56 protein-coding genes, 1 pseudogene and 1 riboswitch (2 of these 58 cut by a window edge) are annotated in these 56357 nt (G+C 58.6%); of the genes and pseudogenes, 27 read left to right on the forward strand and 30 right to left on the reverse strand.

Going from position 1 to position 56357, the window contains the following annotated elements; genetic code table 11:
* The 8 genes from GAO09_RS02960 to GAO09_RS02995 form a co-directional block, all read right to left on the reverse strand.
* Positions 1-328: the 5' end (the start) of an ABC transporter substrate-binding protein gene (locus tag GAO09_RS02960; RefSeq protein ID WP_153352533.1), read on the reverse strand. Its footprint begins 1394 nt before the window's first position; only the first 328 of its 1722 coding nucleotides appear in the window; the start codon lies at positions 326-328; its stop codon lies beyond the left edge, outside the window.
* Positions 329-409: 81 nt separating this feature from the next.
* Positions 410-691, reverse strand: coding sequence for a DUF2160 domain-containing protein (locus GAO09_RS02965; protein WP_153352534.1), 282 nt, complete (start codon positions 689-691; stop codon positions 410-412).
* A gap of 16 nt (positions 692-707) precedes the next feature.
* Positions 708-1538: a carbohydrate ABC transporter permease gene (locus tag GAO09_RS02970; RefSeq protein WP_153352535.1), complete on the reverse strand. Its 831-nt coding sequence runs from the start codon at positions 1536-1538 to the stop codon at positions 708-710.
* A gap of 10 nt (positions 1539-1548) precedes the next feature.
* Positions 1549-2418: a carbohydrate ABC transporter permease gene (locus GAO09_RS02975; RefSeq protein ID WP_153352536.1), complete on the reverse strand. Its 870-nt coding sequence runs from the start codon at positions 2416-2418 to the stop codon at positions 1549-1551.
* Positions 2419-2422: 4 nt separating this feature from the next.
* Entirely contained in the window at positions 2423-3508 is a 1086-nt protein-coding gene (locus tag GAO09_RS02980; RefSeq protein ID WP_153352537.1) for an ABC transporter ATP-binding protein, read from the reverse strand.
* Between the two features lie 13 nt (positions 3509-3521).
* On the reverse strand, positions 3522-4604 hold the full coding sequence (locus GAO09_RS02985; RefSeq protein WP_153352538.1) for an ABC transporter ATP-binding protein: 1083 nt from the start codon (positions 4602-4604) through the stop codon (positions 3522-3524).
* A 51-nt stretch (positions 4605-4655) separates the two neighbouring features.
* A complete protein-coding gene (glpD, locus tag GAO09_RS02990) occupies positions 4656-6164 on the reverse strand; it encodes a glycerol-3-phosphate dehydrogenase (protein WP_153352539.1) in 1509 nt (502 codons plus the stop codon).
* A gap of 132 nt (positions 6165-6296) precedes the next feature.
* Complete coding sequence (locus tag GAO09_RS02995) at positions 6297-7058, reverse strand: DeoR/GlpR family DNA-binding transcription regulator (RefSeq protein WP_153352540.1); 762 nt, start codon at positions 7056-7058, stop codon at positions 6297-6299.
* Positions 7059-7380: 322 nt separating this feature from the next.
* On the opposite strand from GAO09_RS02995, the gene GAO09_RS03000 reads away from it, so the two are divergent.
* The gene (locus GAO09_RS03000; protein WP_153352541.1) at positions 7381-7929 is read left to right on the forward strand and encodes a GNAT family N-acetyltransferase; all 549 of its coding nucleotides are present in this window, start codon (positions 7381-7383) and stop codon (positions 7927-7929) included.
* Positions 7930-8016: 87 nt separating this feature from the next.
* Here the strand turns inward: GAO09_RS03000 and GAO09_RS03005 are convergent, their stop codons facing one another.
* From GAO09_RS03005 to GAO09_RS03030, 6 genes are all read right to left on the reverse strand, one after another.
* The gene (locus GAO09_RS03005) at positions 8017-8358 is read right to left on the reverse strand and encodes a hypothetical protein (protein WP_235937917.1); all 342 of its coding nucleotides are present in this window, start codon (positions 8356-8358) and stop codon (positions 8017-8019) included.
* Between the two features lie 20 nt (positions 8359-8378).
* Positions 8379-9143: a CbtA family protein gene (locus GAO09_RS03010; protein WP_153352542.1), complete on the reverse strand. Its 765-nt coding sequence runs from the start codon at positions 9141-9143 to the stop codon at positions 8379-8381.
* Between the two features lie 15 nt (positions 9144-9158).
* Entirely contained in the window at positions 9159-9347 is a 189-nt protein-coding gene (locus tag GAO09_RS03015) for a CbtB domain-containing protein (protein WP_153352543.1), read from the reverse strand.
* 25 nt (positions 9348-9372) lie between these two features.
* A riboswitch (cobalamin riboswitch) is annotated at positions 9373-9581 on the reverse strand.
* Between the two features lie 77 nt (positions 9582-9658).
* Positions 9659-10573, reverse strand: a complete 915-nt coding sequence (locus GAO09_RS03020) for a cytochrome c (RefSeq protein ID WP_153352544.1) — start codon at positions 10571-10573, stop codon at positions 9659-9661.
* Positions 10574-10638: 65 nt separating this feature from the next.
* Complete coding sequence (locus GAO09_RS03025; protein ID WP_153352545.1) at positions 10639-11079, reverse strand: c-type cytochrome; 441 nt, start codon at positions 11077-11079, stop codon at positions 10639-10641.
* A 171-nt stretch (positions 11080-11250) separates the two neighbouring features.
* Entirely contained in the window at positions 11251-11892 is a 642-nt protein-coding gene (locus tag GAO09_RS03030) for a LysE family translocator (RefSeq protein WP_153352546.1), read from the reverse strand.
* Between the two features lie 128 nt (positions 11893-12020).
* Here GAO09_RS03030 and GAO09_RS03035 point away from each other — a divergent pair, with 128 nt between their 5' ends.
* Positions 12021-12704, forward strand: coding sequence for a helix-turn-helix transcriptional regulator (locus GAO09_RS03035; RefSeq protein ID WP_153352547.1), 684 nt, complete (start codon positions 12021-12023; stop codon positions 12702-12704).
* A 36-nt stretch (positions 12705-12740) separates the two neighbouring features.
* Here the strand turns inward: GAO09_RS03035 and GAO09_RS03040 are convergent, their stop codons facing one another.
* Together GAO09_RS03040 and GAO09_RS03045 are read right to left on the reverse strand one after the other, a co-directional pair.
* Complete coding sequence (locus GAO09_RS03040) at positions 12741-13355, reverse strand: cytochrome b (protein ID WP_153352548.1); 615 nt, start codon at positions 13353-13355, stop codon at positions 12741-12743.
* A gap of 311 nt (positions 13356-13666) precedes the next feature.
* Positions 13667-14509, reverse strand: coding sequence for a metallophosphoesterase (locus tag GAO09_RS03045; RefSeq protein WP_153352549.1), 843 nt, complete (start codon positions 14507-14509; stop codon positions 13667-13669).
* 109 nt (positions 14510-14618) lie between these two features.
* On the opposite strand from GAO09_RS03045, the gene GAO09_RS03050 reads away from it, so the two are divergent.
* Complete coding sequence (locus GAO09_RS03050; RefSeq protein ID WP_153352550.1) at positions 14619-15071, forward strand: hypothetical protein; 453 nt, start codon at positions 14619-14621, stop codon at positions 15069-15071.
* A gap of 67 nt (positions 15072-15138) precedes the next feature.
* Here the strand turns inward: GAO09_RS03050 and GAO09_RS03055 are convergent, their stop codons facing one another.
* The gene (locus GAO09_RS03055; RefSeq protein WP_153352551.1) at positions 15139-15741 is read right to left on the reverse strand and encodes a superoxide dismutase; all 603 of its coding nucleotides are present in this window, start codon (positions 15739-15741) and stop codon (positions 15139-15141) included.
* Positions 15742-16006: 265 nt separating this feature from the next.
* On the opposite strand from GAO09_RS03055, the gene GAO09_RS03060 reads away from it, so the two are divergent.
* A complete protein-coding gene (locus GAO09_RS03060; protein ID WP_153352552.1) occupies positions 16007-16354 on the forward strand; it encodes a hypothetical protein in 348 nt (115 codons plus the stop codon).
* An 11-nt stretch (positions 16355-16365) separates the two neighbouring features.
* Here GAO09_RS03060 and GAO09_RS29840 read toward each other — a convergent pair.
* A pseudogene (locus GAO09_RS29840) lies at positions 16366-16788 on the reverse strand (DUF4291 family protein).
* On the reverse strand, positions 16779-16898 hold the full coding sequence (locus GAO09_RS30410) for a DUF4291 family protein (protein ID WP_209018579.1): 120 nt from the start codon (positions 16896-16898) through the stop codon (positions 16779-16781). Before GAO09_RS30410 ends, GAO09_RS29840 begins: the two are co-directional and overlap by 10 nt.
* 181 nt (positions 16899-17079) lie before the next feature.
* Here GAO09_RS30410 and GAO09_RS03080 point away from each other — a divergent pair, with 181 nt between their 5' ends.
* The 12 genes from GAO09_RS03080 (at position 17080) to GAO09_RS03135 (ending at position 29676) form a co-directional block, all read left to right on the forward strand.
* Positions 17080-17463, forward strand: a complete 384-nt coding sequence (locus tag GAO09_RS03080) for a c-type cytochrome (RefSeq protein WP_153352555.1) — start codon at positions 17080-17082, stop codon at positions 17461-17463.
* A 132-nt stretch (positions 17464-17595) separates the two neighbouring features.
* Positions 17596-18270 carry a hypothetical protein gene (locus tag GAO09_RS03085; protein WP_153352556.1) on the forward strand — a complete coding sequence of 225 codons (675 nt, stop codon included), beginning with the start codon at positions 17596-17598 and terminating at the stop codon, positions 18268-18270.
* A 150-nt stretch (positions 18271-18420) separates the two neighbouring features.
* Positions 18421-19164 (forward strand): sulfite exporter TauE/SafE family protein, encoded by a 744-nt coding sequence (locus GAO09_RS03090; RefSeq protein WP_153352557.1) that lies wholly within the window; start codon positions 18421-18423, stop codon positions 19162-19164.
* A gap of 69 nt (positions 19165-19233) precedes the next feature.
* A complete protein-coding gene (locus tag GAO09_RS03095) occupies positions 19234-20976 on the forward strand; it encodes a putative bifunctional diguanylate cyclase/phosphodiesterase (protein WP_153352558.1) in 1743 nt (580 codons plus the stop codon).
* A 159-nt stretch (positions 20977-21135) separates the two neighbouring features.
* The gene (locus GAO09_RS03100) at positions 21136-21759 is read left to right on the forward strand and encodes an alpha/beta hydrolase (RefSeq protein ID WP_153352559.1); all 624 of its coding nucleotides are present in this window, start codon (positions 21136-21138) and stop codon (positions 21757-21759) included.
* Between the two features lie 96 nt (positions 21760-21855).
* The gene (locus tag GAO09_RS03105) at positions 21856-22374 is read left to right on the forward strand and encodes an RNA polymerase sigma factor (protein ID WP_153352715.1); all 519 of its coding nucleotides are present in this window, start codon (positions 21856-21858) and stop codon (positions 22372-22374) included.
* A 105-nt stretch (positions 22375-22479) separates the two neighbouring features.
* The gene (locus tag GAO09_RS03110) at positions 22480-23388 is read left to right on the forward strand and encodes a FecR family protein (RefSeq protein WP_209018580.1); all 909 of its coding nucleotides are present in this window, start codon (positions 22480-22482) and stop codon (positions 23386-23388) included.
* A 111-nt stretch (positions 23389-23499) separates the two neighbouring features.
* Positions 23500-25875: a TonB-dependent siderophore receptor gene (locus GAO09_RS03115; RefSeq protein WP_209018581.1), complete on the forward strand. Its 2376-nt coding sequence runs from the start codon at positions 23500-23502 to the stop codon at positions 25873-25875.
* A gap of 22 nt (positions 25876-25897) precedes the next feature.
* Positions 25898-26698, forward strand: a complete 801-nt coding sequence (locus GAO09_RS03120) for an ABC transporter ATP-binding protein (protein WP_209018582.1) — start codon at positions 25898-25900, stop codon at positions 26696-26698.
* Entirely contained in the window at positions 26695-27690 is a 996-nt protein-coding gene (locus GAO09_RS03125; protein ID WP_209018583.1) for a FecCD family ABC transporter permease, read from the forward strand. The genes GAO09_RS03120 and GAO09_RS03125 overlap by 4 nt, the downstream gene beginning before the upstream one ends.
* Complete coding sequence (locus tag GAO09_RS03130) at positions 27687-28724, forward strand: FecCD family ABC transporter permease (protein WP_153352564.1); 1038 nt, start codon at positions 27687-27689, stop codon at positions 28722-28724. The genes GAO09_RS03125 and GAO09_RS03130 overlap by 4 nt, the downstream gene beginning before the upstream one ends.
* 10 nt (positions 28725-28734) lie before the next feature.
* Positions 28735-29676, forward strand: coding sequence for an ABC transporter substrate-binding protein (locus GAO09_RS03135; protein ID WP_153352565.1), 942 nt, complete (start codon positions 28735-28737; stop codon positions 29674-29676).
* A 75-nt stretch (positions 29677-29751) separates the two neighbouring features.
* Here the strand turns inward: GAO09_RS03135 and GAO09_RS03140 are convergent, their stop codons facing one another.
* On the reverse strand, positions 29752-30639 hold the full coding sequence (locus GAO09_RS03140) for a branched-chain amino acid aminotransferase (RefSeq protein ID WP_153352566.1): 888 nt from the start codon (positions 30637-30639) through the stop codon (positions 29752-29754).
* Positions 30640-30900: 261 nt separating this feature from the next.
* On the opposite strand from GAO09_RS03140, the gene tam reads away from it, so the two are divergent.
* The 3 genes from tam to GAO09_RS03155 all read left to right on the forward strand — a co-directional run bounded on the left by tam (position 30901) and on the right by GAO09_RS03155 (position 34325).
* Positions 30901-31677 carry a trans-aconitate 2-methyltransferase gene (tam, locus tag GAO09_RS03145; RefSeq protein ID WP_153352567.1) on the forward strand — a complete coding sequence of 259 codons (777 nt, stop codon included), beginning with the start codon at positions 30901-30903 and terminating at the stop codon, positions 31675-31677.
* A gap of 421 nt (positions 31678-32098) precedes the next feature.
* Positions 32099-33562: a phospholipase D-like domain-containing protein gene (locus tag GAO09_RS03150; protein WP_153352568.1), complete on the forward strand. Its 1464-nt coding sequence runs from the start codon at positions 32099-32101 to the stop codon at positions 33560-33562.
* Positions 33563-33668: 106 nt separating this feature from the next.
* Positions 33669-34325 carry a glutathione S-transferase family protein gene (locus GAO09_RS03155; protein ID WP_153352569.1) on the forward strand — a complete coding sequence of 219 codons (657 nt, stop codon included), beginning with the start codon at positions 33669-33671 and terminating at the stop codon, positions 34323-34325.
* Here the strand turns inward: GAO09_RS03155 and GAO09_RS03160 are convergent.
* Positions 34322-34870: a cupin domain-containing protein gene (locus GAO09_RS03160; RefSeq protein ID WP_153352570.1), complete on the reverse strand. Its 549-nt coding sequence runs from the start codon at positions 34868-34870 to the stop codon at positions 34322-34324. The two genes, GAO09_RS03155 and GAO09_RS03160, sit on opposite strands and share 4 nt — an antisense overlap.
* A gap of 142 nt (positions 34871-35012) precedes the next feature.
* Here GAO09_RS03160 and aptA point away from each other — a divergent pair, with 142 nt between their 5' ends.
* The 3 genes from aptA (at position 35013) to GAO09_RS03175 (ending at position 38036) form a co-directional block, all read left to right on the forward strand.
* Positions 35013-36347, forward strand: a complete 1335-nt coding sequence (aptA, locus tag GAO09_RS03165; RefSeq protein WP_153352571.1) for an omega-aminotransferase AptA — start codon at positions 35013-35015, stop codon at positions 36345-36347.
* A 133-nt stretch (positions 36348-36480) separates the two neighbouring features.
* Entirely contained in the window at positions 36481-36663 is a 183-nt protein-coding gene (locus GAO09_RS03170; RefSeq protein WP_153352572.1) for a hypothetical protein, read from the forward strand.
* Positions 36664-36830: 167 nt separating this feature from the next.
* Positions 36831-38036 carry a GTP-binding protein gene (locus GAO09_RS03175; protein WP_153352573.1) on the forward strand — a complete coding sequence of 402 codons (1206 nt, stop codon included), beginning with the start codon at positions 36831-36833 and terminating at the stop codon, positions 38034-38036.
* Between the two features lie 36 nt (positions 38037-38072).
* Here the strand turns inward: GAO09_RS03175 and GAO09_RS03180 are convergent, their stop codons facing one another.
* A complete protein-coding gene (locus GAO09_RS03180; protein ID WP_209018584.1) occupies positions 38073-39806 on the reverse strand; it encodes an alpha/beta fold hydrolase in 1734 nt (577 codons plus the stop codon).
* A gap of 105 nt (positions 39807-39911) precedes the next feature.
* Entirely contained in the window at positions 39912-41735 is a 1824-nt protein-coding gene (locus GAO09_RS03185; protein ID WP_235937886.1) for a heparinase II/III family protein, read from the reverse strand.
* A 208-nt stretch (positions 41736-41943) separates the two neighbouring features.
* Between GAO09_RS03185 and GAO09_RS03190 the strand changes: the two genes are divergently transcribed.
* Positions 41944-43197, forward strand: coding sequence for a glycoside hydrolase family 5 protein (locus GAO09_RS03190; RefSeq protein ID WP_153352576.1), 1254 nt, complete (start codon positions 41944-41946; stop codon positions 43195-43197).
* A gap of 9 nt (positions 43198-43206) precedes the next feature.
* Here the strand turns inward: GAO09_RS03190 and GAO09_RS03195 are convergent, their stop codons facing one another.
* Together GAO09_RS03195 and GAO09_RS03200 are read right to left on the reverse strand one after the other, a co-directional pair.
* Entirely contained in the window at positions 43207-44526 is a 1320-nt protein-coding gene (locus GAO09_RS03195; protein ID WP_153352577.1) for an AMP-binding protein, read from the reverse strand.
* Positions 44517-45626: a glycosyltransferase family 4 protein gene (locus GAO09_RS03200; protein WP_153352578.1), complete on the reverse strand. Its 1110-nt coding sequence runs from the start codon at positions 45624-45626 to the stop codon at positions 44517-44519. The genes GAO09_RS03195 and GAO09_RS03200 overlap by 10 nt, the downstream gene beginning before the upstream one ends.
* A 131-nt stretch (positions 45627-45757) precedes the next feature.
* Between GAO09_RS03200 and GAO09_RS03205 the strand changes: the two genes are divergently transcribed.
* Positions 45758-47209 carry a lipopolysaccharide biosynthesis protein gene (locus GAO09_RS03205; protein ID WP_153352579.1) on the forward strand — a complete coding sequence of 484 codons (1452 nt, stop codon included), beginning with the start codon at positions 45758-45760 and terminating at the stop codon, positions 47207-47209.
* 16 nt (positions 47210-47225) lie between these two features.
* On the opposite strand, the gene GAO09_RS03210 is transcribed toward GAO09_RS03205, so the two are convergent.
* The 3 genes from GAO09_RS03210 to wecB are packed head-to-tail and all read right to left on the reverse strand — an operon-like array spanning position 47226 to position 50501.
* The gene (locus GAO09_RS03210; protein WP_235937887.1) at positions 47226-48026 is read right to left on the reverse strand and encodes a WecB/TagA/CpsF family glycosyltransferase; all 801 of its coding nucleotides are present in this window, start codon (positions 48024-48026) and stop codon (positions 47226-47228) included.
* Positions 48023-49357: a UDP-N-acetyl-D-mannosamine dehydrogenase gene (gene wecC, locus GAO09_RS03215; RefSeq protein WP_153352580.1), complete on the reverse strand. Its 1335-nt coding sequence runs from the start codon at positions 49355-49357 to the stop codon at positions 48023-48025. The genes GAO09_RS03210 and wecC overlap by 4 nt, the downstream gene beginning before the upstream one ends.
* Positions 49350-50501 carry a non-hydrolyzing UDP-N-acetylglucosamine 2-epimerase gene (gene wecB, locus GAO09_RS03220; RefSeq protein ID WP_153352581.1) on the reverse strand — a complete coding sequence of 384 codons (1152 nt, stop codon included), beginning with the start codon at positions 50499-50501 and terminating at the stop codon, positions 49350-49352. The genes wecC and wecB overlap by 8 nt, the downstream gene beginning before the upstream one ends.
* A 198-nt stretch (positions 50502-50699) precedes the next feature.
* Between wecB and GAO09_RS03225 the strand changes: the two genes are divergently transcribed.
* On the forward strand, positions 50700-52145 hold the full coding sequence (locus GAO09_RS03225; protein ID WP_153352582.1) for a glucosamine inositolphosphorylceramide transferase family protein: 1446 nt from the start codon (positions 50700-50702) through the stop codon (positions 52143-52145).
* On the opposite strand, the gene GAO09_RS03230 is transcribed toward GAO09_RS03225, so the two are convergent.
* A complete protein-coding gene (locus tag GAO09_RS03230) occupies positions 52094-53410 on the reverse strand; it encodes a VpsF family polysaccharide biosynthesis protein (protein WP_153352583.1) in 1317 nt (438 codons plus the stop codon). The two genes, GAO09_RS03225 and GAO09_RS03230, sit on opposite strands and share 52 nt — an antisense overlap.
* 150 nt (positions 53411-53560) lie before the next feature.
* Here GAO09_RS03230 and GAO09_RS03235 point away from each other — a divergent pair, with 150 nt between their 5' ends.
* Together GAO09_RS03235 and GAO09_RS03240 are read left to right on the forward strand one after the other, a co-directional pair.
* Positions 53561-55072: a GumC family protein gene (locus GAO09_RS03235; protein WP_153352584.1), complete on the forward strand. Its 1512-nt coding sequence runs from the start codon at positions 53561-53563 to the stop codon at positions 55070-55072.
* Positions 55073-55077: 5 nt separating this feature from the next.
* Positions 55078-56199 carry a glycosyltransferase gene (locus tag GAO09_RS03240; protein ID WP_153352585.1) on the forward strand — a complete coding sequence of 374 codons (1122 nt, stop codon included), beginning with the start codon at positions 55078-55080 and terminating at the stop codon, positions 56197-56199.
* Between the two features lie 5 nt (positions 56200-56204).
* On the opposite strand, the gene GAO09_RS03245 is transcribed toward GAO09_RS03240, so the two are convergent.
* On the reverse strand, positions 56205-56357 hold the final stretch of the coding sequence (locus tag GAO09_RS03245; RefSeq protein WP_235937888.1) for a sensor histidine kinase. Its footprint extends 942 nt past the window's final position; only the last 153 of its 1095 coding nucleotides appear in the window; its start codon lies beyond the right edge, outside the window; it ends in the stop codon at positions 56205-56207.

Below are 56357 nucleotides of genomic sequence, written 5' to 3' on the forward strand. Positions count from 1 at the left end.
TCTGCAGCTTTTCGACGACGTCGCCTTCGCCGATCAGGTCATGGGTGAGCTTGATGCCGGTGATTTCGGTAAAAGCCTTGGCGAGCGTTTTTGATTCATATTCATGCGTGGTCAAGGTTTCCGACACAACCTTGATATCCATGCCGGCAAACGGTTTTGCCGCATCGATGAACCACTGCATTTCCTTTTCCTGCTCGGCCCGGGTGAGCGACGACTGATCGCCGATTTCCGCGTCGAGGAATTTCTTGGCCGCATTCATGTCGGCGAAGGCCGAACCTGTCATTGCCAGCAGCATGGCTGCCGTCGTCGTCATCAGATGCCGTCGCATATCAATATCCTCCCGGTTGATGCGATGCAGTCCCAAAAACTCTGGCAGCCGGACCTCCTCCCGCCGCCAATTTGCCTGACCTCAAACAAAGCGGAATACGCCGATCGCGTAGACCACCGAAAGCGCCAGAGCCCACCACAGGCTGGGGCCTCCAAGACCCAGCCATGCGAGATGAATGAAGGCGGATCCGAGCAGTGAAACGAACAGGCGGTCTCCGCGTGTCGTCTCAAACCGCAGGATGCCGAGCCGCGGACCACCGCCCGGCGAAAAGAACTCCCAGATGCCCATGGCCGCAATGAGCGCGAAGATCGTGATGAAGAACACTGCCGTCGGCAAAGTCCAGGCCATCCATGAGAAGCTCATGAGACGCTCTCCTTTCTTACACACGGCCAAGGGCAAAACCCTTGGCGATGTAGTTGCGGACGAAATAGATGACGAGCGCGCCCGGAATGATGGTCAACACCCCGGCGGCGGCCAGCACACCCCAATCCATGCCCGAGGCCGACACCGTGCGGGTCATGGTCGCCGCGATCGGCTTGGCATCCGTCGTCGTCAGCGTGCGGGCGATCAGAAGTTCGACCCAAGAGAACATGAAGCAGAAGAAGGCGGCGACACCTATGCCCGACGCAATCAGCGGCATGAAGATTTTCACGAAAAAGCGCGGGAAGGAATAACCGTCGATATAGGCGGTTTCGTCTATCTCCTTCGGCACGCCGGACATGAAACCTTCGAGGATCCACACAGCCAGCGGCACATTGAACAGGCAATGGGCGATGGCAACGGCGATATGCGTGTCGATCAGACCGAAGGCGGAATAGAGCTGGAAGAAGGGCAAGGCAAAAACGGCGGGTGGCGCCATGCGGTTGGTCAACAGCCAGAAGAACAGGTGCTTGTCGCCAAGGAACCGGTAACGCGAGAAGGCGTAGGCCGCCGGCAGCGCCACCAGAACCGAAATCACCGTGTTCATCACCACATAGGTAATGGAGTTGATATAGCCGTTATACCAGGCGGGATCGGTGAAAATGACCGTGTAATTGCGAAGCGTCGGGTTCTGCGGCCACAGCGTCAGTTGGCCGAGGATCTCGCTATTCGTCTTGAAGCTCATGTTGATGAGCCAATAGATCGGCAGGGCCAGAAAGATGATGTAGATCACCGGGATCAGGAAACCGAAACGGGCGCCACTGCTGTTATTGATCAGATTGCTGTTCATGATCCGCTCCTCAACTCTGCTCGGCATCGCTCTGGGTCATGACGGTGTAGAACACCCATGACATGAGGAGGATGATCAGGAAGTAGATGATCGACATGGCCGCAGCCGGTCCCAGGTCGAACTGGCCGATCGCCATTTTTACGAGATCGATGGACAGGAACGTGGTGGAATTACCGGGCCCGCCGCCGGTGACGACAAAAGGTTCGGTATAGATCATGAATGAGTCCATGAAGCGCAGCAGCACTGCGATCAGCAGGACACGCTTCATTTTCGGCAACTGGATATGGCGGAAGACCGACCATCGCGACGCGCCATCGATACGGGCGGCCTGATAATAAGCGTCAGGAATGGAGACGAGACCGGCGTAACACAACAGCACGACAAGGCTCGTCCAGTGCCAGACATCCATGACGATGACGGTTGCCCAGGCATGCGCCGTGTTCTGGGTGTAGTTGTAGGAAATGCCGAGCGAATTGAGGAAATAGCCGAGCAGGCCAATATCGACGCGACCGAACACCTGCCATATGGTGCCGACCACATTCCACGGGATCAGCAGTGGCAGCGCCATCAGCACGAGGCAGACCGGCACGCCGGGACCATGTTTTGGCATGTTGAGCGCGATCAATATTCCGAGCGGCACTTCGATGGCGAGAATGACGGCGGAGAAGACCAGGTTGCGCCAGAGTGCATCCCAGAAACGCGGCGAGGTGAGGATTTCGACGAACCAGTCGGTACCGGCCCAGAAGAACTGGTTGTTTCCAAAGGTGTCCTGCACCGAATAATTCACCACCGTCATCAGCGGAATGACGGCGGAAAAGGCGACCAGCACCAGAACCGGCAGGACCAGAAACCAGGCTTTGTTGTTCCACGTCTTTTCCATGGTGCTAGCCCCCCTGCCCTGATGATTGGTTCTCGACCCGCCAGCTATCGGAAAAAATGCCGATGGCATGTTGGTCGAAGGACACTTTCGCATCCGTCGGGATGTCGTCGTCCTCGGCCAGCACGATGGACAGTGGCTGGCCGCAGAATGTGGCGCGCACGATCTTCTGGCGGCCGATGTCTTCCACCTTGTTGACTGTGACCGGCATGCCGTCGCGCCCGAGTTTTATGAATTCCGGGCGAATGCCGAGTTCTATTCTGCCCTCACCTTTGAGTGCGGGCGCATTGGCCAATGCGATCGTCTGGTCACCAACGCGGGCCATTGCTCCATCCACCGAGGCCGGCATAAAATTCATGCCCGGTGATCCGATGAAATAACCGACGAATGTGTGGCTCGGCCGCTCAAACAGTTCCGCCGGTGTTCCGATCTGCACGATCTGACCGTCATGCATGACGACCACCTTGTCGGCAAAGGTCAAAGCCTCGGTCTGGTCATGGGTGACATAGACCATGGTGAAACGCGATTGCCGGTGCAGCCGTTTCAACTGCGAGCGCAGCACCCATTTCATATGCGGATCGATAACCGTCAGCGGTTCGTCGAACAGGATGGCATTGACGTTTGCCCTTACAAGTCCGCGCCCGAGCGAGATTTTCTGCTTCTGGTCGGCGGTCAGCCGCTGCGCCCTGCGTTTCGCCATGCCGGCGAGATCTGTCATTTCGAGGATTTCGTTGACGCGTTTTTCGACCTCGGCTTCCGGCACCTTTCGATTGCGCAAAGGGAAGGCGAGATTATCGAATACCGTCATCGTGTCGTAGACGACCGGAAACTGAAACACCTGGGCGATATTGCGCTCTTCCGTGGAAAGCTGCGTGACATCCTTGCCATCGAACAGGATGCGGCCGTCAGACGGCTGCAACAGACCGGAAATGATGTTGAGCAGCGTAGTCTTGCCGCAGCCGGAAGGGCCGAGCAGCGCATAGGCACCGCCATCCTCCCATTCATGATGCACTTCCTTCAGCGCATAATCCCCGGCCGCCTTGGCGCGCGGGCTGTAGGCGTGGCGGATATGTTCGAGCGAAATGCGTGCCATATCGTCCCCTCCTTCACGCCGCGATCGGCGCAGCATTGAGCGCCTTGCCGGTCGATTGATCGAACGCCATCAGGTGGCGGCTGTCGAGATGGACCTCAATCTGCTGGTCCAGCTCGATATCGTGAATGCCATGCGCCAGCATCACCCAGCGGTGACCGGCGAAATCGAGATGAATGAAACTCTCCGAGCCGGCGATTTCCGAGACCAGCGTGCGCGCCTTCAAAGGCGTGGTGTGGCCGTTGGCGGCGTGGAGAAAGAGATGATGCGGCTGGAAGGCTAGGACGACCGGACCTTCGGCCACCGAAGCAAGATGCGGCGGCACCGACATCACCGGCTCTCCATTCAGCGCAAAACTGTTGCCCGAACGGACAAGCGCGATCGTGTTGAGCGGCGGGTCGGCGAAGATTTTTGCGGTAACGAGATCGGCAGGCTGACGGTACACGTCGACCGTCCTGCCGAACTGCGTCACGGCTCCCTCGTGCAGGGTAGCTGTAGAACCACCGAGCAGCAGTGCTTCGGAAGGTTCGGTGGTGGCGTAAACGAAGATCGCACCGGAGGCGGCAAAGAGTTTTGGCAGCTCCTCACGCAATTCCTCGCGCAGCTTGTAATCGAGATTGGCGAGCGGTTCGTCCAGCAGCACGAGATTGGCATTCTTGACGATGGCGCGCGCCAGCGCCGTGCGCTGCTGCTGGCCGCCGGAAAGATTGAGCGGTGTGCGATCGAGATAAGGCGTCAGCTTCAGAAGCTCGGCGGCCTTCTTCACCTCGCGGTCGATGGTGGCGGCATCCTTTCCGGCAATGCGCATCGGCGAGGCGATGTTTTCATAGACGGTCAAGGCCGGGTAATTGATGAACTGCTGGTAGACCATCGCGACATTGCGCTTCTGCACCGGCAGGCCGGTCACGTCGGCGCCATCGAAAAACACCGAACCCTCGGTCGGCTTGTCCAGCCCCGCCATCAGCCGCATCAGCGACGTCTTGCCGGCAAGCGTCGGCCCGAGCAGGACATTCAGCGTGCCCCGCTTTAATGTCAGGTCGGTCGGGCGAATATGATATTCGCCCGCCACCGTCTTCGACACGTTGCGCAATTCCAGCATACGAACCTCGGGCCTCCCAACCCTTGGATACAAGCGGCTATGTCGATGGCCTCAAGCGGCCCGGCGAACTCCCGACATGTATTCCTCCAGTCCCGCGGCCTCCTCCGCCGTCAGGACCAATCCCTGCTTGGTGCGGCGCCACAGCACATCTTCTGCCGTGACCGCCCATTCCTTTTCGATCAGGAAGCGGACTTCCGCCTCATGAAGCGTGCCACCGAAATGGCGACCAAGCCCCTCTATCGTTTTGGCATCGGCGAGGATCGCCTTTGCATCGGTACCGTAACACTTGATCAGCCGCGCCGCGTGGCGTTTCGACAGGAACGGATAAGCCGAAAGCAATTTCCGCTCTTCGCTGGCAGCGCCCGTGACGGCAAAATCACCACCCGGCAACCGGCTTTTAGCCGTCCAGGGCGTGCCCTTGGCGCCGATCGCCTCACCAATCTTTTCCAGCGCATGCTCCGAAAGCCGGCGATAGGTCGTCAGCTTGCCACCAAACACGTTGAGCAGCGGCGCGCCATCGGCATCGACTTTCAGCACATAATCGCGCGACGCTTCCTGGGCCTTCGACGCACCATCATCATAAAGCGGGCGCACGGCCGAATAGGTCCAGACGATATCTTCCGGCTTTACCGGCTCGGCAAAATATTCGCTTGCGGCATTGCAGAGATACTGAATCTCTTCCTGACTGATCTTAACGTCCTTCGGATCGTCGGAATAGTCGCGATCCGTCGTGCCGATCAGGGTGAAATCATTCTCGTAAGGAATAGCAAAGAAAATGCGGTTGTCCGGGTTCTGGAAGAAATAGGCGCGCGTATCGTCGAACTTCTTCTTCACGATGATATGGCTGCCCTGCACGAGACGGACATTATGGACATTGTTGCGGCCCATCGCGCCCGACAGAACCTGATCGACCCAGGGTCCGCCGGCATTGACCAGCATGCGTGCGCGGTGGCTTGTCGTGACACCGGATATTTCGTCGCGAACCTCGATCTGCCACAGACCGGCTTCGCGGCGGGCCGACACCACTTTCGCGCGGCTCATGATTTTTGCGCCACGATTGGCGGCATCGCGGGCATTGAGCACGACCATGCGGGCATCATCCACCCAGCCATCCGAATATTCGAACGCCTTGCCGAAAATAGGCTTTAACGGACGACCGGCCGGATCGCTCTTGAGGTTCAGCGTTTTTGTCGCTGGCAGCAGCTTGCGACCGCCAAGATGATCATAAAGGAACAGGCCGATCCGGATCAGCCAGGCCGGGCGCACACCGCCCTTCTGGAAAGGCAGGACAAAACGCAGCGGCCAGATGACATGCGGTGCCATCGCCCACAGCACTTCGCGCTCCATCAGCGCTTCGCGCACCAGACGGAATTCATAGTGTTCGAGATAACGCAGGCCACCATGGATCAGTTTGGTGGCGCCGGAAGACGTGCCGGAGGCAAAGTCGTTCATTTCCGCAAGCGCTACGGAATACCCACGGCCCGCCGCATCACGCGCGATACCGCAGCCATTGATGCCGCCGCCAATTACGAAAAGATCGAAAATCCTATCGTCCGACATAACCTTACCGATCCGCATAACTTCCATTGGCGCATTGCAGCATGCAATTGCGCAATTGCGAAACAACAACAGTCTAAAACGAAAGAAAAACGAATGTCAAATGAACATTAAAGATTGGTCGAAACCGGGATTTCAGCCCGTTTCAACCAGCCGCACGTCATGTTCCGCACAGATCCGCCTGATCTCCTCCGACGGACAGATATCGGTGATAAACGTATGCACCTGTGAAACATGCCCCATGCGAACCGGCGCCGTACGCTCGAATTTCGAGGCGTCCGACACAAGAATGACATGGCGGGCATTGGCGATGATCGCCTGCGCAACCTTCACTTCGCGAAAATCGAAATCGAGCAACGCGCCATCCGCATCGATGGCGGACACGCCGATGACCGCATAATCCACCTTGAACTGACGTATGAAATCGACCGCCGCCTCCCCGACGATGCCGCCATCCGAACCACGCACCACGCCACCGGCAATGATCACCTCGATAGAGGGGTAGACGCGCAAGCGATTGGCAACATTGATGTTATTGGTAATAACCATCAACTCCCGGTGATCCACCAAAGCCTCGCCGACCGCCTCCGTCGTGGTGCCGATATTGATGAAAAGCGAGGAATTGTCGGGAATGATATTGCCGGCGGCCTTGCCGATCGCCTGCTTCTGGGCCGCCGCCATCAGGCGCCGGGCATCGTATTTAACGTTTTCGTTGCCGCTTGGAAAAACTGCGCCGCCATGGATGCGGTTCAGCACCTTGCCATCGCACAGATCGTTTAGATCCTTGCGGATCGTCTGCGGCGTCACCTGAAAGAGATTGGCGAGATCCTCGACGAGCACCCTGCCTTGCGTCTTGGCGATCGCAAGAATGTCCTCTTGCCGACTGGAAAGCTGCATGATCCGCTCCGATTTTCGTTTTCCGTCATTTTATGGAAAAACGAAACCGCGACAAGGCATTTCGAAAGCGTTTCATTGGCTGGTATATCGGACCGTGGCGAAATGAAACGACCCGCAAAAACACCGTTGACAAGCTTTCGAATCGGGCGCATTGATGCCGACATGATCACGAACCTGTCCACCGCCTGCTCGTATTTTTGGTCGTACCTTTAAAGGGCGGCCAGACAGATCATATTGTCACAAAAGCCGCCGTCAGGCGGCTTTTTGATGAAAACAGCGTCCTGACGGCAAACCTCTCGAAGAAAAGCCAAGGACGAACACGATGCCAACCCTCTCTTCCGCACCGGATCTATTGAAACCGGCCGCCCTGCATGCGGGCAGCCAGATCGATATTGCCAAAACAGCACTCGCACGCCCGCCGGTCGTTGCCATCCGTGCCGCCCGCCGCGCCGACCTGCCGCAGCTCGGCGACATGATCGCGGCACTTGCAACCCACCACAACGATGCCTCGGCCATCACCTCGGAAATTCTCGAGCGCGACCTGTTTGGCCCGGTTCCGTGGATTACCGCGCTTGTGGCGGATGGTGGAGAAGGCCTGATCGGTTACGCGATCCTCGTGCCGCTCTACCGCGCCCAGGAAGGCAAGCGCGGCATGGACCTGCACCATTTGTTCGTGCGCGAAGGCCATCGCGGCCACGGCATCGGCCACCATCTGGTGACCCGCGCCCGTGATCTCGCCCGCAATGCCGGCTGCGATTATCTTTCGGTCGGCGCTGCCACCGGCAATTTTGCCGCCCACCGCTTTTATGAACACATGGATTTTAAACCGCGGCCGGTGACAGGCATGCGGTATACGCAGGCGCTGGCCTAAACGAGCCTTTTCGGCGATCCCCACCTTGGCTGGGATCGCCGGACTGCCGCGATCAGCGCGATGCGGCCTTGGCCAGAACTTTGGCTTTCACTCGTTTCCATCCAAGACACGACAGCTTTTCACCTGTCTTTGGTCGTCTGCCGGCGTCAACTCACCAAGCGCGCGACGAATATCGCGACTGTTGAGGTTGAGGCTTCGGCCTTGCGGGATGGACTGGCGATCTATCTTGGCCCATGCCGCCGCCTGAAACACCTCAGCATTGTTTGCATAATAGGCAAGGCAATCCGCCACAACAGGGTCGAAACCGATCAGGATGCGAAAGGCGCGACGATGCACTAAGCACGCCGCGCCATGATCTTTTCCTTCGAAGAAAACGGCAAAGCCGAGCGCATCGAGATCGTCACGCCAGATTGCCGCCCTCTCCTCCATCACATCAGGCCTCCATCATATCAGGCCGATGGGCTAAGGCGTTTCAGAAATGTGCCGCTGAGTGCGCCCAGCAGCGCCCAGAAGACAAAGCTGGTGACCGTTGCCACAACGACGAAACGGCGCTCCAGCTCGAGCGGCGCCAGAGGCTCCACGCCCGCCGGCGGCAGCGGCGCCCCCACCACATGCGGCGCGGCGATGAGAATGACGGCCAGCACCGCAGCCCAAGCTTCACGCCGCAAGACCAGCAGGCCGATACCGGCGGCAGTTGCCACCGCTGTGGCGATCCACCATGTCTGGCGCGCGGCAAGCTCCGCTGCCGGGCTGCCCGGCAATTCCGGCGGCAGGCCCACCATCGGCGCCAGCATGACCGAAGCGAAACCGCCAATGCCGAAGAAAAGCCCCGTGCGCCAGCCGAATGTAAAACTGGTCATGGACAGCAGGGCCGTCAGCACCAGCGAATAACCGATGGCGGTCAGCACATTGGCGCCGAGCGTATAGACCGTGCGCTCGAAACCATCGGCAGGCGCCCAGCCCTCGCCGTGATCGTGACCGGCGGCATCATGGGCTTCGGCTTCCGTTTCTGGCATCGCGTGATCATGCGCCGGCGTTGCCGCAGCATGCGAATGCTCGGCCGGCGCCGCACTTTCCGGCACAGCCGGACCGGCATCCTCATAGGTTTCAGCCTTGAGGATCAGCGGTTCGGTGCCGACCATCTGCATCAGCGTGATGGCAATACCGGTGATGATCCCCACCGGAACGGCGGAGAAGACAATAGATCTGAACATTTTTGAAAACTCCCCTCAGTGGCAGGGGAAAGCGTTGGCATGACGCACGTCATGCGCAGCATTGTGGACGACCTCGAGATGGGAAAAACCCACGAAGCCGATCACGAAAACCCCAAGGCAGGCAGCCATGGCGGATTGCACAAGGTTGGATGTTTTCGACGTCACGGCCGGTTTGGCCGCTTTTTCTGCGGTCTGGTTCTGCATGATGAAACCCCTCGTTACATATGCGTTGCTCACATTTGCACTGGCAGGTCTCCTGGCTCGCGGGTCGTTGTCGCGGAACGGGCCTTCCCGGTTTCCCAGTGGCCATGATCGTTCCGAACTCGCCGCTCACAGTTGCGGGGGCAGCCGCGAATGAGGAATTCCCTATCGCGTTCCCTTTTAATCCCCTGATCTCAAAGCGCGAAAGCAAGGGGAACCATTGCGACAGGAGTTGTGCGCCCGGGTTTGGCAGGTGTCAAGGCGCGGTTGCGCCGCCATCGCGGCACAACACGGGACCATATTCCGGGGCAGAATTATTTCCCCGGCACAGCCTTCAGATAGGCAGCGATCGCTTCGAGATCGCTCTTGGGCAGATGGGCAATGTTTTTCTGCACCTCCACCATCGAGCCGCCGACACTATCGAAATCCGGGGTGAAGCCGGTTTCGAGATAGTTGACGATCTCGTCCTCGCTCCAGGCGCCGATGGCCTCCGAGCCCGACGTGATGTCCGGGATACGCCCTTCGCCTTCCGGGTTCGGACCGCCGGTCAGCCATGCGCCGGCTTCGAAACCACCAAGCGCGTTGCGGGGCGTATGGCATTCGCCGCAATGGCCCGGCCCTTCAACCAGATACTGGCCACGCTTCACCTGATCGGAAGCGTTAGTGAGTTCCACACGTGGGCCATCGTCGAAATAAAGAAACTTCCAACCGCCGACGGCCAGCCGGATATTGAACGGAAACGGCAGATCGTGACCGGGCGCAACGTTACTGCTGGCCGGCAGGGATTTCAGGTAACCGAAGAGGTCGTTGACATCTTTGGGAGAAAGACGCGCGTAAGAACCGTACGGAAACGACGGATAGAGGTGTTCGCCTTTCGGACCGACACCGCGGGTCATGGCATTGCCGAACTGCGCCAGCGTCCAGCCCCCGATACCGGCCTGCGCATCGGAGGAAATGTTGGGAATATGGAACGTGCCAAAATTGCTCGGCAGCGCGCGCCCGCCGGACATGATTTTCAGCGCATCGCCTTCGGCACCCGGTGCGGCATGGCATCCTGCGCAACCGCCAGCCCAAAAGATCTGCTCGCCATTGGCGAGGTCAGGACCGCCGAGATTGGCCCAATGGCTTTCCGGCTGCGGATCGGGTGCCGTCAGCGCGTAAGCGCCGCCCAGTCCTGCCGCGCCAACGACAACCACTGCCGCCACGATTTTCGTGAAGGTCGATGCCATGTTCTTCTCCTGCCGCAAGCATGACGGCAGCCGGTCCCCAACAAGGCCCCGGCTGCAAATTCACATCAACGCTTCAGACGGTAGGTCTGGTGGCACTGGCCGCATTCGGCACCCAGCGTCTGCATGGCGTTCATGACGCCGGCAACATCGGTCGGTGCTGCCGCCAGGACGGCATCGGCATCAGCGCCGAGCTTCAGTGCTTTGGCGCGGAAATCCGATGGGTTTTCCCAGATCTTTGGCGAGGCTTCCGTGTCGTGACCGGTTTCGCTGCCGACCGGGAACTGATCCGGAAATGCTTTTGCCGAGGCGCTGATCGTCGTCAGCGCCGTCTTCACAGCCTCGGCGTCGAACGGCTTCTGTTCCTTGGCGATAGCGGCAAGCGCCCCCATGGAAGCGCCGATGGCTTTCATGCCGGCCTGACGCTCAACCTGCGGCTCGGCAGCAAAAGCCGAACCGAAGCCAAGACAGAGCGCCACGGCCGTCGCGGCCAGAGTCTTGATGTACATAGAAATCTCCCGGTTTTATCGGCCCGCATCAAACAGAGCCGAAAGATCTGCGCCGGCAGAATGACAAGGCTAAGCGACGGAAAGAAGTCACGTTTCTGTCAGGTCACCAGAGACATCACCGTTAACCGTTGACACTGCGTTCACCAGATAAATACGCCAAATTCACTCAACTTACTGTAACGCGCCTTTTATCCCCTCCCACAGCGTCAAGACCGATACGACAACCAGCAGAAACCCGGCCGTTCGCCCGACCCAGATTGTTGCCGAAGCGTTTCCGACAAGGGCGTTTCGCGCGCGGCCCGCCGCGATGGCAAGCCCGCCATACACGGCAAGCTGCGTGCCCGCTGTCATGGCCGCCATCACGGCCGCCTGCGGCGCTAAAGCCCCGAAATCGGGACGAAGGAATTGCGGATAGATGGCCAGCATGAAGAGATAGGCTTTTGGGTTCATCAGGCAGGTGACCGCGCCGCGGCGAAACGCTTCCCAATGCGAACGGCTGTCAGCCGGCCCGACATGATCGACGGTGATCGCACTGCGCATCAGCGTGAAACCGATCCACGCCATGTAAAGCGCACCTGCGATCAGCAACGGCTTGAACAGAACAGGCATAAGATTGGCCAGAAGCCCGACGCCAAGCGCGCCATAAAGCGAATGCACCAGCCCGCCCGCCATAATGCCGGCCGTGGCTGCCAAGCCCGATGCCCGCCCGCGCGTCAGGGAATTGGCGAGAACAAAGATCATGTCCATGCCCGGGACGACGATGATGCCGAAAAGAAGCGTGAAAAAGAGCCAGAGGTTTTCAGTATAGGTCATGTCAGTTGTCTACCCGCATCGGTTGATCCGCAAACAAGCAGGAGCTTGTTTTTCAAGCGCATATGCGGCCCTATACAAAAATGCTCCTGACAGCGTTCTGTCAGGAGCGATGGGGAGACGGGCAAAAAATGCGCAAGGCGTCACGCCTGTTCGAGATCATCCAGATCCTGCGGCTTGCAAAAGGGCCGGCCACCGCCGCCAGCATTGCCGAACAGCTGGAAGTGACGGTGCGCTCGATCTACCGGGATATTTCCGCCCTTCAGGGCATGCGCGTACCGATAGAGGGCGGCCGAGGCATCGGTTATATTCTGCGTCCCGGCTTCACACTGCCGCCGCTGATGTTGTCGATCGAGGAAACCGAAGCCATTGTCGTGGCGCTGGCGCTTCTGGAGCGTACCGGAGACAAGGGCCTGAAACAGGCCGCCCGGCAGGTAAACCGCAAGATTTCAGCTGTCGTGCCGCAGCCGCTTGCCGGCACGTTCACCGCCAATGCGCTGCACGCCTGGGGCAGCGCCGCCCCCGTGCCGGAAGGCGTGGACCTTGCCATGATACGGCAGGCCATACGCGATGAGCAGAAAATCCGGCTCGGCTATCGCGACGAGCAGGGTCGCGACAGCGAAAGGACGATCCAGCCGATCGCCCTTATCTATTATTCCCAGACCGCCAATATCGTCGCGTGGTGCGAGCTGCGCGCGGCAATCCGCAATTTTCGCACCGACCGGGTGACGCAATGCCGCCCGGTCGGTGATTTCTTCATCGGCGATGGTGAACGCCTGCGAAAATTGTGGGTCGATGGCTGGCAGAGCCAGTAGTCGCCTCGATGCACAAACGCCGCGTCACCGGCCCGGTCAATCCTCGCGATTGGTCGGCATCATCGACTCGATCGTGTCATCCTTGTCGATAAAATGGTGTTTCAGCGCGAAGGCGAGGTGACCGGCCACAACGATCAGCAGCGCCCAGGACAGGAACCAGTGGGCGGTAACGAGATAGGGCGTCAGCTCCGGGTTCTTTCCACCGAGCCCCGGAATGGTGAACAGGCCGGCGACCGGAATGCCGTAACCGGCCGAAGAAGAGTTCCACCAGCCGGAAACCGGCACGGCAACCATCAGGAAATACAAGGACCAATGGCCGAGATGCGTGAAAGTCTTCATGACCGCCGGCATTTCGCCAAGCGGCGGCGGGCTGTGGAACAGGCGCCAGATAATGCGCAAGGCGATCAGGAACAGCGTCGTGGTGGCGATGTTCTTATGCAGCGTGATCGCCCATACCTTTTGCGCGGTCTCGATGTCGTTGACGCCGTAATGCAACATGGCGCCGCCGTAATAACCGATAATCCAGGCAACGATGATGATCGCCGCCATCAGCCAGTGGAAAAACTTGGACGTCGGATTGAAATTGCGGACTTTTGGAGCACGGGCAATGGCCCTGCTCTCGATGGTCCCGGTATCTAGCGTACTGGCCATATCATGCCTCCCGGACAGATTGATCGCGTCATCAATAAATCTCTATAATTTGCGTTTTCCGGGCATCATTGATGAATTGATCTTTGCCATAATTTGCAAAAATCAACAACAATACCGGATTTATCTACAGGATTACTATTGATACACGCGGCAACAATCGCCAATAGTGGCAAAAAGTCGCTGACAACCGTCAATTCAACAAAATATACAAAGTATGGATTTGACGATCGACAACGCGCGCCGCTGAATTGAGACGCGACGCCGGCGATCGCAGGCTCAGGCTGCCATTACGGCGCGCAGCATTTCGGCAATCAGAGCGGCAGCGTGCGGCTCTCTTCGCGGCCATGGCCGATGATCTCGATGCGATCGGCAAAAATCTCCACGACCGAGAATGCATTTTCATCGGGCGTATCAACCATGCCCTTGAAGTTGACGAACCAGCTATTGCCCAATTGGCCAAGATTGCCCGTGTGCTGGTGACCGTTGAGATAGGCGACGACATTGCTGTAGGAAGCGATCATGGCTGCAACCTCCGCACTATCCCAAAGGTTATGGTCGCTGTCGGGATATAACGGATAATGGCCCATGATGACGACCTTTTCGCCATCCCAGGCGGCACGGTCGAGCACATCCCGCAACCACTCGAACTGGGTACGGCTGATGCCGGCATTCCAGTCCTTGGCATTGATCGCGCCCTTCGCCTCCAGTCCGGCCAATCGATCCACGGCCTGCGCATGCCGCTCCGGATCATGCCGGGTGGCAAACAGGCTTTCCTCGCAGCCATCGATGATCACGAAGCGAAACCCATCGCGGGCAAAGTGGTGATAGGGCGCAGGCATGCCAAGCCTGTCATGAACCTTGGCGAGATGCTCCGGCTCCACGAGAAAATCATGATTGCCGGGCAGAAAAAGGCACTCGTGCCGCGAGGTTTCAAAGAGCGGCAGGACTACGTCGAAATTTTCCCAGCCTCGGTCGATCAGATCGCCGAGCGTGACGATGAAAGCAAGCTCCTCACCATCCAGAACCTCGAGCGCCTGCGCGATCTTGGCCTTGCTCGCCTGATAATGGCGGTTCAGCGTCGGATGCGGGGGAAGCGCTGCATATTGGGGATCGGCCAGAACGCCGAAGCGTATGAGAGGTTTTTCGCGGGACATGGGCGCGAGATATGACGTCCGCATGACAGGCGTATGACGATACCGGCTTGCTCCAGAGACCTCTCCAACCTTATGAGGGTAAGGGCGGTCATTTCACCGACGATCTCACATGAAAGGCGTCACCTTGCGCGATTTCATCTATGCATTCTGGGCTGTTTTCTGGCGCTCAGCGATCATTTTGATCGTCAATGCCCTGATTTTACATGGCGCCGCGCAGTTGATGCATCTTCTGTTCCTACAGACGGACACGTCCATCAAAATACGATTGTCCCTAAGCCATCTGCCAGCCGCCGTATTTTTCACTCTGTTGGCGCTGCGCCATTCCGCTTCGGGAACACTTACGACGCAAAACCTCTCACCTGCTTGGCGTCATGTCTACCTTGCTCTGGCTGGCGCTTGCGCCCTCATCATCATCGCGAAAATGGGCGCGGCATTCTCGTTTCCGACTGAAACATGGATCATGACAGGGATGCTTCTGCCTCCTTTTTTGTTTCTGGTGCTGTGGCTGGCCCTGGCTATTTACCTGATGCGATCCCGCCAAAAGCCCGGCACAACAATGTAAACGGGGCCCTGAAACGCAAAAGCCCGGCGCAAAGGCCGGGCTTCCATCACGGGTTTTCCCCGAAAGCTTACTTCGTGGCAGCTTCGTAACGTTCCAGGACGTAGTCCCAGTTGATCAGGCTGTCGACGAAGGCTTCAAGATACTTCGGACGGGCGTTGCGGTAGTCGATGTAGTAGGAGTGTTCCCACACGTCGACGCCGAGGATCGGCTCTGCACCGTGAACCAGCGGGTTTTCGCCGTTCGGAGTTTTCGAGATTTCCAGCTTGCCGTTCTTGACGGACAGCCATGCCCAGCCGGAGCCGAACTGCGTGGTGCCGGCAGCAACGAAATCGGCCTTGAACTTGTCGTAACCGCCGAGGTCGGAAGCGATCGCGCTTTCCAGCTTGCCGGGCAGCTTGTTGCCGCCGCCGTCCTTCTTCATCCACTTCCAGAAATGGACGTGGTTGTAGTGCTGGGCAGCGTTGTTGAAGAGGCCGGCATTGGTGCCGAACGACTTCTTTACGACTTCTTCCAGCGACAGGTCGGCCATGCCGGCTTCAGCGGCCAGCTTGTTGCCGTTGTCGACATAGGCCTTGTGGTGCTTGTCGTGGTGATACTCAAGCGTTTCCTTCGACATGAAGGGCGCAAGCGCTTCGTAATCGTAGGGAAGTTCGGGAAGTTCAAAAGCCATGATCTTACTCCTTGGGCAAAAACAAGCTGGGTGAAGATGAGCGGGAACATAGGTTCCCGACGGCAGCGTGGCAACGTCTTTCGGACCAAAATTCTGGCAAAAATCAATGCGCCCGCAGTGTGTTGTTCTTCTCTAACGCCTGTTCGTGGAACATCGTTCCGAATGCATCGGCCACGGATGCGATCCGCATCGATCGCGTGGCTTCGCCATATCGCTGACGCAGAATTTTGAAAGAGACATGAACCGCAACGGAGACCATGATTCGATGAAAGCCACCCTGCTGACCCTCGCAACACTGTCCGCCACACTCTCGCTCGGACAGACCGCTCACGCCTCCTCCGACAATGCCTGGGCAGAGTTTTCCGCCGCAGTCGAAAAGGCCTGCATTAAGTCCGCCTCCGGCCAGATCGAAAAGGGCCGCGCCGTGGTCGATCCTTATGGCAGCCAGAAATACGGGCTTGCGATCGTCACCGGCCGACCGAGCGGCGTGTCGAAGAACAAGAAACTCGCCGATATCAGCGTCATCTGCGTGTACGACAAGAAGACCAAGGCGGCCGAAGTCGGTAGCGAAATCGAGATCGGCAAGGTGGGCGCGGCCGCATCCAAAAAATAGGAAACCAGCCGCTACCCAGCGTGGATGATCGTCTTTAACGTATCGCTGATCGGGTAGACCTCTTCCTTCGGCAAGGCGGCTTCAATCCGGGCATGTTCACCCCGCTTGCGGTGCTCGTTCAACTGCCTGACCGTGTCGCTGATATGCGTCAGCGATACGATCCATTCCTCGACATATTTGCACAGACTCTCGCCGGAGAGGCCGATCTGCAGGCTTCTGTGCCGTAGCGGCTGCATGTCGATATTTCGTTCCGGATCCCATTAAATGCGGGCATCGGTTGATGATAGCCGCCCTCGCCAGGCCTGCTCGGTTTCATCGCCAAAAGCCTCGTAGTGGCTGATACAGGCGTGCCCGAGCACTTCTTCAAAGCCGGTGCGCTTGATATCGATCGCAAAAACGCGCTTCTGATTGCATCCTTTTCGCCTCAGCCGCACCGATACATCATCCAGAGGAAGGATGGCTTTATCCAGGTCATCCTGTTGAGGCTGAAGGTCGGTGGGCCGAATTTGCCCTTGTCGAGCGCCCGCGTCAGCGATGGAATCACTATAGGCCTGTCAGACCCTGATCGTGTCCGGTCCAAAACCGGCTCCTATTTCTCTAAACATGACCTATCCATTCACGACAATGCGGCAGAACAAACACCTCCTGCAATATCGGGCGATTTCACCGCATCGCCTTGCAAGGGTGAGACGGTCTATATTGTCGTTTCGCAAATGAGATCACTTATGAAATCCGTCCGCCACCTTACCGCCCTGCTTCTGCTGGCAACAACCGCCACGACAGCAACGGCCTTCGCACAAGATGCCAAGCACGGGCGTCAGGTCTATCGCGCCTGCCTGCCCTGCCACGTCCCGGATGCCGACACCAACAAACTCGGCCCGCACCTTAAAGGCGTGTTGGGCCGGACCGCCGGCGGTGTCGAGGGATTTCGATATTCGCAGGCCATGCGCGATGCCGGCACTGGTGGTCTCGTGTGGGACGAAAAGGCCCTGTCGGAATTTCTATCCAGCCCCAAGCGCAAGGTGCCAGGTACCAGCATGCGTTTCTGGGGGTTCTGGACCCAATCGGAAATCGATGACGTTATCGCCTACCTCAAGACCAACCGCTGAAAATCGGCGCGGTATTTTTACCCAGAGCATACGAAAAAAGGATTACCAGTCAGCTTTGCGCAGGCTTGAGCATGTATCCCCTGACATCAATTGATTTTTCAACTGATCTTTTGATTTCACAAAGGGGTTTCGATGCGGGACGAATTGCATGATACCGCCCACTTGCAGGACGCTCTGCAGGCGAATGCGCTCGACGCACTTTTGAGCGAACTGATTTCACAGCAGCCATCCATTTCCATCTGCGAAACGTCGGCTCTGGAGACACAGGCCGACACTGCTCCTCTTGCCGATATGGCATTAGCCGACGTCATGCCGCTCAACGACGCTCCAATGGATGCGAGCGCCGACGAGGATGCCTTGCTCGCAGTTGAGCAGCCTGTTGAAATGGCACAGGCAGATACTACACCGCCGCCCATTGCGATGGAACCAGAAGCGTTACCTGACCCGCCGCAGGAGCCACTGCCGACCCGCGTCTACAGTATTGCCGACCTGATGCTGTTCGAAAGGCTGACGGGATACCGGCTCGTCGTCCAGCGGCAACTGTGGCGCTCGGTCGATAAAAGCGGCAACCGTGCGATAGCCGAAGACCGACTGTTTACGGTACTGGCAGAGGAAACCTTTCAGATCGCCGACCGAAATCGCCGCAACGGCACATCACCCCATGCCGACCTTTCCCCTGATGACCTTGCAGCGGCTATGAAGCCGATGCGCGGCATTGCGGCGCATCTGGGTGACCGGGGCATTCAGGCCTGGGACCGGCTGGAAATCGTTGTTCTGGCAGCCTTGGATCGCCGTAAGGCCGCCTGAACCCTCCACCACGCCAACTCCGTTCGTCGCGCGATGCAACCGCGCGACGCCCCTCCCGTCGCCGCCAGTCGTTGCAACTCCGGCGGCGGGAACCTTTTCCCGGCATAGATACTTGAATCCTGCTGAAACCAGCCAGCCGGGAGATGGCCGATGTTCGATTTCGCAACCTCCGACTTCCTGATGTTCATTCTGATCGGCTTTTTTGCCCAGATCATCGATGGCGCGCTCGGCATGGCCTTCGGCGTGCTGACCACGACCAGCCTCCTGGCGGTCGGCGTTCCGCCTGCTGCCGCAAGCGCAATGACCCACATCACCGAGTGTTTCACTACCGCGGCATCCGGCGCGTCCCATCTCTATCACCGCAATGTCGACTGGCGGCTGGTCCTGCGGCTAGCGCCCGCAGGCATGGTTGGCGGCGCCATCGGCGCCTATATTCTCTCCAATATCAATGGCGAAGCAATCGAGCCGTTGGTGTCGGTCTACCTGATCGGCATCGGCCTCTTCATCCTATACAAGGCCTTTAAGCCAAGATGGCCGCGCGATGTGCGCGACTGGATCATTCCTTATGTCGGTGGCGCCGGTGGTCTTCTGGATGCCATGGGCGGTGGCGGTTGGGGGCCGATCGTGACCAGCACACTTCTTGGCCGTGGTCATGAACCGAAAAAGGTGATCGGCTCGACCAACCTCACAGAATTTGCCGTTACCTTTGTGATCTCCCTGACATTCATCCTCGCGCTCGGCTGGTCGGACCTCTCTTCCGCTATCGGCCTTATCGTCGGCGGCATCCTGGCGGCTCCATTCGGTGCGCTGATCGTCAAAAAGATGCCGGTAAAGCCCCTGATGATCGCTGTTTCGATGATCATTATAGGCACCGCAGCTATTCGATTTGCCTGAAACAATATATGATTGACGTCTAATGTTTGATTTCTACAGTGAAGAGTGACACCTCGTCGGGAGCTTTGCATGGGCAACAAGGCAATTGAAAACTCGTCGGGCCTTGCCATGGTCGAGGCTATCCAACTGGCAATGGAAAATCTTCCCGTCGCCGTTGCGATTTTCGAGTTCGAGGGAAGGCCCGTTTATGCCAACCGTTGCTTCCGGCTGCTGCACGATCTCGACAGCCGCTGGATAACCGGGAATGAAACATTCCTTGACCTTGTTGAAACGGATCGCATGTCCGACTGGAAACAGGATCCCAAGACGTTCTTCGAAAACGTTCAGCGAGAGTTGGCTGCCGGCCGCAGCGTGCAGGCCCAGATTGAGGTCGGAGACAAGATCATCGCCGTGCATGACATGATGCTCGACGACCGGCACATTCTAACCACCCAGCAGGACGTAACTGCTCGCGTGCAGGCGGAAAGGCGGGTTTCGTATCTCGCTCACCACGATCCGATGACGGATCTCCCGAACCGCATCCATTTTTCGGCCCGGTTGGAAAGCCTGATCGAGGAAAGCAAGGTTACCCGCCGCCGTTTCGGCGTGATGAGCTTCGATGTCGACCGGTTCAAGGATATCAACGACCTGTTCGGGCACAATGCCGGCGATATCGTTTTGACCGAACTGGCAAGGCGGATGAAAACCGTGCTCGGGCCGCAGGACTTTGCGGCCCGACTGGGCGGTGACGAATTCACTGTCATCAGCACAGGTGACAGCCAGCCGGAAACGGTGACACGACTGGCAGAAAATCTGGCACAGGCGATGGATGAGGATATCGAAGTCGACGGCCGCTCGCTGCGAGTTGCCCTGAGCATCGGCATCGCCATGTTTCCGCAGGATGGCAACGACGCGGCAACTCTGCTCGCCAATGCCGATGCGGCACTCTACCGCGCCAAATCAGAAGGGCGCGGGCGATTTTGTGCCTTCAACGCCGGCATGGATCGGCGCATGCATGATCGCCGGGTCTTGCAACAGGATTTGCGACACGCGCTCGGCCGACAGGAACTGGCGCTCTACTATCAGCCACAGGCATCGGTTTCCGGTGAGATTTTCGGCTTTGAAGCCCTCTTGCGCTGGCAGCACCCGAGCCGCGGCCTGATTACGCCGGATCATTTCGTGCCGCTTGCTGAAGAAAGCGGCCTGATTGTCGAAATCGGCAGATGGGTGTTGCGAGAGGCCTGCCGGGAGGCAGCCAGCTGGCCCAACCAGTTGAAAATTGCCATCAATGTCTCACCGATCCAGTTCCGGCAGGAAGATCTCGTAAGGGACGTTCACGCCATTCTTCTGAATACCGGGCTTTCGCCAGAAAGGCTGGAACTGGAGATCACGGAGGGCGTTCTCGTGCAGGATTTTGCCCGCGCATTGCAAATCCTGCGAGGCCTGAAAGCGCTGGGCATCCAGATCGCTATGGACGATTTCGGAACGGGCTATTCGTCACTGTCCTACCTGCAAGCCTTCCCCTTCGACACGATCAAAATCGACAAGTCGTTTACCGCCAAATTGAGTACCGACACCAGCGCCGACGAGATCGTACGCGCCGTGATCGGGCTGGGTCGCGGTTTGAACATTCCGATCGTCGCCGAAGGCGTGGAGACAGAAGAGCAACGCGTCTTTCTGGAGGAGGCACAGTGCCAGCATATTCAAGGCTTTTTGATCGGCAAGGCCGAACCGATCGCGGAATATGCGCAACTGACCGGCGCAGACGCGGAGGCCTCCGTACCGGCACCGCAGCCCACGTCGGCCACGATAACGCATCTGCACCGGCGCTAGGGCGGTTCACTCATCGTGCATGGAATTGGACCTTGTTCCGGATTCAATCTGTGAACGATGCGGTCACAGGCTGCTGTCTTTGCCAGGATTACCTTGCACCTTAAGAAAACCTGAGCGAACTTTTGCGCCTTAAGCCTCCATCTTCTGCAAGGGATCACGATGACCAACCCGCAAGCCTCGTTTCTCGCCATCCTCCTGCATGGCGTCGGCTCCAATGGAGCCGACCTCGCCCCCTTGGGGACTGGCTGGCAGTCACGTCTTCCCGATGTCATCTTCGTATCGCCGAACGCGCCGGAACCTTCGGATTTCGGCTCCGGTTATCAGTGGTTCAGTGTTGCCGGTGTTACCGAGGAAAACCGCCCTGCACGCATCACCACCGCACGGCCGTCCTTCGATGCGGTCATTTCGACCATTATCGAGGAACACGGTTTCGCCGATCGTCTGGACCGGGTGGTGCTGGTCGGCTTTTCACAGGGAACGATCATGTCGCTCGATGCGGTGGCAAACGGTCGCTGGCCGGTTCGCGCCGTCATCGGCTTTTCCGGACGGCTCGCGACCGAAAAACCGCTGACGCCGGCGAAAGCAACAGATGTTCTGCTGGTTCACGGCACATCGGATGCCATCATTCCCTCATGGGAAACCGAAAAAGCCCAGACAGAACTAATAGCGGCCGGCATGACCATCGATACAATCATCGAGCCCGGTCTCGGGCATACGATATCGATCGGCGGCGCTGACCGGGCCTGCGATTTTCTGGAGAAGCTGGTGGAGGCTGCCATGTGACCGGATCGCAGCACCGGAATAATAACATGACAAATCCGGTAATATTTAAACCTCGCCAGATTGCCTTGGTCCTGCCGGGCTGCTAACCGCGTGCCCATGCACTCGGCACTGACACCGGATCTGCTTGGCACCTTCTTGAGCCTGCGCAAGCGTTTGCTTTCCACCATCTCGCGACTGGTGCATTCGCACGCCATCGCGGAGGATCTGGCACAGGACACGTTCGTGCGGCTGTGGGAGCGGCGGGCAACACCGATCGATCCGGGTCATTTGCAGAATTATGTACTGCGCACCGGCCGCAATCTCGCCATCGACTTCCGCCGACGGGAACGGATTGCGCCGTTTGTGCATGGTATCGAGCATTTGGACTTCATTGCCGACCATACCCCCAGCCCGGAAGACGCCGCCATCGGCAAGCAGAAACTGTTGACTTTATCGGCTGCCATCGAGGCGCTGCCTCCGCGCGCGCGGCAGGTGTTCGTGATGGCGCGTATTGATGGCCTGACCTATGTCGAAATCGGCAAAAAGCTCGGTATCTCCCCCAAAACCGTCTTCAGTCATATGGTCTCGGCGCTTGAAAAGCTGGATTCGTCCTGCCTTGCGGATAGCCGGGAATAAAACCAGGCGGCGACCAAGGTTTTTGCCGACCTCATTCGTAATGATGGACATGGATGATGGGACGAAGAGGCCCGAGGCACTATGGGCAAAAGCACAGATACTGACTTGCATGATGATGCTGGCGACAGCTTGACCCACGAGGCGGCAACCTGGTTCGCCCATCTGCTTGACCCCGCCACACCGCAATCCGATTATGTCCGTTTCCGCCACTGGCTGGAGGCGGACGAACGCCACGCCGTGGCCTATGCCCGGATCGAGCGCCTGTGGGGACAGGCCGCGGCCGAACCGCGGCAGACCGGCATTGCGCGCCGCACGGCATTGAAGACTGCCGGTGGCGTACTTCTACTGGCTGGCATCGGCGCAGCCTGGACAGCCGGTGTACGACGTCCCGACTTTTCAACCGGCACAGGAGAAATCCGTATCGTTTCCCTACCGGACGGCTCGACAGCAGAGCTTTCCGCCGGTAGCGCGATTTCCATCGACTTTCACAATACCGGACGCAGCGTTCTCCTCCATGCTGGCGAGGCCTATTTTACAGTGACGCCGGATGCCCGCCGTCCTTTCGTGGTTGAAGCAGGTCCGTTAAAGGCTGCAGCGCTGGGCACCGCCTATTCCGTTGCTATCACACCCGAACGGCTGAGCGTGGTCGTTGCAGAACACGATGTCCGGGTGGAGGCTCATGGCAAGCGCCTTGATCTGACCGAAGGCGATGCGGTGGACTATGAAAACGGCAGGCTCGGAACCATCACCAGGGAGGAAGCGGAAGGCCGCCTCGGCTGGCGCAAGCGACAGCTCGTTTTCCTGTCTCGGCCACTCGGTGACGTGGTCGCGGAACTCAACCGCTGGCGCGCCGGCCGCCTCATCGTGCTTGATCAGGCGCTCTCGGATCGTCGCGTCACGGCCATCATCGACATCAACGACATTGCCCGCATCGATCGCACGCTGGAACAGGGACTGCCGGTCACACTCACCCATTACACCCCGCTGCTGACGCTCGTTTCGGCGCGGCATTAATTTCTCGAAAATAATTCTACCGATGCACTCAGGTTTTCTCGCCTCCCGTTCGTATGGGTCCTTGAGCGGCGCTGGGCGGCGTCGCGCCAATGCGTGTAGAGGGGCATGAACATGTTGCGTAAAATCGGATCCCGTATGGTCGGCGTCGGGCTTGGCTGGACCTTGCTGACCAGCACTAGTCTTGTCGCAGTCGTTTCGGCGGCGCAGGCACAGGAAGCAGCTCGGGTCCATAATTTCAGCATCCCTTCCCAGAACATTGCGGCCGCCCTCGTCCGATATTCCTCGCTCACCGGCATCAACATCGTTTATGACGGCAGCCTGCCGGCTGGCACCCGCAGCAACACGGTCAGCGGCCGCTTGTCCGACCAGCAGGCACTCGGCCAACTGTTTTCCGGCTCGGGCCTGACCTATCGCTTTGGCGCCAACGACACTGTCACCATCATTGCACCGGCGACAACATCCGGCGGTGTTGCGGCCGACGGCACGACCATGCTCGGAACCATCACCGTTGAAGGCGAAAACGGCCGCAGCTATGCCGCCGCCGACAGCAGCGTCGGCACCAGGACGGACACGCCGCTGCGCGACGTCCCGCAGTCGATCCAGGTGGTCAAGCGCAGCGTGATCACCGACCAGCAGGCAACGACGCTGACCCAGGCCCTGCAGAACGTTTCCAACGTGCAGCAGAGCAATACCGGCGCCAACCGCGCCGAAACCTTTATCACCCGCGGCTTTTCATCCAACAACTATGCCATCGACGGATCGGTGCTTAATGCGACCGGCAGCCGCCCGGAGGTCAACCCAGACCTTGCCGGCGTCGAACGCGTCGAAGTGCTGAAGGGGCCGGCTTCCGTGCTTTACGGCCGCGGCGAGCCCGGCGGCCTGATCAACATCGTTACTCGCCGCCCAACCACGACCCCGACGGCGGAAGTCACCACACAGTTCGGCAGCTTCGGTTTTCGTCGTGCGGAAGCAACTGCCAGCGGGCCCTTAAACGACGATGCGAGCCTGACCGGCCGCATCACCGGCGCCGCCCAGCGCGAGGAAGGGTTTGTCGAAAACCGGCCCGACAGCGAGCGCCAGTACATCGGTGGCGTTCTGGAATGGAACCCGGACGAGGACACCAAGGTCTCGCTCAGCATCGACCACACCCGCCAGGAACAGCCCTACGACCGCGGGCTGGTTGTCGGGCCCGATAACAAAATCATCGACGTGCCCTATGACAGCTATTTCGGCGAAGACTGGTCGATGGTGAACAGCCGCAAGACCCGTATCTCGCTGTCGGCCGAACACCAGACCACCGACTGGCTGAAGTTGCGGAGCACCGTTCGTTACGACGATGCCTATACGACGGACACCGGCATCGATCTTCGCGGCCTCCAGAGCGACGGGCGCACGCTAAACCGTCGATACACCGACCGTATCGAAGACATGCACAATCTTGACCTGCAATTCGAAGGCATCATGACCTTCGACACCGGCAGTATCGGGCACACCGTTCTCGCCGGTGTACAGCATACCCGCTCGCATATGGACTTCTGGTCTGCTCGCGCGAACATTGCGCCCATCGACATCTATAATCCGGTCTATGGCGCCCCGATGACGCCGACGACGCTCGAGAATGTCTATAGCCAGGATATTCTTGCGAGCTCCGTCTATCTGCAGGACCAGATCGAGTTCTCCGACCAGTGGAAAGGTCTTGTCGGTTTCCGTTACGACCACTTCGACCACACTGTCGAGCATCGAGTCGGCGATGAAGAACCGCCGTTCGAAGGCGGCGCGTTGACCTGGCGGGCCGGCCTTGTCTATCAGCCGACCGATCGGCTGTCCTTCTACACCAGCTATGCCACCAGCTTCATGCCGCAAAGCGCACTCGGCACGGATCGACAGGTGTTGGATCCGGAAAAAGGCTGGCAGGTCGAGGCAGGTGTAAAGGCCGACTTGACCGACCGCCTTTCGGCCACGTTCTCGGTTTTCCATATCACGAAGGACAATGTTGCGGTCAGCATCGAGGACACCGATTTCTCACGTCTTGTCGGCCAGCAGCGTTCGCGTGGCGCGGAAATCGACATTACCGGCGAAATCGCGGATGGCTGGCAGGTGATCGCATCGCTCGGTTATGTCGATGCCGAGGTCACCAAAGATGACAATCCGGCCTATGTGGGCAATCGCCTGATCGGCACACCTTACTGGAGCGGTAGCCTGTGGACGACCTACGAGTTCCAGACCGGCAAGCTCGAAGGCCTGAAGCTCGGTGCCGGTATCACCGCCGTCGGCGAGCGCGCCGGTGATCTGGAGGAGCCCTTCTATATCGATGGGTATTACCGCGTCGATGCCGCTATCTCCTACAAGATCAGCGACAACCTCAATTTCTCACTCGTCGGCCGCAACCTGACAGACGAGAAATATATCGAAAGTACTGCCAGCCGGACGGAAAACCATCCGGGCGCACCGATCAACTTCATGGCCGCCCTCAAGGCGTCCTTCTGATCGATCGATGCAGCAGGCGTTGATGAAAGCGGGCAAAGAACAGGGCGAAACAATCCTCACCCTTGAGGACGTCACATTTGGCTACGGCGACCGTGCCGTGCTGGACGCGGTTTCGCTTGTCTTCAGGCCCGGTGAGTTCGTGGCCGTTGTCGGGCCGAACGGCTGTGGAAAATCAACGCTGCTCAAGGCCATGGCCGGACTTATTGCCCCTGGTCGTGGCTCGGTCATGCTGGCAGGGCAACGCGTCTTGGCCTTCCCGCGAAAAAAACTGGCGCAGCGAATGGCGATGCTGGCGCAATCAAACGAAGCGCCCGCCGGCATGGTTGTTGCCGACCTCGTCGGCATGAGCCGTTTTGTCCATGAAGGCTGGTTGAGCAGGGGCACGCCGGACGATCAGGCCCATATCGACGCAGCCATGCGGACGATGGCGGTGGCAGACCTTGCCGACCGACGTGTCGGCGAGCTTTCCGGTGGGCAGTTGCAGCGTTGCCGCATGGCCATGGCGCTGGCGCAGGATGCCGACATCCTGCTGCTGGACGAGCCGACCAACCACTTAGACCTGAAACACCAATATGCTCTGCTCGAGATGGCCCGTGAACAGGCTGCCCGCGGCCGCGCCGTCATCGCGGTTCTGCATGATCTGACCCATGCCAGCCTTTATGCTGACCGCGTTATCCTGATGGATGGCGGCAGGGTGGTGGCCGATGGCTCCGCTGCCGATGTGCTGACATGCACCAATATAGCCGATGTCTACGGCATCACGACAGTCGCCCGAACCTTCGGCCGCGCCATCGTGCATCTGCCGGAAAGCGCCGGCGAATGAAGGCTGGACTTGGGCTTGCTCTGGCGACAGTGGTCCTTTGCCTGCTCTGCGCCCTGCATCTGGCCGCTGGTGCGCGGTTCAGTTCTCCGGCGCTGGTTGTCGATGCGCTGTTCAATCACGATCCGCGCAACTACCAGCATGTGGTGGTAATCAAACAGCGGCTGACACGGCTGGTCGTCGCCGGTTATGCCGGTGCCGTACTGTCCGTTTCCGGCCTGCTTTTTCAAAAAATCCTGCGCAATGACCTCGTCTCGCCTTCGACGCTCGGGATCAACAGCGGCGCCGTCGCTTTCGTGATCCTGGGCATCTATATTTTTGAGCTGAACGGCGCGGCGCTTTTTTGGCCCGCACTGATCGGCGGCGTTGCTGCAGTAGCCGTCACCTTCCTTGCCGCAGGTCTTGTCAGCAGGGGCGGCCGTGATCCGCTATCGCTCATTCTCGGCGGCGCCATGACTGCCACGCTGTTTTCATCCGCCACGACATTTGCAATTTCGCTTGATCCGGACCGCTTCGGCAATCTGATGGGCTGGCTTGTCGGCGATATCGGCAATTTCGATTACCAGCCTCTGGCATGGCTCTGGCCGGTTGGCCTGGCAGGCATCGGACTCGCCTTCATTCTCTGCCGCCAGATCGACCTCCTGACACTCGGCACGGAACAGGCAGCGATGCTGGGCGCTGATCCCCGGTTGGTTCGCGCGGGAACGCTGGCGCTGGCGATCCCGCTCGCGATTTCCGCCGTCTGCGTAGTCGGGCCGATCGGTTTCGTTGGGCTGGTAGCTCCACATATCACCCGCTTGCTGATCGGTGAGACAGGTCGCGTAGCACTTGCCTTCTGCGCACTCTGTGGCGCCGTGATCGTGATCACCGCCGACATTGCCGCACGCACGCTGCTGGCGCCGCAGCTTCTTCAGGTCGGCACCGTCATGGCGCTGTGTGGTGGCATCGCCTTTCTGGTGATCGTTGTTACGACTTTGCGCCGAAGGGTGGCATGATGCGGCAATACCTGACCCTTCGCATCGGCCCTGCCATCCATTTCCCCATCCGCCTGCGCCCGGCACTGATGATGCTTGCCCTCATTATTTTGCTTGGCATCGGAACGCTTTACTCGCTCCGACTGGGATCGACGGACCTCTCCATGAGCGACGTCATCCGTTGGCTGATGTCATGGCATGATGCCGACCCGGAAACATCCGCCATCATGATCCTGCGCTGGCCCCGGATCATCGTCGCCATTCTCGCCGGCGCGATGATTGCCACCTCGGGTTATCTGCTGCAGGTGGTCGCGCGCAACGGGCTGGCCGATCCCGGCCTGCTCGGCATTTCGCAGGGCGGCATGGCGGCCGTCGTACTCGGCGTCGCTGTCTTCGGTCTCTCCCCTGCATGGCTTGCCTGGGCGGGTCTGGCCGGCGGTTTTGCCACGGCATTTTTCGTCATGGCCCTGGCTTACAGGCTGTCTTCCTCCACCGGCCTCATTCTGGTCGGGCTTGCCGTCGGCATCGTCCTAAGTGCCGCAATCGAGATCATCATGGTGCGCGGCGGCATTTTGCAATTTGCCCGTTGGCTGGCATGGTCACATGGCTCGCTGACGTCCGTCTCGGTCGGTGGCGCCGGCATGGTGGCGATCTGGGCGGCCGTGCTTTTGCCGATGGCGCTGATTGCATCCGGCCAGATGATGCCGCTGTTACTCGGCCACGAACAGGCGGCCGGCATCGGCGCCTCGCCACGTCGCCTCTCGTTGTTTCTGACGATGATTGCTGCTGCCCTTGCTGCACCGATCGTTGCCGTGGTTGGACCGATCGCCTTTCTCGGTCTGATTGCCGGACATATCGCCCGCGCACTGGTGGGTGAACGCCCGGCCGAGGTCATGCCCGTTACCATGCTGTGCGGAGCTCTGATCCTGCTCATTGCCGATACCGCCGGTCGCACGCTCTTCCTGCCCGTCATCGTGCCGGCCGGCATTCTCGTGTCGATTGCCGGCGTCCTCACCTTTCTCATCGCCGCGCGTCTTTCCCCTTCCAGCCGTTAGGATTTTTGCAATGCGCCTGATCTCGAAGTTTGTTCTTGCCGCAGCACTTGCGTTCACTTCACCAGCCGTTGCACGCGAAGTCACCGATCATGGCGGCAACACGGTCACGGTACCAGATGCTCCGCAACGCATCCTGTCGCTGCATGACTGGACATTGACGGTGATGACGAAAGAACTCGGCGCGGCGCTAATTGCCAGCGCCGGTCGGCTGGCACCGGACGGTGACACCTTCATTCGCGGTGCCCGCGAATTGTTCGGGTTGAATTTCGACCAGATCGCACTTGCCTCCATTCATGGCAAGCCGGACCTCGAGCGTATCCGCAGCCTGAAGCCCGATCTCATCGTGGCCAATATCGGCGATTACGGCGCCCTGCGCGAACAGCTTTCCACAATAGCCCCGACGCTGATGTTCGACGCCGAAAATGGCTCCAAGCCTTTTGACCTTTACAGCGAATATGCGGGCTGGATCGGCAGAGATGCACGTTTCGACGAATTGAAGGCCGCGTATGACAAGCGTATCGCTGACGCCCGCGAAAAGCTGCCGAAGACCCTGACATCGGGCACCTATGCCGCCATCCTTGCCAACGAGCGCGACGGCACGCTGACCATTCTCAAGGAATATGGCGTACAGACCAGCGTGCTCGATGACCTCGGCATGGGTCGCACCACGCTTGCGCAAAGTGTCCCGGCCGGTCAGAGCCGCATGACGATCGGTGCTGAACTGATCGGAGATATCGATGCGGACCTTATCGTCACCTCCTATCTTCCGGAAACAGGTGAGACACCAGACAGCATCTTTGCCGCACTGTCCCGCATCGCGCCGGGTTATGAAGCCTTCCTGCGCGCCTATGAGGCAAAACGCATCCTGAGCTTTTCACGTTATGAAACCTATCCACCGAGCTTTCGGGGTGCCGATATCTTTCTCGACACGCTGGCGGCATCTTTCGAATGAACATCGATGATTCCTGAAAACAAGAACGGCGCCCAAGGGCGCCGTTCTTTTATCGGGTACGGAATGGCCGCCTGATCAGGCAGCGGCCTTGCGAGCAGTATTGGCCCATTCCATGTAGAGTTCCAGAGCCTTGGCAGCGACTGGACCGGGCTGCAGCTCGCGGTCCTCGAACTTGTTCACCGGACCAATCTTGGAGTAGTTGCCCGAGGTAAAGATCTCGTCGGCCGTGGCGACATCCTCGACCGTGACGGTCGCCTCACGCACGTCGTAACCGGCCTGGCGCAGCAGACCGATGACACGCGAACGGGTGATGCCGGCAAGGAAGGTGCCGTTGGCGATCGGCGTGAAGACGACGCCATCCTTGACGATGAAGATGTTCGACGAGGCGGTTTCGGCAACATTGCCGTTCATGTCGCGTGCCAGTGCATTGTCGAAACCGCGCTCGCGGGCTTCGATGATCATGCGGCCGCTGTTCGGGTAAAGGCTACCAGCCTTGGCGGCGGTCATGGCCACTTCCGGGTTCGGGCGGCGGTAAGGCGAAACGGTGAGCGAGGACGGTTTTGCCGTGTTCATCGGCGCTTCGAACAGGCAGAGCGCAAAACGTGTCGATTCCGCGTCCGGGGCCACGACGCTGAAGGACGTCCCGTGTTCGGTCCAGTACATCGGCTTGATATAGATGGCGGTCTTGCCATCGAACTTTTTCACGCCTTCCAGCGCCAGCGCCTCGATCTCTTCCGGCGTCATGGTCGGCTTCATGCCCATGTTGATCGCCGAGCGGTTGATGCGCTGGCAATGCAGGTCGAGATCGGGCGAAATGCCATCGAACCAGCGGGCGCCGTCAAACACGGTCGAGCCGAGCCACATGGCGTGAGAGGTTGGGCCGATCAGCTTCGGGTTGCCGGAAAGCCACTCGCCATCGACGAAGGTCCAGGTGGTGCTTTTGGGTGATGTATCAACAGACATGGCATTCTCCTTGCAAATTCCGCGCCCGGAGTGAAGTCCCGTGAAAGCGCCAAGGTCAAGGTTATTTTTGCCGAAAAAAGCTGTTTGCCGCCAAAAAGCGGAGGCTTGTTACAACAGGGCTAGCAATCCAGTTTCTGCATAAATAGGTGCATCAGGATCTGTGATGGAAAGTCGTCTTTTCATCCGAAAAACCGTCATCAATGCCCTTGCCGAGACATGCCATCCGATATCCAATGGGACCTTCGTGGAAGGGAGAACATCATGGCATGGTCCTCACAACAGTATCTGAAGTTCGAGGACGAGCGCACCCGCCCGGCACGTGATCTGATGGCGCAGGTGCCGCTTGCCACCGCCAGCCGCGCCTTCGATCTGGGCTGCGGGCCGGGCAATTCCACCGATCTTCTGGTCGAGCGTTTTGGCGCGGCCAATGTCACCGGTCTCGACAGCGACGAAAACATGCTGGCCGCCGCCCGCAACCGTCTGCCGGCTGTCACCTTCGACAAGGCCGACCTTCTTAACTGGGTGCCTGATGCCCCGGTGGACCTGCTCTATGCCAATGCGGTCTTCCAATGGGTGCCCGACCATGTTTCTGTCCTGGTAAAACTCATGGATCACCTCAAACCCGGTGGCGTGCTGGCGGTGCAGATGCCGGACAATCTGTCCGAACCCTCGCATCTGATGATGGAGGAAACCGGGCTTGCCGGGCCGTGGCGCAAAGCCTTCGAGGGCGAAAAAGTCCGGCGCAAGCGTCTGCCCCCGCCATCGACCTATCTCGATCGACTGGGGCCGAAATCTCTGCGGGTAGATGTCTGGCATACGGTCTATTACCATCCCATGGCGGATGCGGCAGCGATCGTCGAATGGGTGGAGGCAACCGGCCTTCGGCCTTACCTCGATGCCGCCGGCGCAGAAAACAGGGAAGCTTTTCTGGCCGACTATGAAGCCCGCATCGACAAGGCCTACCCGCCTACGGCGGATGGCCGACGGCTCTTGGCCTTTCCGCGTCTTTTCCTGGTGGCGGTCAAAGGGCAGGATTAAGCATTCATTGCTGCGCTGGCGACGGGGCGAGCGGATTTGCAGGTGCCGGCTCCGTCTGGCCCGGCTGTACGCTTGGGGGCGCTGGTATGCGCGTATCGATCAGCAATATGCTCAAAACCATCGCCACCAAAATGCCGATCAAAAGAAACCATGTTATCCGCATGTCCCCAACCTCCAGTCAGTTTTAACCGTCCTCGCCGACGGTTCATTCAAATCTGCTTGATTATGAAACAGAGACTTGGGCCACGTTGCGATGAAAAGAAGGAATGTGGCGCCTTTTTTATTAACGGTCGTTATATGTTGTGAAACCGAAGCTCTAGAATCCAAGGTGCCGGCCTCCGACTTTGCTGCATCGCAGCAATGGTCACCGCCTTTCTTCGCCCTATATGCCCGCCGACAGACTATCAATGACGAGGGGCAGATGCACGAGATACTGAAAGAAGGCGAGACCTGCTGGCGCGTCGCCAAAGCAGAGCGTCTATCGATTATCGTAGATGCTGCCGACTTCTTTCGTGCCGCCAAAAGCGCCATGATCAAGGCAAAACAGTCGGTCTACCTGATCGGCTGGGATTTCGACACCCGCATCAGGCTGGAGCCGGACAGCGAAAAACACGGCGAGTGGCCGGATCAACTCGGCTCGTTTCTCAACGCGCTTGCCCGCCGCAACGAAGACCTCGATGTGCGCATTCTCAAATGGGATATCGGACTGATCAACTCGATCACCCGCGGCGAGACGCCATTTTACATGCTGCGCTGGATTTTCGACAAGCGCATCCACCTGAAGCTGGACGGCGCGCATCCGACAATCTCCGCCCATCACATGAAACTGCTCGTCATCGATGACCGTGTGGCCTTTTGCGGCGGCATTGACATGACGGTCGGGCGCTGGGATACGCGCGACCATGCCGAAAAACAGCCTGCCCGGCGGTCACCGATGGGTTTTGCGCTGGAGCCCTGGCATGACGCGACGACGTGCCTTTCCGGTCCGGCAGCTGCCGCCCTGGCCGAAGTGGCGCGGGGCCGTTGGAAGCTGGCGACGAACGAGGAGCTTGAGCCGCAAACATGCGACAGCGATCCATGGCCGGACGGACTTGAGGTCGGTTTTCGTGATGTCGATATCGGCATTGCCCGCACCGCTCCCGAATATGATGAGCGCAAACAGATCAACGAGATCGAAACGGCAAAACTTGCCATCATCGCCGCGGTAAAAAAGACGCTTTACATCGAAAGCCAGTATTTTGCCTCGCGGCGGATCGCACAGGCGATCGCAGAGCGGCTAAAGGAAGAAGACGGGCCGGAGATCGTGCTGATCAACCCGGAAGGCTGTGAAGGATATCTTGAGGCCAAGGCGATGGACAGCGCCCGCATCCGCCTGATGAAACTGGTAAAGGATGCCGACCGCTTTGATCGTTTTCGCCTCTATTATCCGGTCAACGAGGCCCGCACACCGATCTATGTGCATGCCAAGATGATGTTTGCCGATGATCGCATCATCAAGATCGGCTCGGCCAATCTCAACAACCGTTCGATGGGCTATGACACCGAATGCGACGTCATCCTTGCCGCGCAAGACGATCAGGATGCGCTGCGGGAAAAAATCATTGCCACCCGCGACGATCTGCTGGCCGAACATCTCGGCCGTTCGGTGACAGAGGTCGGCGAGGCGATTGCCGCGCATGGAGGTTCGCTGATTGCCGCCATCGAGGCATTGAACCGAACGACCGGCCGTGGCCTCGTGCCCGTTCCAAGCCGCGAACTGACGATCGACGAGGAAATGTTTGCCGAAAGCGACATTGCCGACCCGGAAAGACCCAGCGGCGTTCGCTACCGGGCATCACGGTTTCTCAAGCGCCGGTTCGGCCACAAGCTGAAGGCCGCCCTGTAAAATCCGGAGTATAAAATCCGGACTGCAAAATCTGGCCGCTTGCCAAGACCGAGTGGAATGCTACCATCAAACCGATTTCATTTCGCAATCGGTTGGGGAGGCCTCTATGCGACCTGTTCTCTATTCGCATCCATTCTCGTCCTACTGCCAGAAGGTGCTGATCGCGCTTTACGAAAACGATCTGGATTTTGCTACTCGCACACTTGGCGAGGATGACGGCGCTTTTGAAGAACTGGTCGCGGCATGGCCGGTCAAACGCTTTCCGATGCTAAAGGATCGCGGAAGTGTGATCCACGAAGCCACGACCATCATCGAATATCTGCAGGTGCATTATCCCGGCCCGGTGCGGCTGATCCCGGTCAATGAGGCCTTTGCCGTCGAGGTGCGCATGCTAGACCGCGTGTTCGACAACTACATCTCGACGCCGCAGCAGAAGATCGTGTTCAACGCGCTGCGAAAGCCGGAAAACCGCGATCCATATGGCGTTCGGGAAGCACGGGATATGCTGGACGCCGCTTTTGGCTGGCTGGACCGGCATATGGAAAACCGGCAATGGGCGGCAGGCGACGCGTTCACCCTGGCCGACTGCGCTGCCGCGCCATCGCTGTTCTATGCCGACTGGTCCCATCCGCTCGGCGACCGCTTTGCCAATGTCACGGCTTACAGGGAACGCCTTCTGGCACGCCCATCCTTTGCACGCGCAGTCGATGAAGCACGTCCTTATCGGAAGAACTTTCCGCTCGGCGCACCCGACCGAGATTAAAACGTCGGCGGCGTGCAGGCGCTGATGACCTCGCAGGGCACCGGGCCGACGCAACGAAAGCGATGCGGCCGGCGGCTTTCGAAATAATAGGCGTCACCCGGCCCAAGGATGCGGCGTTCATCCTCAACCGTCACCTCCAGTCGACCGGACAGGACGATACCGCCCTCCTCGCCGTCATGCACGAGCGGCACCTTTCCCGTATCTGCGCCCGGCTGGTAACATTCTTTCAGGATCTGCAGGCTGCGCCCGAAAAGATTGTCGCCGACCTGTTTGTAGGAGATCGGTCCCTTGCCGATTTCCACCAGATCCTCGGCCGCATAAAAGGCCTGTCGCGATTTGTCCGGCTCGAAGGCAAAGAACTCGGCCATGCCGATCGGCAACCCGTCGAGGATACGTTTCAGCGCGCCGACCGAAGGATTGGCGGCATTGGATTCGATCAACGAGATGGTCGAATTGGTAACGCCGGCCCGCTTTGCGAGTTCACGTTGAGACAGGTTACGGGCCATGCGCAATTGCCGCAAACGGCCTCCGACATCGAGCGACATGACCACCTCCTGTTGTCCGTGTTCGAAATATCGAAAACAAGTTGCCACCTGTCAACAAAATCAGCGGCTTGGCGCACATAAGAAAACGACTTGTTCAGAACAGCCGAATTGCCGAACCTCACATCAACCAATGGAGGCAGTCATGGATCACGTCAGCAAGGCAAACACGGTCAATCTCGAAAATTTCTGGATGCCGTTTACGGCCAACCGGCAGTTCAAGGCGGCTCCCCGCCTACTCGCCGCAGCAGACGGCATGTATTACACCGATGTCGATGGCAACAAGGTGCTGGACGGCACGGCGGGCCTGTGGTGCTGCAATGCCGGACACGGCCGCAAAAAGATCAGCCAAGCCGTCGAGCGGCAGCTGGCCACCCTCGATTTTGCCCCGACCTTCCAGATGGGCCATCCGATCGCCTTCGATTTTGCCTCCAAACTGGCAGAACACGCACCGGGGGGCGCCGGTGCAAAGCTCGACCGCGTGTTCTTCACCGGCTCCGGTTCGGAATCCGTCGATACGGCCCTGAAGATCGCCATCGCCTATCAGCGCGCCATCGGCCAGGGCACCCGTACCCGCGTCATCGGTCGTGAAAAAGGCTATCACGGTGTCGGTTTCGGCGGTATTTCCGTCGGCGGCCTCGTCAACAACCGCCGCGTTTTCCCGCAGATCCCGGCGGATCACATGCGCCATACTCTGGATGTGGAGCGCAATGCCTTCACCAAGGGCCTGCCGACGCACGGCGTCGAGCTTGCCGATGATCTGGAGCGGCTTGTCCAGTTGCATGGCGCGGAAACCATCGCCGCTGTCATCGTCGAGCCGATGTCCGGTTCAGCCGGTGTCATCCTGCCGCCAAAGGGGTATCTGGAGCGCCTGCGCGCGATCGCCGACAAGCACGGCATCCTCTTGATCTTCGACGAAGTCATCACCGGTTTCGGCCGGCTCGGTACGCCTTTCGGCAGCGATTATTTTGGCGTGACGCCCGACCTGATCACCACGGCAAAAGGCATCACCAATGGCGCGATCCCGATGGGTGCGGTGTTTTCCGGTCGCAAGATCTATGACGGCCTGATGACCGGGCCGGAAAACGCCATCGAACTGTTCCATGGCTACACCTATTCCGGCCATCCGGTTGCCTGCGCCGCCGGTCTCGCCACCATGGAAATCTATGAGGAAGAGGGCCTGCTCACGCGCGCCGCCGATCTGGCTGCCGATTGGGAAAATGCGCTGCACTCCCTTAAAGGCCTGCCGCATGTGGTCGATATCCGCAATCTCGGCCTTGTCGGCGCCATCGAGCTTGCACCACGCGAGGGCGCGCCGGGCACCCGCGCTTATGATGTCTTTGTCGATTGCTTCAACAAGGGACTGCTGATCCGCGTGACCGGCGATATCATCGCGCTGTCACCGCCTCTCATCGTCGAGCGCGAACAGATCGGCACGATCGTTTCGATGATCGGCGATGCCCTGAAGCGTGCGACGTGATCAGGACTGGAAGCAATCCGGTGCGCCAGTCGAGCTCCCGACAGGCAGGCTAAAAAAAACGGCGACGCAATGGCGTCGCCGTATCGGCTCGTTTATGACTAAAGACTGATTTCAGCGCAAGCAGTACAAAGCCATGAACGACAACGTCATCAAGTTCCGCAAAAAAGAAGCGCCTAAACCGCCACGCCAGACCCCTCCCTGGATGCGAAAAGCGCTTATCATTGGCGGCGTGATCGCCGCGTTTCTCGTTGCTTTCGCATATTTCTATATCACCGGCGATCCCAGCGGCATGACAGTCGGCACACCCACGCCCTGACTGCAGAAGACGGCAAACCGGGTTCGTTTGCGTTCGTCGATCATGAGTTGAGCCACCATCTGAGTCGATAGGCAGTGCGCGGATTTTGTGCGTGCAGTGACCTACAGCTTGACACTTCGTAGTAATGTAATGTTATAACATTATAATTGCTGAAACCTGGTGAAAACATGAAATCAAAACTTCCCGTAACCGTACTTTCGGGCTTCCTCGGCGCCGGCAAGACGACGCTGCTCAACCACATTCTTTCCAACCGAGACGGCTTGCGCGTCGCGCTGATCGTCAATGACATGAGCGAGGTGAACATTGACGCCGCCTTGGTGCGGGACGGAGGTGCGAATTTGTCACGCACGCAGGAACAACTGGTTGAAATGACCAACGGCTGCATTTGCTGCACTCTGCGCGACGATCTCCTGAAAGAAGTGCGTGATCTGGCCGAACAGGGCCGTTTTGATTACCTGCTGATCGAATCCACCGGCATCGCTGAACCCCTGCCTGTTGCGGCCACATTCGATTTCCGGGACGAGGATGGCAAAAGTCTTTCTGATGTCGCCCGCCTTGATACGATGGTGACTGTCGTCGATGCCGCCAATCTTTTGAAAGATTATGGTTCAGTGGATTTGCTGTCCGATCGCGGAGACACAACTGGCGATGGTGATAACAGGACGCTCGTCGATCTGCTGGTAGAGCAGATCGAGTTCGCGGACGTGATCGTGCTCAACAAGATCAGCCAGGCGACACCGTCACAAGGTGATGCGGCACGCAAAATCATTATCGCGCTCAACCCTGACGCTCAGATCATCGAGACCGATTTTGGGAATGTCGAGCTGACAGCTGTTCTGGGGACCGGCCGTTTCGATTTTGCCAAGGCAGAGACCCATCCACTGTGGTTCAAGGAACTGAATGGATTTGCCGATCACATACCGGAAACAGAAGAATACGGCATTCGCAGCTTTGTGTATCGTGCCAGAAATCCTTTTGATCCCACACGTTTCAAGGCATTCATCGATCGTTCGTGGCCAGGCGTGGTTCGCGCAAAGGGGTTTTTCTGGCTGGCCACCCGCCCACACGACGTCGGCGAAATGAGTCAGGCGGGCGCCCTGGTTCGCACGCAAAGAATGGGCCGCTGGTGGGCGTCCGTTCCAAAACTGCAATGGCCGCAGGATCCGGCTTTCATGCAGGTGATGAAACCTTATCTTGATCCGCTCTGGGGCGATCGCCGGCAGGAAATCGTGTTCATCGGAGCAGACCCCATGAGCGAGGCCGCCATCAGAGCCGAACTCGACGATTGTCTTGTCGACAGCCCCGATTTCCAGCCCGAACTATGGCAGCATTTGCCTGATCCCTTTGTGCGCTGGGACGCAAGTTCCGGCTAACCCTGCCATTCGCAGCTTCATCGACAGTCAGCCCGCTTATGGCAGGCTGGCCATTTCGACAATGGCATCCAGGTAGGCTTTGCGTGACTGCTCCGGTGTAAAGTTATGATCCGCCCCCGACACCACCGCGTAGTTCATATCGGCAAAGCGCGAAAGTTGCCGCCCGCCCGCACCGAAGAAATGACCGAACTCTTCCAGCCCGATATCACCGGGGCTGTAAAGCAGCGTCACCTTCACACGTCGCCGGGCAAGCACACGAAAGCCGGCACATACAATCCGCTCCCGCCTCGTCATGCCCCCGGTCGGCCAGACCAACGGGCGTGAGAAACGACGCACGAGAGACTTGCTCACCTGTCTCGCCTTGGCGAGCAAATCAATCTCGCCACGCAGAATTCGCTTTCCTGTCGAAATCCGCCACAGATTGCTGACATAATGATCCATTGATTGCGTCGGATTATCCAGAGCATCCTCTACTGAGCGGCCGGCTTGCCATTCGAAGACTTCCGGGTTGACGGCAACGACAGCCGTGATGCGATCATCCCTCCATGCAGCTTGCAGGCCCACATAGGCACCGCTACATCTGCCGGCCACGACGAAACGCGTGCCTGGCAACTGTTCGCCTAGAAAATCGAGTGCTGCCGACACATCATCCAGTTGCGCGACGTCATACAGGACTTGCTCGTTCAACCCGGGCACGGGAGGACTGTCCGCGACATTGGCGCAGTCGAAGCGGAATGAGATTATACCCTGCTGCGCCAGCGCCCGTGCCAATCTTGCGGACGATCGCCCCCAACCGGACATCCGGTCGTAACCCGACGAGAGAAGAATAACGGGAACGAGGCTCTTAGTCGTCGCGAATGACGGCCGGCACACGATACCGAGCATCCGCCCACCCTTGCCAAAGCGGATCGGCTGCTCAACGAATTTATCATCGCCGTGTGGCGCAGCCGGCTCCGGTTCCAGTTTCAATTCTCGGGCAGGTACGCCATCGGGACAAATATCAGCCACCCACTTCATCAGATCGCGGACAACGGCATCCGGCACCACTGCCACGGTCGGGTTAGTCGTCAGCTTCGCATATCCATCGAAAGGGGCTTCGGATACGTCAACCCCAAGCGCTGCCAGATGTTTTGCAAAGGCACCATCCGAGGGGCGTTCGGCACGGGCAAAGACAAGCGCATGTCCAACGGGGCAAGCCATGACTTTGCCAAGCTCGATTTTCCTGATGTCATCAAAAAGACCTTCCGACATGGACAGTCCGGCCATTGTCAAACCTCCGCCATCGGCAGGAGCTCGGGCAATCCGAAGCTTTTCATTGATCATCTGTGCCATCGCGGACATTTCACGGGCGTAGAGACGACCGGAAACCACTGGAGCCAGAAGGGCGATGGCCTCGCAATCCTCACCGGCTTCGATCGCCTTGATCGCAACGGCGGCTCCGATCCCCTGGCCTACGACGACAATGCGCTTACAACCGGAAAGTTTTCTCAACTGACCCGCAGCAATGGAAAAGCTGTCCACCCAGGCCTGAAATCCAGCCGTTGCACCATCATCGGAAAGCGCGTCGCCCGTGCCGGGATAGTCGAAGCGCAGGTTGGCAACTCCCATCGCGGCCAGACGCTCTGACAGAATACGGAAAAATTTCCGACTGCACATTTCCTCCAGCCCCCAAGGGCTGGCGAACAGAACGGCCACGGGCTTTGCAATATCGCGAGCGGGTGCAAACCAGCCCACAGTTCCTTCAAACGTGACGGGAAATGCGGCGGGCATTGCCCCATCAGATACGGTTTCAGCGTCTCTTGCCATGACCATAAACATGCCCCCTGCTTACAAGACCATTCGCCCCATCAGGGATGGGATCCTGAAGATGACCCGTTAAAATCTCGGACACGGCACTATGACGGTATCGACACCATTCGGTCCGACTGGGCCACGCCACATGATGCGCGGGGCCGGAACCTTGATCCCGAAACGGGGAGAGACCCAGCCGCCGTCTCCCGGCAGAGAGCCGCCACTTGCCACTGAAATGTCCCCACCGGGGAAACGCAGTTCCAGTAGCGGGGCATTATCCCTGCTTATCCGCACCACGGACCCATCGATTTCCGTCACCAGCCCGGCCGCCAACTGGAAAACGAGATTGGCGGATCGAGCAGCGCCAAGCAGCCTGTCGGTCACGACAAGTCTGCCTTGATCGTAGAGGACCCTGCGTTGATGCGTTACGCCGAAGCGGCGCTGATAGCCTGTGTGTTGCGCGGTCAGCGCCCAGGACCCGGCAGGCAGTCTCTCCTCCTGCCCCACCAAAACAGCGTTCGCTTTATGCGACCAGTTGAAAGCGCCGGACATGACACTCTGGCTTTCACCTTCGATGTGGAGCGTATTGTGCGCCATGGTCGACCGGAACCAGTCGCGCCAGATACCGCCCGAACCGTATAGCCAGGTACCCGGGTCGACCAGAACAGGTTGCCCGCCGACAGACAATGCAATGGACAACGCGTCAGCATGTCCATGCGCAGCGATGGACAGATACCCCAAGTCTCCGTGATCGAAGACCAGCTCCATTTCGTCTGCTGCAGCACTTCTCCAGATCGAAACACCACCATCTTTGAAAACACCGAGACCCAACGGCTTCTCCGCACCACGCACGGGATCACCGAAAACAATGCTTCGAATGGGGCTCCCCGGGGCAACGAAGCCTTCTCCCCCGAAAAACCCTCTAATCGCGGCGGCGACCGAGCCGGGATAATCGTCCTCGTCGCCAAGAGTGAGTACACGCCCCTCGTCATCATCCCCGAATGTGGCAGCCTTTGGAAGCCACTCCACAAATCGGGCAAATGCCTCTAGGCGCCCACCCACCCGTCGATCGAAATCTCGGCCACGTTCGCTCGCAGCAGCCTGGCACAGAAGCACGAGTTCGGCACTGAAAGCGGCATAGGAGGGCGATTGCTCGCCACCACATCCATCAGGAAAAATCTGCTTCAGCAGTTCATCGGCGAGGTTTTTCTCCACCTCATCGACCGGATGCCCGAGCGACAACCCGATCAGATATTCGCCGGCGAGTTCCGCTATGAGATGGTTGTTGGCAGATGAATACCGGGAGGGAAACCGCTTCAGCCAGTAGATACTCGCCGCCAGTATCCGGGCAATGTTTTGACCGGTCTCAACATTCAGGCGATCACCGACAATATCGCGGGTGACGATCAGACTGATGGCACGTAGCGCGACTTCGATACCGGAAGACCAGCCGATGCCTGTGAATGGAGGATTGGCGTCATGCCAGCTGGAGACAGCAGCATCGATTGCCCGGATGGCTCGGTCGTCTCCCGACAGAACACCATGCATGGCAAGGACGGGCAGAAATTGCAGGCGTCCGATTTCCCAAGGATACTTGATATCCCCATGTGAACCGTCATGACGATATTCGATGTCGAAAGTGTAGGTGTCCGAACCGGGCCACTGCGTCCCCATAACCGGGTCGCAAGACCAGAGATCGGAGGGAAACAGATCGGCGGACGAGCGTTCCGGCCACGACCTGCCAAGCGCCGAGAACCTTCCTGCCATGACACCGTCGGCGGCGATCGCTATCGCCTTGCGATGCGCGACTGTTGCATGCGTGATCCGCAAACGCAGGTTTGGAAACACCCGGTTCAACGTCTGCGGCGAATAAGCACTCCAGCTGCGGCGATCGCGACGGGATATCATCCTGCGGCATCTCTCGAGCACCCGATGGACAATTTCGGCCGGCCCCATGCTGCGCAACCGGTTCATATACCAATTGAGCGTCATCGCTCCCCACCACCCATCATCTACCCGCCGCGTTTACCATTCCTGCAACTGAGAGTGTATGGTCATTCTCTTTTGCATGCCCTTCGTTAATATCCCCTCAGCGATATGCCGGATGGGGGCAAACATGAAAAGATTGACCGTGGCCTGCGCGCTACTCGCGCTTTCGTCCTCCTTCAGCACGGCCGCCCCCCTGGAGCTGCAACGGGGTGTTGGCGTTCATCAGTGGCTGAACTGGGCACCACTTGCCGACGACAGACGTTATCGTCGCCCGGCCTATCGCAGTGTCGAGCAATGGCTTTCCAGCGACCGCAAGATGTCTGACTGGCCGGCCGGCGGTCCTTTCCGGCAAATCCGCTCACTCGGCTTCGACTTCGTCCGACTGAGTGTTGATCCGGGTCCATTGATTGCCGATCCAGATCAACGCGATCAAACGCTCGCCTTGCTGTCGAAAAATGTCCTGCGCCTGACGGACACGGGTCTCAAGGTTGTGTTCGATCTGCACGGCGTCGGGCAGGTTCCGGACTACAGCATGCAGATGCTTTACGACGGCGCTGACAGCGATGGCGTGACGCGTTACCGCGAAATGGTCAGGGCTGTTGCCGCAATGCTCGTCAGGATCGGCACCGACAAGGTGGCGTTGGAACCCTATAACGAACCGGCCTATTATCCATGCGACGCCAGCGGCACCGACGACTGGCAACGCATCATGACCCAGACGGTCAAGGACATTCGATCGATCAGCACGTCGCTGACCATTGTCGCCACCGGAGCCTGCGGGGGCGGTGTGCGCGGTCTGGGTAATCTCGACCCTGTTTTCGATGATGAGAACATCTTTTACAGCTTTCACATGTACGACCCGCTTACCTTCACCCATCAGAGATCGAAGGAAAAAGGCGGCTTCCTCTCGGGTCTTCCCTGGCCAGCCAGAAGCGGCTCACCCGAAACGGTTATCGAGGGTATTCGCGCGCATATGACGGCCGCGGGCATGAGCGTCAGCCAACAAGACGACGAGATCGGTGAATTACAAAAGCCCATCCAAGAGTATTTCAGGCACGGTTGGGACGAGGCGATCCTAAAAGCACGAATTGGTGAAGCCGTCACATGGGCCGAGAAATACAATATCCCCGCACACCGCCTTTTCATGGGCGAGTTCGGTGCGATTCGCATCACAGACGACGGCCGATCGGGAGCCTACGATGCTGACCGGCTTTATTATCTCAAGACCGTGCGCGAAACGGCGGAACGGCACGGTATCGCGTGGTCGATCTGGGAATATTCCAACCCCTATGGCATGACGGTCATCCAGCCCAAAGGCAAGGCAGAGCCGGATGCCGATCTCTTGCAGGCAATAGGCCTGCCTCGAGCGCCTGGCCAATAGCGCGCATTGTCAACCGATCTGCCGCAATACCAGAGGTGTCTTGCCGCTTGACGTCCGAATCAGGTGATCGGTTATCCTGATGTCGATCTCCATATTGTCCGGAATCTTTTGGCGCGCATTTCCGAGAATGATCTCGACAGTCTGCGCACCAAACCCCTTGAGGGGTACAACATGGATTTCCACCTTTGCCAGCGCCGTCTGGACGATTTGCATCTGTACGATATCAGGCACGCCGCGGGGGATGTGGTTGATACCGATCAGGCGCGCGCCTTCTGGTGAAAGAAGGTATTCCGATCGCCTTCCCTCGACCCCCTCGAAAGGCAATAGACCAAGCGTGATCGCTTCCAGATCAGCCGCACCGACGCCCTTGCGCACCCTGGCCAGATCTCCGGTGCGAAAACGCACCAAAGGCTGGGCGGGGTTCCAGTATGAGGTGCCGATGACCTCATAAAAGCCGAAAGCGTCGTCCTCGTAGGCGGGCAACAACTCGACGCGCCCGTAGGCCGGCATAAAATAGTGTTCACCGCCGTTCAAATTCCAGGATGCGCAGACCCGTTCGGACTGGCCATAAAAATCCAGAACCGGAACATCGAGGAAACGCGACGCTTCCTGTCGTACTGCGGGATCGAGCACTTCGGACGAGGAGAAGACGACCTTCAGGTCTGACAGACCGGAATGCTCCCCGAATTCGGCGCCGAGCCGCACGAAAGCTTCCAGTGCCGATGGATAAACCCACAAGACTTGCGGGCTGAAGTTTCGGATCGCCGTCATGAAATCCTGTATCGTTGCGGGGCTGAGATGAACGCTGGAACAGGCAAGGTGAAGCCCGCCATGACGCAACACCCAGTGTGGTGTCCGCATGTCTGCCGGATCCTTGAACGTATCACCACGCAAGACGGCAATTCTCGCCTTTTTCCAATCGAGACCTGAACTGCGCTGCACAAGATGGTCGATCACCGCCTGCTCGAAAACCACGGATTGCACGGAGCGCCGCAGCATTAGCGGTACACCCGTTGTCCCGCCGGTTGCGGCCGGGTGAGCCGGTAAAAAACCTCTCGCCGAAAAAGCCGCATTATCTTCGCGCAGAGCTTCTTTTTCGAGGATGGCCCATTCGCCATACGTGCGCGCTGCCCCGGTCCGCCGGCCATATCGTGTACGGCCTGCCTGTTTCAGCGTCCTGACCGTCAGTTGATCTCGCAGTTGCCGCCGTTCTTCCAGGGACATGCTTTCCGAACGTGCCAGAAGATCCATGAGATACGGATAAAGTACCGGAACACGTCGCACGAAATTTTCAGCCAGCGAATTTTTGAGATAGCCCGTTATTCCCATCGCCGCCCCGCTGCCTCTCTCCAGGTCACGCAGATCCTCGCCGCGTACGGTTCAATTGCCAGATGTGCACGCTGGAATTCCTGCGCCGCCGCCCCCAGACGTCCGCGCAGATCGCTATCTTCGATCAGTCGCAACAACGCGGTCGCCAAGGCCTGTTCGTCACCCGTAGGGACAAGCAACCCCGTTTCCTCATGCCGGATGATATCCTCGACAGCGCCAACGGGCGTCGCCACAACGCCAAGCCCACAAGCCATCGCTTCGATAACGGACATCGGAAGATTTTCCGCCAGTGAAGGGAGCGTGAGAATGTCAGCCGTCGAGAGCAGTTGGGCGACATCGGCGGGCCCCACCCATCCCGGCAGGTTCACCCTGTCGGTGAGACTGAGCATTTCCAGTTCGCTGCGCAACGCATCGACTGCGCCATCGCCGGCGATTGTTGCCCGCCAACCTGCATTTCCCCGCATCGATGAAAGCGCTTTGACCAGCTGCGGTATTCCCTTGCGATCCTCCACCCGTCCCAGGAACAGGATGTGGGCAATGGCGCCACCGCCCACATGTGGCAGGCGTGGTTCCTCCACAGCATTCGCGATGATCTCGATCCGCGCGGCAGCCTCCGGCACCCGGTCCTCGACGAAGTTTTTCCACGGACTACCAAGCACGATAATGCCGGCCGCCCTGGCAAACATGGAGGATATCGCGCAGCTCAGTGGCGTTTTTCCTTCATGCCAGAAGGTCCGATAATTGGCCCCATGCAAATGGAGAGCATAAGGCACCCCCATCATGCGGGCGCAGACCGCAATGACCAGTTTTCGATAGGTACTGCCACGGCTGGCGAGGTTGACGTGCACCAGATCGAGTTCACCTCGGAGCCGTCCCCACACGATGGCGCTGCAGAAACGCAGCAGATAGATCCACGAAAATACAATCGAACCATGACCGCGGGTCGCCAGAAACCGGACGTGGATGTCATCATGCGCCTGCCGGTCGAGTTCAGCCTTCAGCGCCGCCATGATGCGGTCGATACCACCTTGTCCGGCTCCTCCGGCGGGGGTAGCCACCAGTATGTTCAATGGTCGGCCGCTTTTGGCGTTTTTCGGCATGCTTTCTCGCAATCGGGCGTTGGTTCAAGCGGATAGACTGTTAAGAAATAGACGCTAGGTTTCCGTTAAGCCGATCAGTGACATATCGCCCTCGCATTCGGTCGAGATCGAAAAGCTTCCGGGAAACGTCTTTGCTGCTCAGATCCACGCTCATCTACGGTCCGGCGATCCTGTTGACGCGGCTTTCCGCGCTTCTGTTTCTCGTCCTTGCAACGCGTATCGTCGATCCCGCCGAATACGGCCTTTTGACGCTTGTTGTCACGGTCGGCGAGATGACGGACACCGCCTTCGCCAACTGGCTGAGAGTTTCTTTGCTGCGGCTGGGTGGCAAGGGCGAAATCGCAAGCGGCAGCTTGGTCCGTGCCGGCCGCATGGTATTGGCGACTACCGCGATCGGCCTTGTCGTTTCGGTTGCGGCAAGCGCGGCCATCGTTCCTGAACGCTGGGGCGAGTTTTCCATCGCGGTCTGCACGTATCTCCTGGCCAGCGCCATTGCGCGCTACGCCCTGACCGTCTTGCAGATGCAACAGCGCCATACGGCCTATTCCTTCCTGGAATTCCTGCGTGCCGTGCTGCAACTCGCGCTTCCCGCCGCCACTATGCTGGTCGAGCACAATTCCTTCCTCGCTATTTCGATCGCATCCAGCCTCGGCATGCTGGTGACAGGCGTCATTGCCAACATCATCGCGTGGCGCCAGGTCATAAAAGGGCCGCCCAAATTCACGCAACGCGAATTTTTGGCTCTCGGCCTGCCGATCATTGCCATCGCTGTTGTCGGCTTCGGCCTCACCAATGCCGAACGCGTCATGCTGAAGCTTTACCAGAACGCCGGTGCCGTCGCGATTTTCGCCTCGGCTTACGCATTGGCACGGCAGCCAGTAGACATGATCGCCAACGCCATCAACATGGGTGCGTTTCCCGAAACCGTCAGCCGTTTCGATGAAAAGGGTCCGGCAGCCGCCGGCACGTTCCTGTCGCAATTCATGGGCCTTACCTTCACATTGGCCCTGCCGGTCGTTGCCATGCTTTCGGCGATCGGTTCCGATCTTGCAGCGCTGGTGCTGCCGAAAGCCTATATCGGCCCCTACACGCTGCTGTTCACCACAATCGCGATCGGCGCATTCCTGACCAATCTTGCCGATTTCGTTTACGGTTCCATGGTGCATGCCCATAAGCGACCGCTCCTGTTCATCATCAGCAAGCTGTTCGGCACTGCCGCCAATATCGGTTTGGCCATGCTCTTGATCCCATCGATGGCCGAGGCCGGCGCCGCGTTTTCTCTCATGGGAGCGGCCGCAATCAATCTTGTCATCAGTGCCGTTATCAGCGAGCGCCTGACCCCGATTGCGCTGCCGTGGCGCGCCATCGGGGCAGCCGCCCTTGTTTCTGCCTGTGTGTGGGGGACCGCCTATGGTGCGAAAACTCTGGCCGGCGACGCGCCCGTGCTGGTGCGCCTGATGGTTGCCGGCACTGCCGGCGGCGCCGTTTTCCTGGTACTGAACGCCGCCCTCAATCCCCAAGCAGCAAGGCAGGTTTTCACGAAGGCGAAGGCCATGATCGGCAGACGCACCGCTATCGGATGAACCGTGCAGCAGTGCCTTACCGATGCACCCGGCGACGCCAGAGTTCCTGGCCAAGCAGGGACGCATAGGCGGTATTCGTTTCGTAATAGCGCCGCCATAGGCGCTTCGGTTCCTGCGCGATACGAAACAGCCATTCCAGCCCCAGCGACTGTACCAGTTGCGGCGCGCGGCTGACCTTGCCCCCATAAACATCGAAGCTGCCGCCGACGCCCATGACAAAACTTGTCGTCAGCCTTGTGCGATATTTCTTCAGGAATCGTTCCTTCCGCGGCGTCGGCATGGCCACGAAAAGGCAGTCGGCGCCGCTTTCGTTGATTTGCCGGACAATGGCATCCTCGTCGTCCTCCTTGAAATAGCCATTGCGCATGCCGGCAATCGTCAAACCCGGATGATCCTTTGCGAGACGCGCCGCGACGGCATCAAGCACGCCCTGTTCAGCCCCGAAAAGGAAGGGCCGGTAACCGCCCTTTGCACAGCGTTGGAACAGGTTGAGCATGATGTCCACGCCGGCCACACGTTCCGGCGCATTCAGCCCGCAAAGACGCGCGCCCCATAAAACACCGGCACCATCTATGTTGATGATGTCGGCGCTGGTCACATCTTCGCGCAACTCGGCATTCTTGCGCATGGTCACGAGCTTTGCCACGTTGACCACGACATGATGCAGCGGACGATGCTCGCGCATAGCCTCTTCGGCGAGGTCCAGCGTTTCTTCCATCGTCAACCCGTGCAGCGGGCACCCGAGAAAGGTCATGGCGCGCGCGGAAAGCAGAGGATGATCGATCCATTCGGGTTGCTTGAAGGCAAGGTTTCTCATGCCGCCCTCCCGACCTCGACAGCCGGCATATCCGCCAGGCTGTGCTTTTTGCCTTCGATGCGCGCGTCCGGTCGACGCGCCTTGCGCCACGTCCACAGACCGCGCGTGTCCACCAGTTTTTTGTCCTTCAAGGATTCAGAGTCGATGAAGTTGAACTGGCGGTGATCGACCAGAAGCACGACGATATCGGCCTCATCGATCGCGGTCAGAGCATCGGTGAAGATGATGCCCTTATCCTGTAGCGCGCACGGAAGCGAACGTGTGTGCGGCTCAGCAGCCATGAGGCGGATATCCGGGTTCGCGGCGAGAAGCTCCACAACTTCGACCGCAGGGCTTTCCCGCATGTCGTCGATATTGGGCTTGAAGCTCAGACCAAGGCAGGCAACCGTCTGCTTGCGGCCCGGTTCCAGCAGCGCTTCGATATCCTTTACCACCCCATGCGGACGGTGCGAATTGATCTGACGTGCGGAGCGCATCAGCGGGGTGCTTTCAGGCGCGGCATCGATGATGAAATACGGATCGACGGCAATACAATGCCCCCCGACCCCCGGTCCCGGCTGCAGAATATTGACGCGGGGATGACGGTTGGCGAGATCGATGACCTCCCAGACATTCAGCGACAGGTCCTGGCAGACGGCGGCAAGTTCGTTGGCGAACGCGATATTGACGTCGCGAAATGCGTTTTCCGTCAGTTTCACGAGTTCTGCCGCTTCAGCGACGGTCACGAAAAGGTCGCCGGCCACGAAACTGGCATAAAGCGCCGCCGTGCGCTCCGAGGAACGTAGCGACAGACCGCCGATAGAGCGGTCATTGTTGATCAGTTCTGTCAGCACCTTGCCCGGAAGGACACGCTCCGGCGAATAGGCCACATACACATCACTGTCGCCGTTGATGTCACTCGGAAAGGAAAGATCCGGGCGAAGTTCGGTCAGAAGCGATGCCATGTTCCTCGTGGTGCCCACCGGAGAGGTCGATTCCAGAACGACCAGATCGCCCTTTTTCAGCATCGGCGCGATGCTGCGGGCAGCGGCGAGGACGTAAGACACGTCCGGCTTCAGATCGACGGTGATCGGCGTCGGCACCGCGATGACATAGGCGTCGGCAGGCTGCGGCGTCGAGAATGCCCGTAAAGCGCCCTGCGCGACCACTTTCTGAATGAGGCCATCAAGATCAGGTTCGACAATGTGGATCTCGCCGCGGTTGACCTTTTCGACAACGGTTTCGTTGACGTCGACACCGACAACCTGGAAGCCTCGGCTGGCAAAGATGGCGCAGGTCGGCAGGCCGATATAGCCCATGCCGATAACGGATACGGTTCTGATCTCAGGCATGGGACAGCTCCTCGAGAATTCGTTGGCTTGCCTTGCCGTCGCCATAGGGATTGTGGCGCTCGGCCATGTTTCGGTAGGCACTTTCGTCATCCAGAAGGTTCGTCGCCGTGCGCAGAATGACATCGACATCGGTACCGACGAGGCGCGCTGTTCCGGCAGCCACACCTTCCGGCCGTTCGGTATTCTCACGCATCACCAGAACCGGCTTGCCAAGCGATGGCGCCTCTTCCTGCACGCCGCCGCTATCGGTCAGCACGAGATAGCTCTTCTTCTGCAGGTAGAGGAACGGCAGGTATTCCTGCGGATCGATCAGATGGACGTTCGGGATGTCGGCAAGCTCGGCCCGCACCACGTTCCGCACATTCGGATTGGGGTGGACGGGAAAAACGATCGATACATCACCACGGGCAGCCAGCACCTTAAGCGCCTTGCAGATGCGCTCGATACCGCCGTCGAAATTTTCCCGGCGATGTCCCGTCACCAAAACCAGTTTTTTCGAAACATCGATAAAACTGAAACGCGCGGCCATTTCCGCGCTCATCAGATCATCATTGTCCAACATGCCGGAAAAATGCAGCAGCGTATCGATGACCGTATTGCCGGTGACGAGAATGCTGTCGGCAGGTTTGCCCTCGGCCAGCAGATTATTGCGAGCCTCCGCAGTGGGTGCGAAATGCCACTTGGCAATATCGCCGATGATTTTTCTGTTCAGTTCCTCGGGGAATGGCGAATCTATATTGTGGCTTCGTAGACCTGCCTCGATATGAGCCACAGGTATACGCTTGTAGAACGCCGCAAGCGCAGCTGCCATGGCCGTTGTTGTATCACCTTGAACCATGACGATATCAGGCCTGGCATGTTCCAGCACACTTTCCATGCCCTTGAGCACACGCTCACTGACGTCGAAGAGCGTCTGTCCGGGCCGCATGATATCAAGGTCATAGTGGACCGGAAGACCGGTCAGCGAAATGATCTGGTCCAGCATGTCGCGATGCTGGGCCGTCACGCAGATTTCCGTGTGAAAGGCCTCGTGCGCAAGGGCAGCACTGGCCACCGGAAAACATTTCAGACCCTCAGGTCGAGTACCGAAAACGATCAACAATCGCCGTTTCGGCAGACGCCCTTCATTCGAGCTTTTCTGCATATCCACCCCACCCATTGAGCTTCATGGGGCGGAACATGATCGCAATAGATTGACGGCGGATTGCTTTTATTTCCGGCATTTTAACGATGCTTCGAAATACATGATCAAATAACAGATTTTAACACAGGATTAACCAAGACAGTCGGGCAAGTGAACGATAAAAACCAATTCGACCGAAGTCTGGAGACAATCGACGTCATGAAAACATTGCTGTTGATTGGCCATGCGGCAAACGCACGATTGTGGGAACACGAGTTGCTGGAGCGGCTTGGTGTTCTGAATTGCGCAATCGGGGTCAGCTTGTCGCAGGAGGTGAGCCAACAACCGTATTTTCTGGATGCTGTTCTCAATGCAGAGGCCAGAAAGTTTGATGGGTGCCTTGCCTTGGCCGCCCCACCATTGAACCCGGTTTCCTTTGCCGAGGCTGATCTCGTTATTAACCTGACCGGCGGTGGTTCACCCCAAAGCGCGGCGTCGATGCTGACACTCTCCATCGCCGGCGCTTACTGTTTAGGAGAAGGTTTGTGCAGACTTCGCACCGTGACAAATTCAGCACCGGAAATCGTTGCCAGAGTGAATGGCCAGGTCGTCGCTGTGGCACGGCCGATGCTGGGCGACCGGGTTTGGTTGTCGCGGGACTGTAATGATGTGCTTGTCTCCTGCCAGAACCTGATCATTTCGTGCGTAAAACGTTTCTTCGCCGGCAAGCTGGAGCCGGTTCCGGAACCTGTTGCGCCGACGCCATCGCGTCCATTCTTGATCGGGTATGGACGTGACCTTCTGCAGGGGTTGGCCAGCCGAGGATTGCGCAAGCTAAAACCCGGCTCAAAATCCTTCTACTGGCAGACGGGTTATCGCTTGATCGACGGCGCAGGTATTGCACAAAGCCGAAAGCTCGATGGCCCGCCATTCATGCTTCTGCCGGACGATGGAAATCGCTTTTATGCGGACCCGTTTGCCTTCGACCATAAGGGACGATCCTACCTCTTCGTCGAAGAATTTCCCTATGCTCTCGGCCGCGGCATCATCTCCGTTACCGAACTGAAACCGGACGGCAGCTTCGATCCACCACGCAGGGTACTGGAAGAACCGCATCACCTGTCCTATCCAAATGTCTTCCAACACGAAGGCTCGATTTTCATGATCCCGGAAAGCGGCGGTGCAAACGAGGTCGTGCTGTATCGGGCAGAGGAATTCCCGGATCGATGGGTGCGCGATACCGTCATTCTTGAAGCGCGATGCTTCAACGATGCAACACTTCTTGAACATGGCGGGAAATTCTGGATGTTCGGAACGGAACGCTTTGGCGGGGGCAGCGCCTCCGACACACTGATGGTTTACAGCGCGGCCAATCTTCGTGGACCATGGCAGCCGCACCCGCTCAACCCCATCCTGATCGATCGCGCCGGCGCCCGCCCTGGCGGGAATTTCATTCAAATCGAGGACAGGACATTCCTGCCGGTTCAGGATGGCACGCTCAAATATGGCGGCGGTCTTGGCCTTCGCGAGGTGATGCTGCTCAACGACGAGGACGTCGTGCTCGGCGAGATCGCGCCCATCGCCTCAGGCCCGGCCTGGCATGGCGCTGGAATTCATACCCTGACGCGCAGCGGGCGGCTGGAAACCATAGACAGCAGTCCTTGACGTGGTGCGGCAATCTCTCCAGGCCGCGCGCGAAATGCCATGATCAGCACGAAAAGCAGAATGACATCGCCGTTCTTCGTCGCAAGTGCATTGTTCGAGAGTTCCCCGATCAGGAAAACCGCCGTCGCAATCTTCGCCGGCATTGCCGCGCCGTGCAAAAGCCGCAGGATCAGGCGGATGACGATCACGGTAAGCACGATTGCGGCCGGCAATCCCGCCTGCAGCACGATCAGGACCGGCGCGCTTTCGATATAGGGGAGCCGCAGTTTCTCACGCACCGTTTCCAGCAGCATCTGAGGGCTCATGCCAAGCATGATGTCCTTCCAGCTTACGAAACCGAATATCCGATAGATATCGATACGAGCCATGAAATTGCCGTCCGTCGAAGCGCCCTGGAAGCGGCTTAGGAAGCCCCCGGCGAGCAAGCCTGCGAACAGAACACCTCCCATGACTGCCGCCACCAGGAAAGCGAGCCGTTTCGCTTTTCGCTCATCCCGCTCGGACAGTTTGGGCCAACGTACAAGGAACAGCAGCAGTACGATTTCCAGAGAGGCAAGAACAAGCGCGGTTCTTGCACCCGAAGCAACGCAACCGAAGAATATCAGAGCGACCGTAACAAGCCTCACCCAGATCGGCCATCGCGTCAGAAGAGCAAAGCCGATTGCAAGCACACAATAGGCACCAAGCGACAGCGGATGTCCTGTGAGACCGGTGGCGCGAAAATAGGGCTCGCTTTCCGTGAACGGCATGAGCCGGCGTTGCACGACAGCTTCGCCGATCGCGAGAAGAGCGCTGGCGGTCAGGACGATTACGAACAATGTGCCCAACAGGCGGCGACCATGATGGGGCAGCGTCATCATCAAAATGGCGACAAGACAGGCTGCCAGATAGGTATCGACGAGAATGCCGGTCGCTCCGATCCGTGAGATCGCAATCACGTAGATCATCAGCCCTGCCAGAAGGCCGGCATGCAAAATCAGAAAACGGAAGAGAGCAATATCGTCACCGCGCAGTGAGATCCTGCGCGTGAAGAGGGAAACCGACAATAACGCGATGATCAGGTATGTCCCGAGGTGGAACTTCGCATAAAATGCCCCGCCCTCGCTGGTGTAGGGCACCACCATGTTCATTAATGGCGACGTCATCAGCAAGCGAAACAACAAGACGCCGGACACAAGTAAAAAGAACAGGATGGCAATTGCGTTGCCTTGAAGGTCAACGGCCTGGGAAGGCGAATAATCGAGTTTTCCTGCTGCCTGTTTCATCAGTTGTTGCGCAGTTTTCTTGCCGGGAACGGAAACGAATGAAGCTCAGAAAATCGCCTTGGGATATCAATATTTGATTTCATCTGGAATGAAACCTTAACCCGCCGCTGTTTAAAAATACGCCATTCTGAAAAACAAGGCGTTAACTCGATGTCCGCCAGCATGGATCGCAATGAGCAGCCAAGCGCCCGCTACCGCGAGGCGGCTATTCGACACGTCGATAGACATTTCCCACGCGAAGTGTCGCGACCAAATGATCCGCAGCCCGCACAAATTGTCACGCTGGAGAAAGTCGCCGATTTCCTTGAACTGGATTTGCGACGCCTGCTGGTTTGGCTGAAGGACGGGCTGAAGCTCATCGTCGTTTTCATGATTTTCGGCGGTGTGCTTGCGGCAACCTACGGCATGATGGCAACGCGGCGATATACGGTCACCGTCGATGTCTTGATCGATCCTGCCAATCTGCAGGTCGTCACGAACGACCTCTACTCCCAGCCGGGCCAGATCGACGGGCAATTGCTGACGGTCGTCAACCGCATGCGTATCATGACATCCGGTAACGTACTTGCGCGTGTGGTCGAGACTATGAAACTTGCCGACGATCAGGAGTTTTATGAACCGCCAAAACCTGGCCTGCTTTCCGGATTGACGGGAAAGCAGGCAGAGGCGCCTGATGCGCAACTCGTCGCAATCAAGAGCCTGCAAAAAAAGGTATCGGTGACGGCCGATGATCGGTCCTTCGTCGCCCATCTGTCTGTCTCTTCAGAAGTGCCTGATAAGGCGATCGCCATTTCAAAGGCGATCGTTCAGGCGTTTCAGGAGGAACTAGCCCGTGCCGATGCTGATGGCGCACGGCGGGCGGCAGCGGCTCTCGACGAGAGGCTGGGTCAATTGAAACGCGATGTTCTGGCCGCAGACGAAAAGGTTGAGGCCTATCGCCGCGCCAATAACCTGACGGCTGGCGAGGACGGGCAACTGGTGAGTTCCCTGTCGCTCACCCAACTCAACACGCAGCTGGCCGCGGCCCGCACGCGCGTCATCGACGCACAAGTGAGTTACAACGCCCTGATGAAGGTGGGGACTGATGCGGTCGGCAATCAGCTTGCGGTTCCAAGCGGCCTTGCCTTGCTTCTCGATAGAGCCAGCGCACTTCGCCAGCAGGTCGAAGCATTGCGCATGGTCTATGGTGATCGCCATCCTTCCATCGTTCGCATGCAGGCCGAGTTGACCGCCATGGGCGATCAGGTTCGCAGCGAACTTACACGCGCCACGAACGCGGCCAAATCCGAACTCGACAAGGCCAATTCCGCCTTGACGACCTTGCGCACGCAGATGACGGAACTGGAGGGTTCGGCTTTCAACGACAACCAGTCGCAGGTGCAGTTGCGCGAATTGCAGCGCGACGCCACGTCGAAAGCAGCAATCTATGAGAGCTTCCTGTCGCGGACCCGGCAAATTACCGAGCGCGAGCAGATCAACACCACCAATGTCCGCGTGATTTCCGAGGCCCTTCCACCCTCCGGACGCTCCTGGCCGCCAAGCACCACGGTCCTTTTCGTGCTTGGCATGATGGCCGGGCTTGTCATCGGCACCGGCCTAGCAATTGCACGCGGTATCTTTCTAGACCTGCGCCAACCGTCCCGCAGTCTGCTATCCTACTGATGCCGATGACGGAGGCAAAACGCATCGTCATCCACGTGCCCACATTGCGTGGAGGCGGCGCCGAACGCGTCTGCGTGCTGATTGCCAACGAACTTGCAAGGCGTGGTCACGATGTCAGCCTGTTGGTCTGGGACGGCTCCGGCCCGAATGCGCAACACGTGTCATCGCCAGTGAAGATCGTCGATCTCGGTTTCCGAGCCCATGGCGAAAAATTCGGAAAAATCGCAACCATCAGGGCCTTTCTGCGGGCGCTTCCGGTGTGGCGCCGGCTGGAGCCTGACATCGTGTTTTCCGCCCTCGAATTCGCCAATGTCTTGACCGCCCTAGCGTTGACGCTGACGGCTCGAAAGGCAGCTTTTTTTCCCAGCTTCCATGCCGCCGGCTCGCTGAAAGCCGACAGTCTCGGCAGCCGGCTGGCGCCGCTTTTATCCCGCATAGTGTCGCGACGATCGACAACCGCAATCGCGGTATCCCAAGGAATCGCTTCCGACCTTCGGTCCCGTGGCTTTGCGGAGGAAAAAATCACGGTCATCGGCAATCCGATACCCGCCATGCCGGCAATCCCGACGGACGACGCCCTATGGCGTGATCGTCTTTCCCTCATGGGTCATGGACCTGTCATCATCACGCTCGGCCGATTGGTCGAGGTCAAGGACCACCGGACGCTGATCGCAGCATTTGCCAGGCTCGCCCCCGAAAGACAGGCAAGGCTTGTCATCTTTGGCGATGGCCCCCTCAGCTCCGAACTGGAAAAACACGCAGCAGAATTGGGCGTTCAGGATAAAATCCTGTTTGCCGGTTATGTCGGCAACCCCGCCGCCTGCTACGCGATTGCCGATCTGTTCGTGCTGTCTTCGCGAAGCGAAGGATTTGGCAATGTACTGGTGGAAGCCATGAGCGCAGGCGTGCCGGTCGTTTCGACCGACGCGCCGCACGGACCGCGCGAAATTCTGGCCGATGGGCGATATGGTGCTTTGGTGCCTGTCGGCGATGCTGGCGCACTGGCTGCGGCTATCGAGAAAACGCTCGAGCATCCAATCGAGACCGCACTATTGCGCTCACGAGCGAATGATTTTGGTGAGCAGGCTATCGGTGATCGTTACGAGGCCTTGTTCAAACGTCGGTAAGGCGCCTAACGCAGACCTACGCCGCGTGAACTCGCAACGCTTTCCCTCAGGCTTCCGGCCTCGATTGGAAACGTCACCTGGCAACGTGCTCCGGCGTGCAGGAGAACATGGTCGATTCTGCCGTTCAATTGCCGCTCCACCAACCGTTTGATGAGGCC

Source organism: Endobacterium cereale (assembly GCF_009617585.1).
Classification (GTDB): Bacteria; Pseudomonadota; Alphaproteobacteria; order Rhizobiales; family Rhizobiaceae; genus Neorhizobium; species Neorhizobium cereale.

Excerpts from the sequence above, each read along its gene's own strand:
- GAO09_RS02965 (WP_153352534.1), bottom strand. The coding sequence starts at position 691 with ATGAGCTTCTCATGGATGGCCTGGACTTTGCCGACGGCAGTGTTCTTC.
- GAO09_RS02970 (WP_153352535.1), bottom strand. The coding sequence starts at position 1,538 with ATGAACAGCAATCTGATCAATAACAGCAGTGGCGCCCGTTTCGGTTTC.
- GAO09_RS02975 (WP_153352536.1), bottom strand. The coding sequence starts at position 2,418 with ATGGAAAAGACGTGGAACAACAAAGCCTGGTTTCTGGTCCTGCCGGTT.
- GAO09_RS02980 (WP_153352537.1), bottom strand. The coding sequence starts at position 3,508 with ATGGCACGCATTTCGCTCGAACATATCCGCCACGCCTACAGCCCGCGC.
- GAO09_RS02985 (WP_153352538.1), bottom strand. The coding sequence starts at position 4,604 with ATGCTGGAATTGCGCAACGTGTCGAAGACGGTGGCGGGCGAATATCAT.
- glpD (WP_153352539.1), bottom strand. The coding sequence starts at position 6,164 with ATGTCGGACGATAGGATTTTCGATCTTTTCGTAATTGGCGGCGGCATC.
- GAO09_RS02995 (WP_153352540.1), bottom strand. The coding sequence starts at position 7,058 with ATGCAGCTTTCCAGTCGGCAAGAGGACATTCTTGCGATCGCCAAGACG.
- GAO09_RS03000 (WP_153352541.1), top strand. The coding sequence starts at position 7,381 with ATGCCAACCCTCTCTTCCGCACCGGATCTATTGAAACCGGCCGCCCTG.
- GAO09_RS03005 (WP_235937917.1), bottom strand. The coding sequence starts at position 8,358 with ATGGAGGAGAGGGCGGCAATCTGGCGTGACGATCTCGATGCGCTCGGC.
- GAO09_RS03010 (WP_153352542.1), bottom strand. The coding sequence starts at position 9,143 with ATGTTCAGATCTATTGTCTTCTCCGCCGTTCCGGTGGGGATCATCACC.
- GAO09_RS03015 (WP_153352543.1), bottom strand. The coding sequence starts at position 9,347 with ATGCAGAACCAGACCGCAGAAAAAGCGGCCAAACCGGCCGTGACGTCG.
- GAO09_RS03020 (WP_153352544.1), bottom strand. The coding sequence starts at position 10,573 with ATGGCATCGACCTTCACGAAAATCGTGGCGGCAGTGGTTGTCGTTGGC.
- GAO09_RS03025 (WP_153352545.1), bottom strand. The coding sequence starts at position 11,079 with ATGTACATCAAGACTCTGGCCGCGACGGCCGTGGCGCTCTGTCTTGGC.
- GAO09_RS03030 (WP_153352546.1), bottom strand. The coding sequence starts at position 11,892 with ATGACCTATACTGAAAACCTCTGGCTCTTTTTCACGCTTCTTTTCGGC.
- GAO09_RS03035 (WP_153352547.1), top strand. The coding sequence starts at position 12,021 with ATGCGCAAGGCGTCACGCCTGTTCGAGATCATCCAGATCCTGCGGCTT.
- GAO09_RS03040 (WP_153352548.1), bottom strand. The coding sequence starts at position 13,355 with ATGGCCAGTACGCTAGATACCGGGACCATCGAGAGCAGGGCCATTGCC.
- GAO09_RS03045 (WP_153352549.1), bottom strand. The coding sequence starts at position 14,509 with ATGTCCCGCGAAAAACCTCTCATACGCTTCGGCGTTCTGGCCGATCCC.
- GAO09_RS03050 (WP_153352550.1), top strand. The coding sequence starts at position 14,619 with ATGAAAGGCGTCACCTTGCGCGATTTCATCTATGCATTCTGGGCTGTT.
- GAO09_RS03055 (WP_153352551.1), bottom strand. The coding sequence starts at position 15,741 with ATGGCTTTTGAACTTCCCGAACTTCCCTACGATTACGAAGCGCTTGCG.
- GAO09_RS03060 (WP_153352552.1), top strand. The coding sequence starts at position 16,007 with ATGAAAGCCACCCTGCTGACCCTCGCAACACTGTCCGCCACACTCTCG.
- GAO09_RS03080 (WP_153352555.1), top strand. The coding sequence starts at position 17,080 with ATGAAATCCGTCCGCCACCTTACCGCCCTGCTTCTGCTGGCAACAACC.
- GAO09_RS03085 (WP_153352556.1), top strand. The coding sequence starts at position 17,596 with ATGCGGGACGAATTGCATGATACCGCCCACTTGCAGGACGCTCTGCAG.
- GAO09_RS03090 (WP_153352557.1), top strand. The coding sequence starts at position 18,421 with ATGTTCGATTTCGCAACCTCCGACTTCCTGATGTTCATTCTGATCGGC.
- GAO09_RS03095 (WP_153352558.1), top strand. The coding sequence starts at position 19,234 with ATGGGCAACAAGGCAATTGAAAACTCGTCGGGCCTTGCCATGGTCGAG.
- GAO09_RS03100 (WP_153352559.1), top strand. The coding sequence starts at position 21,136 with ATGACCAACCCGCAAGCCTCGTTTCTCGCCATCCTCCTGCATGGCGTC.
- GAO09_RS03105 (WP_153352715.1), top strand. The coding sequence starts at position 21,856 with ATGCACTCGGCACTGACACCGGATCTGCTTGGCACCTTCTTGAGCCTG.
- GAO09_RS03115 (WP_209018581.1), top strand. The coding sequence starts at position 23,500 with ATGTTGCGTAAAATCGGATCCCGTATGGTCGGCGTCGGGCTTGGCTGG.
- GAO09_RS03120 (WP_209018582.1), top strand. The coding sequence starts at position 25,898 with ATGAAAGCGGGCAAAGAACAGGGCGAAACAATCCTCACCCTTGAGGAC.
- GAO09_RS03125 (WP_209018583.1), top strand. The coding sequence starts at position 26,695 with ATGAAGGCTGGACTTGGGCTTGCTCTGGCGACAGTGGTCCTTTGCCTG.
- GAO09_RS03130 (WP_153352564.1), top strand. The coding sequence starts at position 27,687 with ATGATGCGGCAATACCTGACCCTTCGCATCGGCCCTGCCATCCATTTC.
- GAO09_RS03135 (WP_153352565.1), top strand. The coding sequence starts at position 28,735 with ATGCGCCTGATCTCGAAGTTTGTTCTTGCCGCAGCACTTGCGTTCACT.
- GAO09_RS03140 (WP_153352566.1), bottom strand. The coding sequence starts at position 30,639 with ATGTCTGTTGATACATCACCCAAAAGCACCACCTGGACCTTCGTCGAT.
- tam (WP_153352567.1), top strand. The coding sequence starts at position 30,901 with ATGGCATGGTCCTCACAACAGTATCTGAAGTTCGAGGACGAGCGCACC.
- GAO09_RS03150 (WP_153352568.1), top strand. The coding sequence starts at position 32,099 with ATGCACGAGATACTGAAAGAAGGCGAGACCTGCTGGCGCGTCGCCAAA.
- GAO09_RS03155 (WP_153352569.1), top strand. The coding sequence starts at position 33,669 with ATGCGACCTGTTCTCTATTCGCATCCATTCTCGTCCTACTGCCAGAAG.
- GAO09_RS03160 (WP_153352570.1), bottom strand. The coding sequence starts at position 34,870 with ATGTCGCTCGATGTCGGAGGCCGTTTGCGGCAATTGCGCATGGCCCGT.
- aptA (WP_153352571.1), top strand. The coding sequence starts at position 35,013 with ATGGATCACGTCAGCAAGGCAAACACGGTCAATCTCGAAAATTTCTGG.
- GAO09_RS03170 (WP_153352572.1), top strand. The coding sequence starts at position 36,481 with ATGAACGACAACGTCATCAAGTTCCGCAAAAAAGAAGCGCCTAAACCG.
- GAO09_RS03175 (WP_153352573.1), top strand. The coding sequence starts at position 36,831 with ATGAAATCAAAACTTCCCGTAACCGTACTTTCGGGCTTCCTCGGCGCC.
- GAO09_RS03180 (WP_209018584.1), bottom strand. The coding sequence starts at position 39,806 with ATGCCCGCCGCATTTCCCGTCACGTTTGAAGGAACTGTGGGCTGGTTT.
- GAO09_RS03185 (WP_235937886.1), bottom strand. The coding sequence starts at position 41,735 with ATGATATCCCGTCGCGATCGCCGCAGCTGGAGTGCTTATTCGCCGCAG.
- GAO09_RS03190 (WP_153352576.1), top strand. The coding sequence starts at position 41,944 with ATGAAAAGATTGACCGTGGCCTGCGCGCTACTCGCGCTTTCGTCCTCC.
- GAO09_RS03195 (WP_153352577.1), bottom strand. The coding sequence starts at position 44,526 with ATGGGAATAACGGGCTATCTCAAAAATTCGCTGGCTGAAAATTTCGTG.
- GAO09_RS03200 (WP_153352578.1), bottom strand. The coding sequence starts at position 45,626 with ATGCCGAAAAACGCCAAAAGCGGCCGACCATTGAACATACTGGTGGCT.
- GAO09_RS03210 (WP_235937887.1), bottom strand. The coding sequence starts at position 48,026 with ATGAGAAACCTTGCCTTCAAGCAACCCGAATGGATCGATCATCCTCTG.
- wecC (WP_153352580.1), bottom strand. The coding sequence starts at position 49,357 with ATGCCTGAGATCAGAACCGTATCCGTTATCGGCATGGGCTATATCGGC.
- wecB (WP_153352581.1), bottom strand. The coding sequence starts at position 50,501 with ATGCAGAAAAGCTCGAATGAAGGGCGTCTGCCGAAACGGCGATTGTTG.
- GAO09_RS03225 (WP_153352582.1), top strand. The coding sequence starts at position 50,700 with ATGAAAACATTGCTGTTGATTGGCCATGCGGCAAACGCACGATTGTGG.
- GAO09_RS03230 (WP_153352583.1), bottom strand. The coding sequence starts at position 53,410 with ATGAAACAGGCAGCAGGAAAACTCGATTATTCGCCTTCCCAGGCCGTT.
- GAO09_RS03235 (WP_153352584.1), top strand. The coding sequence starts at position 53,561 with ATGTCCGCCAGCATGGATCGCAATGAGCAGCCAAGCGCCCGCTACCGC.
- GAO09_RS03240 (WP_153352585.1), top strand. The coding sequence starts at position 55,078 with ATGACGGAGGCAAAACGCATCGTCATCCACGTGCCCACATTGCGTGGA.